Genomic DNA, 44,177 nt, shown 5'->3' with positions numbered 1-44,177 from the left:
GCGCGGGCCACCATGGCCGCCCCCTGGGGGGCGATGCCGGCCGGCGCCGCGGCCAGCGCCAGCGCGACGTCGGCCAGGGTCTGGCCCGCGGCGCCCGGCAGGCGCGCGGCCAGGGCGAACAGCGGCTGGACCAGGCGCGACAGAGGACGCAGCCAGGCGTTGACGACGGCCAGCGGCGTGCGCCGCGCTCTCGCCTTGCCGGCCTTGACGCGGTCCGGCGAAAAGCGGTGGAACAACAGCAGCGCCGGCAAGACCGGCAGCATGGCCGCCAGGGCGGACAGGGCGCGGCTGAGCACAGCCCCCTGGTACCACATCCATTGCGGGAAGCTGCGTACCGGCAGCGCCGGGTCGTAGGGCATGCTGCCGATCGCCATCGCGCTGGTGTTCGCATGCTGCGACATGACGGCCAGGGCGTTCCCCATGCCCATGAAGTCGAAGGCCATGGCCAGCGGCAGCACCTGGGGCGCGGCCTTGCCCTGCTCGAGCATCTGCGGGCCGACGCCGATCGCGGCGACCCAGATGAAGAAATACAGCAGGTCGCCCACTTTTCCCATCAGTGGTCCCCAGCTGTCGAACAGCAGCGCGCAGCTGGCGGCGAACAGCACCATCGGTCCCAGCAGCAGCACATAGGTCTGGAGGTAGACGACGGGCTGGATCGGGCCATCGCCGCGCAGCAGGTGGCAGGCCAGGATGGTGAGCATGAAGGCGAACACCAGGATGCCGAGGTAGGCGACACCGCCCAGCCAACGCCCGGCCAGCAGGGCCGCGTTGCCGGCCGGGGTGGCGCCGATCACGCCGCCTATGCCGCTGCGCAGGTCTTCGGCGGTGCGCCCGCGCAGCAGGTAGAAGCCCGCCATGCCGAACAGCACGCCGGCCAGGGTGGCGCTGCCCATGGCCAGCGCCGAGCTGGTGTACAGCACGCGCGCGCCGTCCAGCGCCAGCAGGACCTTGCCGCCGGCCGGATCCTCGATCATGGCCCAGCTGACGGCCATCACGGCCAGCACCGCCGCCAGGGTCGACAGGCGGCGCAGCCGCAGCCGCACTTCATTGGCGGCCAGGGTGGCGACGAGGTGGATCATGCCGCCTCCGCCTGCACCGCATAGCGCTGGGCCATCAGCGCTTCTTCCAGGCTCGGCTCGGCCGCGCGCGCGCCGCCGCAGGGCAGTTCGGGGTGCGCGATGCGCAGCGCCACGCGGTCGCCCTGGCGCTGGGCCTGCAGCACGTGCACGCGCTCGCGCAGGGCCTCGTAGTCGTGGGCGGCGACGCTGGCCGACCACACCTGGCCGCGGGCGCGCGCCAGGATCGCATCCGGGGTCTCGTGCGCCACCAGGCGGCCGGAACGCATGATCGCCAGTTCGCTCGCGATGCTCTCGACGTCCGAGACGATGTGGGTGGACATGATCACCAGCTTGCCGAAGCCCAGTTCCGCCAGCAGGTTACGGAAGCGCAGGCGCTCTTCCGGATCGAGGCCGGCGGTCGGTTCGTCCACCACCAGGATGTCGGGATCGTTCAGCAGCGCCTGGGCGATCCCGAGCCGGCGCCGCATGCCGCCCGAGAACGAGGCCGCCGGACGCTTGGCATGGTCGTGCAGGTTGACCAGTTCGAGCAGGCGGCGGATGCGGGCCGGGTCGCGCACGCCCTTCAGGGCCGCGAAATACCGCATGAATTCGAGCGCGCTCAGGTTGGGATAGACGCCGAAGTCCTGCGGCAGGTAGCCCAGGGTACGGCGGATGGCGTCGGGCGTGCGCGCGATGTCGGCGCCCTTCCACAGGATCTGGCCGGCGCTCGGACGGGTCAGGGTGGCGATCATCTGCATCAGGGTGGTCTTGCCGGCGCCGTTGTGGCCGATCAGGCCGACCACGCCCCGCTCCAGCCTTAGACTGACGCCATCCACCGCCCGCACCTGCTTGCCGAAGGTCTTTTCTACCGCGCGCAATTCCAGCATCTCCGTCTCCCTGTTCGAGCTGTTTATATGTTGGAAATACTGTAAAGGAAGCAAAACCGGGCGGCCGGGGCTTTGTGACGGACGGCAGAAAGCGCGGTCCAGGCTGCACGAAGCGGGGGCGTCAGCGGCGAGCGGTCGGGCTGTGTCATTTTGGTGACAATTGATGAGAAAGTGGAATTTCTCCACTGCAACAGGCCTATAATTATTCGCACTATTCAGACGAATCGTCGGACCTGACCGGCGCCACGAGACCCGATCCATGTTCGCTGCCCTGCAACGCGCTACCGCGCGTCCCCGAAGCCTCGCGCTGGCCGCGGCGCTCTGTGCCGCGCTGTGCGCGGCGCCGGCCTATTCCGCTGGTGGTGCGCCCCTCACCCAGCGCCTGGCCGAGATCCGCGAGGTCAACCGCTTCGTTCCCGAGCGCGCCCTGCCGATGCTCAAGGAGATCGAGGCCGAAGGCCGCGCCGCTGCCCTGCCCGAGCGAGCCGAATTCCTGAACCAGCTCGCCAGCGCCCAGTACGTCCTGGGCCACAACGAGGAAGCGCTGGCCACTACCGAGGAACTGATCGCGCTGGGCCGTACGCACAAGGACACCGTGGCCCTGGCCAAGGGCCTGCTGCGCAAGGGCTATATCGAATCGGGCGAGCACCGTCTGCCGGAATCGCACCGCCTGATCCGGGAAGCGGAACAGCTGGCCAGGACCACCCAGGACTTCGACCTGCGCCTGCGCAGCCTGATTTCCACCGGCGAAACCTATGCCGAGGAAGGCAACCTGCCGACCGCCCTCGACCGCCTGCAAACGGCGGCCGCGCTGGCGCGCCAGTCCGGCGACCCGGTGCAGATCGTGATGACGCTGAACTCGCTGGCGCGCCTGTACGGCCTGCTGCGCGATCCGGAAGCGGGCCTGAAGGTGCTGGAAGAAGCCACCACGGCGGCGCTGAAGACGAATTCTCCCGGCCGCATGGCGACGCTCAAGGACGCCGAATACGGCCTGGCGATCGCCGCCCGCCAGTACCAGCGCGGCCTCAGGGCGCTGCAGGACGCCCTCGCGCTCGAGCGCAAGATCGGCGCCCATTCGATGGTCGCCTACACGCTGGTGAACCTGTCGGACTGCTACCTGAAGCTGCACGATTACCGCAACGCCGCCAACTATGCCGAGCAGACCATTCAGGCGGCGCGCAAGCTCAACGACCGCGGCCTGGAAATCACGGCGCGCCTGAACCTGGGCCAGGCCTACATGGCGCTCGGCCGCCTGGTGGAGGGCAAGCGCCACATCGAGGCCGGCCTGGCGGGCTACGAAGACCTGGGCGACAAGCCCGAGCTGCAGATGGTGCTGGAGGAATACGGCGCGGCGCTGGAGCGCGCCGGCGACCTGTCCGGCGCCCTGCACGCCTACCACCGCGAGCGCAAGATCTCGAACGAGCTGTTCGAGCAGCGCCGCCAGCAGGCCGTGCTCGACCTGCAGACCAAATACGAGGCCGACAAGAAGCAGCAGCAGATCGAACTGCTGCGCAGCGAGAACCAGATCAAGTCGTCCGAACTCGACAACCGCCGCCTGCAGCAGCGCGTCTGGTGGCTGCTGGCAGTGGTGTTCGCGCTCGCCTCCGCCGTCGTCGGCCTGCTGTACCGCAAGGTGCGGCATGCGAACGCCGCGCTGCACGAGAAGAACCGCGAGCTCAAGCAGCAGAGCGTGCGCGATCCGCTCACCGCCCTGTATAACCGCCGCCACTTCCTGGAATTCATGCGCGGCGTGCCCGGCAAGGGCACGTGCGCCACGGCCGGCGCGCCGGAAGAAACCACCGGCGCCCTGTTCCTGCTCGACGTCGACCATTTCAAGCACATCAACGACACTTACGGCCACGCGGCCGGCGACGCGGTGCTGACCGCGATCGCGGCCGGCCTGCGCGAGATCCTGCGTGAGACCGACATGATCGTGCGCTGGGGCGGCGAGGAATTCCTGGCCTACCTGCCCACGATCCCGGCCGGCGGCCTGGACGAAGTGGCCCAGCGCATCCTGAACGGGATCGCCTCGATCCGCGTGCGGCATGGCGAGGGCGAGCTGTCGGTGAACGTCTCGATCGGCTACGCGCCCTTCCCGATCCGGGTCGGCGGACAGGCGCTGCCGTGGGAGCGGGCGGTCAACCTGGTCGACATGGCGCTCTACCTGGCCAAATCGCATGGGCGCAACCGCGCCTATGGCGTGCGCGGCTTCGCCGATCCGGAGAAGGCCTGCATCGACGAGATCGAGCAGAACCTGGAGCGTGCATGGCGCGCGGGCCAGGTGGACCTGTCCGTCGTGCTGGGAGAGTGGAAGGAATTGCGCATCGCGAGCGCCTGATACCAGCGCCCGGCAGGAACGGCAGGTACGCCTATTTCTTGTCTTGCAGCTTTTCCCCGGCCTCCTCGACCTTCTTGCCGATCTTGTCGGTCGCCCGGTCCAGCCCGCGGCTGGCGTCGCGCGTCGCATCCGCGACCTTGTCGCGCGCCTCTTCCGCGGCGCGGTCGGCCTTGGCCAGCTCGTCCTTCACGCTGTCCGATACCCGGGCGCCGGCGTCGTCCAGCACCTTGCCGGCCTTTTGCGCCGGTCCCATCTCTTCCTCGCCGCGGCCGCAGCCGGCCAGCACGGCCAGCGCCAGCAGCGCGCCCACCACGCTCGTTTTCATGTCGGTCTCCTTGCTGTCCTTCTGAGCGCCAGCATACACCCAGGCCGATTCAGGCGGCTGACGCTACAGTCGCTCATTGCCCGCTGCCAGACGGATCGGCCAGCGGATGCTCGCGCCTGCCCTCGTCGATGCGCTGCCTCAGCGCCCGGGTCTCCGCGTCCTCGCCCCAGCGCCGCGTGAACACCGCCAGGCGCGCCCGCGCCTTGTCGTAGGCGTCGGCCTTGATCAGCTTCTGGATCGCCCCGCGCGTCTCGAACCAGGCCTCGCGGCGCTGCTCGGCGCGGGTGCAGGCCTTCGCCGCGTCGTTCAGGCGCCGCTGGACCTGGGTCAGCTGCTCGGCCGTCGCCCGCGTCTCGCGCAGCGCGATCAGCTCGTCCTGGGCTTCGCGCGCCTTGCACTCCTTGGCCAGCGCCACCGCCTTGTCCATGCGGCGCTCGATCAGGGCCTTGGAAGGATTCGCCACCAGCCACACCAGCCACAGCACGCCGAGTGCGAGCGCCCACCAGCGCAGGCGCACGGGACGGCGTCCGGGCGGCTGCTTGGCCGGCGCCGCACCTGCGGCTGGCTTGGCGCCGAGCGTGCTCTTGGCGACGGATGCGGGAGCGGCCGCAGGCGCGGGCTGTGGCGCAGGCGGAGGCGCCGCCGCGGCGGGCGGCGATGGCGGAGACGGAGGAGGCGGAGGAGGCGGAGGAGGTGCAGGCGGCACCGGGCGCAGCGGCGGAGCAGCTACCGCCGCCGCCGCTGTTCCCACTTTGACCGGCTGCGGCATGGGCGCGCCCGGGCGCTGGGCAGTCCCACACCACGGGCAGAAATTCACCGCGCGCGGAAAGCTCCGCCCGCAAGCGGCGTTGATGCACCGGTAGATCGCTTCGTTCTGAGCCATGCGGTCCTTTTACTCCGGATCGGGAACGCCGTCGTCGGGATCGGGGATCGCCGCGCCCAGCAGCGGCGCCAGCTCGGGCAGCGCGCCGACGGTGCTCCACTTGTCCAGCTTGGGATTCCAGCGCATGTCCCAGACCCGGGTTCCCGCGTCGATCTCGCCGCGCGCCGCCATCTGGCCCAGCTCGTCCTGCGTGTAGGGACCGCGCTGCGCGCCCTGCAGGAACAGCTTGTAGCGGTTGACGCCGGACGGCGCGACAACCGGCGGCACCGCCTTGCGCTGCAGGACCTCGGCCGCCCTGTCGTCGCTGGCCAGGTAGTCGGGCAGGATCACGCGCTTGTCCACCGGCCGCTCGACTTCCCAGCTATAAGCGTCGCTGGCCGAGCCGGGCACGGTCTCGGTCCATTGCGCGATGCCCGAGAGCGCGGTCTCGATCTGGCTTGGCGACAGTCCAGGATCGGCATTCGCCGCGCGCCGGATCCACTGGTCGTACAGGCGCCGCGCGGTGATGTTGGGCAGCGAAGGAGACGGCAGCTGGGCGCCGGTCTCGTCGACTTCCAGGCGCGGTTCGTACACGCGCAGCTGGTAGTGGCGCATCAGGGCCGCCAGCAGAGCCAGCTGGTGCGGCCCCATGCCGGCCAGGCGCGTCTGCACCGCGCCGATCACCTGCTCGCGGTAATAGGATGGCAAGCCGTTGGAACGGATCGCGTATTCGTTGCCGATCTGAAGCCATTCGCCCGATCCCGGCTCGACCTCGAACAGGTATTGCCCGCGCGGCTGGAAGCTGGCTTCGCGGTCGCCCAGGTCGGCCTTGCGCCGGATAACGCCCAGCGCGATCGCCTGCAGAAACCATTCGTAGTCGTCCGCCAGCCGGTTCAGCTCGTCCATCGAGGGCGAGATCGGATGGCGGAAGCGCGTGGCGTCGAAATGCAGGTGGGTCGGGATCTTCGGGTTCTCGATCTGGTAGGAGGCGCGCCAGGTCGGCAGGCCGCGCAGCACCGTCATCGGGTAGCCGGACAGCTCGATGTAGCACACCGCGCGGCCATTGAAGCCGGTGTTGACGATGGAGACCAGGTCGCCGTGGAAGTACCCGGTCGGCACCGCCGCGCGCAGCTCGGCCTCCATCTTGCGCCAGGCGCTCACGTCGCCCACGCCGATGAAGCACTTGAACTGGTCGGCGGCGGGCGTGAACTCGGCCGAGAAGCGCGCGTTCACCCAGGGCATGGCGCTGCGTATCCATTCGCCGAAGATGCGCTGGCGTTCCTGCGGGGTCAAGGCGGACAGCCGCTCGAGCAGCGGGTCGACGGGTTCGGGCTGCTCGAGCTCCTGGCTGGAGAGCTGCAGCTGGGCGCGGCGGAACAGCTTGAGCAGCAGTTCCGAACGCAGGCGCTCGTCGCCCAGTTGCGGGAACAGGCGCGCCGAGCCGCCGAATTCCAGCAGCACTTCCTCGCTCCATGCGCTCACGTCGCCGGTCAGGCGCACCGGCGGCGGCGTGGTGTCGGCGGCCAGCTTGATATAGGTGGCGTGTTCCTGGCGGGCGTCGGCGCGCAGCTGGCTGATGCGCTGGTCGGCGGCGGCCAGCATGGCCTGCACCTGGCGCCGGCCTTCCTGGAATTCGCCGGCGATGCCGCTCCATTGCGCCTGCCCGTGCTCGTCGGTGCTCTGCGGGTCGCCCAGCCAGGCCGACATGCCGCGCATGACTTCGATCGACTGCCCGGCCGACACCGCCAGCAGGTGGAAGCGCAGGTAGTCGGCGATGTCGCGCTTGAGGTGGTTCATCACTTCGCGCGCCTGCGGCTCCTTGCCGAACATGCGGCCGGAGGCCTGCGACAGGTTGTTCAGCGATTCCTCCACCTGGCGGGTGCGCAGCGCGTCGCGGATGTCGCGGTAGCGGCGTCCGTTGCGCTCGGCGTTGGCCAGGTCGCGCTGCTGCAGGCGGGCCTTGACCTGCTCCAGCAGCGACAGCACGAATTCCAGCCCGCCCTGCTTGCGGTCGTCCAGCAGCGCATACAGGCGCTCGCGCACGCGGCCTTTCAAGCGGCCCAGCAGTTCGTTCGTGTGCCGCTTGATGCGGTCTTCGCTGGTCTCGGCGGTGGCGCCGGCCTCGCGGATCGCATCGCGCTCCAGGTTCGGCAGCAGCTCGGCCACCTTCTCGCGCCACAGCTTGATGTCGTAGGACGCCATGATGCGGTCCATCTCGAGCTGCACCTTGCTCTCGACCCGCTCGAGCAGCGACCTGCCGTCGCGGTCCAGCAGCAGGGTATTGGTGAGGGTGTACTCGGGGAAGGCGGTGACGTCGACGGTCCCCTTGCGGAAGTCCGGGAACTCGTCGAAGGGACGCTCGGCCATGTCCATCTGCTCGCGCATGAAGCTGTCGCGTTCCTGGTCCCCTGCCCTCCGGGCGGCGGTCCCGTCGCTGCTTACCAGGCCGAAGAAGGCCTTGACCATCAGCCCGGCCAGCTCGTAGGCGCGGATGTCTTCGACCAGGCTTTGCTGGGTGTCGAGCACCGACTGCCCGAAGGCCGAGTACACCTTCGAATAGGACAGGCGCATGTCGCCGAAGCGCGCCTCCGGCACCTTGGGATTGTAGGGCCCGAGCTTGTGCTGCTGCTGGTTGACCGCCACCGAGCGCTTGCGGTTGGCGAAATCGGCCGAGGCGAAGTCCTCGAACAGGGTGTCGGCCACCATCTGGTAGACGTCCTTGACGTCCAGTGTCGCCTTGTTGGCCAGGTTGGCGGTGTCGACGAAATAGACGTCGTCGAAAGGCGTGCCGGTGCCCGTGATGCTGTCGGGCTCCATCCAGTGCACGCGCGCGTTCATGTCGCGCATCGCCGTCTCCAGCTCCATCAGGGTGGCGTAGGCATTGGCCTCGGTGCGCTCCTTGTTGGCCTTGGCGTAGCCCGAGGGCATGAACAGCACCAGGTCGACCTGGCTGTCCGACACTTCCTGGCGCGCGATGGCCTTGGACAGCCAGCCCAGGTCGATCGCGCTGCCGGCGCCGGTGCCGCCGGCGGCGGAGGCGATCACGACGATGCGGAACTTGGAGGTATCGACCTGCAGGCCCAGGCGCTGGTAGTTCTCCTTGCGCTCGATGCCGGCATTACTGCTCAGGAAGTTGAGCGCGCCCTTGATGCGGCCGCGCAGCTTCGGGTATTTGTCGAACAGGTAGAGCCGCGCCAGCGCGCGGATCTGGCCCGCGCCCTTGGACGGGTCGATGCCCAGCGAGCGCAGCTTCTTGGGCCGCAGCGGCATCCAGTTCTCGATCAGCGGGAAGCGCGCCAGGCTGTCGTCGGACTCGTGGTACTGGGGCAGGTCGAGCGGCTCGACCAGGCGTTCCTCGTCGCTCAGGCGCACCAGCTCGTACCAGGGATCGGTGCGCTGCGACTTGCCTTCGTCGATCACGGCATTGCTGTCGAGGTCGAAGTGCAGGAAGCGCGCGACCGGGAAGTCGCCGATGGATTCCACCCGCGTCGGATGGTGGCGGTTCCACACGGCCGACAGGATGCGGCGGCGGATGCGCATCATCACTTCCATGCCGGTGCCGCCGGCGCCGATGAACAGCGTGGGCCGCAGGTCGACCTTGAGCTCGGTCTTGGCGCCCAGGGTGCCGGGTTTGGGGAAATCTGCCATGTTCGATTCTCTTTCCAATGACTTTTAGCGTCGCCCGGTGAACAGCGCCGCAACCAGGGCCACCACCCCGACGATGACCAGCGGCCCCATGACGCCGAAAGTCATGTAGCGGCTGGCGTTGATGATCGCCAGCACCGCCGCCGCCGACAGGAAGCCGAGCCCGATGAACAGCAGCCAGCCCGCCGTGCCGGCCGACGAGGGCGCCACGCGGCGCACCACCAGGTGGTGCACGTAGGCGTTCCGCACGAAGAAGTAGACCACCAGCAGGATCACGAACACCACGGCGCCGATCGCCAGGTCGCGGGTCGAGGTGTCGGTGGCCGGGGGCATCCCCTCCGTGCCCGGCACCACTTCCACCGGGCGCCCCGCCGTCTCGGGCGCGGTCTTCGGCAGCGTATCCTGGGGCGAAGCCGATTCCTCGGGCAGCTTGAAGCCGGGATCGGCGGGCGACGGCGCGGTGGGTTGCTGGGTTCCTTGCATCATGGTCCTCTCGTCTTAGCGGCCTAACCTGACCTTGACCTGCGCGCCTTCGCGCAGGTCCAGCAGCTGGTGGCCGAACAGGGTGGTCTTGAGCTGGGCGACCTGCTGCCCGGCCTTGTCGTAGATCGGTTGGGTGGTGCCGGGACGCGCGCGCATGGTGCGCAGCTCGTCCTCGACGGTCAGGTGGGCGACGCGCGGCCGGGCATAGGCATAGGCCGCCGCGCCCGCCGCCCCCAGCAGCGCCAGCGCGGCGCCGCCCAGGGCCAGCAGCGGCCCCATGCCGTAGTGGACGCGCACTTCCACCGGCAACACGGCGGTCGAGGCCTGCACGCGCGCTGGCGGGATGAAGATGTCCGGCAGCGGGTCGCCCGGGAACAGCGCCGCCATGCGCTGGCGGAAGGCTTGCGACAGCTCCAGCTTCTGGTCCGCCAGGTGCAGCTGGATGGTCCCCGGCAGCACATAGGCCGAACCGGCCGATTTCAGCGCTTGCGCCGACCACTTGTCGGGGATTTGCGCCACCGGCAGGGTCATGGTCGAGCCCAGGGGAGCGGGTTTGCCCGGCGCCAGCGCGCTGACCTTGCTGCTGGCCAGCGAGATCGGGCGGTTCTCGCCGCCCAGCGTGGAGCGCGCGCTCAGGGTGGCCGAGGAGATCGTGTACGGGTACATCGTGTTCTCGAGATTCCACTCGATGCGCGCCGTGGGCTGGCGCGCATCCGGCGCCACGTCGGCGCGCAGCACGCCGTTCGGCGCGGTGGCGAAGCGCACGCCCGGCGCGTTCTCGACCTTGCGCGGCGCCAGCCGCACCGTGTCGCGGTCGAGCGGCTTCAGGCGCGCGGGCGGCTCGGTGATCACGCGCTCGACCCGCCTGGCGGCCAGCAGCGCGTCGAGCGCCCTGTTGCCCTCCGCGCCGACGGCGAAGGCGTACACCATCAGGCCGTTGGCGCTGTAGTGCTCGCCCTTGACCGGCATGCGCAGCGGGAAGGCCAGCGCCTTGGTGATCGCCGCGCCGCCGTGGATCAGCTGGTAGAACTCGCGGTTGCGCTCCGCCGTGGCCTGGTCGTTGTTGGGGCTGTTGCGGTTGTTGGTGAACAGCCAGACGATGCCGGGCTTGCCGCCCAGCGCCTGCGCGATGGCCGCCTGCACGGCCTCGCCCAGGTCGGTATCGGCCAGCGCGGCGCTGCCCGGCTTGCGGGCCGTGTCCAGGCCGCGCAAGGCCTGGGTGATCTTTTGCGCGGAGTCCTGTCCCGCCTTGAAGGACAACAACGCCCTTGGCGACGGCGCGCCGGGCAGCGACTGGTTGAAGGCGGCCAGCACCACCGCCTCGCCCGGCTGCACCACGCTGCCCGCCAGCGCGCCGACCAGCGGCTTGAACTGCGACTGCGGATCGCTGTAGAAGGGTTCCATCCAGCCCGAGTTCTGCACCAGGAAGACATGCGGAACGGCGAAGGCCCAGGCCGGGACCGCCGCCATAAACATGGCCAAAGCAGCCGCAGCCAGCATGCGCCCGAGGGAGGGGAACAAGGTCCTCATCACGCGAGCTCGTCCAGCCGCCAGCCGCGCATCTGGTTCCAGTCGGGATGCTGCAGCCACAGGCAGTTGTCGTAGACCAGCGGCACGCAGTCGAGCGGCCGCGCCAGGCGCGCGATCTCGTCCAGGATCACATTGCGGCGGCCGATCCATTCGACCGTCACGCGCGGAATCACGCGGTCGTCCAGGGCATCCTCGGCGCGTCCCGTGTACTTGTGCAGGCGCAGCACCAGTCCGCTCGGCTGGCTGCGGTTGTTGTTGAAGCTGCGCAGCAGCGGCACCACCAGGGTGTCGTCCTGGCTCTGGTCTTCGATGTGCTCGGCCGACCAGGGCTCGTCCACCACCGGATGGCCGCGCCGGAACAGGAAGTTGGCGAAGCCCAGGCGCGCGCCGTCGATGCCGACCCTTTCGGGCTGGTCCGAGCCTATTTCGAGGAAGGAATAGCCCTGGCCATCATGCCCGATGTGCCACAGGCGTCCGTCGCGGCTCTGGGTCGGACCGCCGAAGGCCAGGCGCGGCTGCCATTCCGGCGGCCAGGGCAGGAACCGGGGCGCTTCGCCGGGACGCCAGGCGAGCTGGCCCGCTTCGTGCAGCCAGAACAGGCGGCCGTCGTAGCCAAAAGGGCGCGACCAGCCGGAGGCCGGCAAATCGGGGCAGGGAAACTGCTGCGCCTCGTCCAGGTCGGTGCGCGCGCTCCACAGGTGCACATTGCCCGGCGCCCCGGCCAGGCAGGCCAGGTGGCGGCGCATGATGCCCGGCGCGGCCAGCACCGGCGCGTCGTGCACGGGTTCGAGGCGATAGCTTTCGCTGACGGGATTGATCCACAGGCGCTGCAGGCCGCCGGCGGTCGGGACCAGCGCCACTTCTCCGCGCCCGCTCCCCTCGGCGGGCAGCCATGCATATGCCGATGCGGTGAAGGCCAGGCTGGCGGCGCCATCCTCGGGCGCCAGCACGTGCCACAACTGGGCCAGCGGGTCCCAGTATTGCAGCACGCCGCGGGTGTGGGCCAGCGCCAGCAGGCGCTGCTCGGGAAAGCCGTAGCCGGCCGCGGCGAAGACGCACCAGGCGTTGGGCGGCGCGGGCATGCTGCGGTCGGCGCGGCCCACGTGCGGGGCCGCGGGGCGTTCTTCCAGGCTGTCGCCCAGCGCCAGCGAAGTGACCGGCAAGCCATGCGGCACATGGCGCGGCAGCGACTGGTCGGCGCCCGGCCCCCACCAGCCGGGCCGCCGGGAAGGCTGGCCGTTCAGGCGCTGCAGGGGCTGGCCGCAATGCGGGCAGTGGGCGAAACCTTCGGGATAGATGGGCGCGCAGCCGCAGCTGGCCGGCAGCGAGGCGCCGAGCAGGCGCGCGACGTCAGGCAGGCGCGCGCCGGCGTGGGACTGCCAGTCGATGCGTCCCAGTCCCTCGGTGGCCAGCAGTTCGAACTGCCCATTCCTCTCGTCTTCCTGCCAGATGCTGGCAGGCGTTTCCCATCGGTAAGCCACACATACTCCCGTTCACCGGCGCAGCGGCGCCCGCGCCATTTGATTTGTCGAAACAAGGCCTGTCGAGACCGTTGTTGTTGCTCAAATCATAGCGCCGCCCACTGTCGCGCGGCGCGCCGTTCACGGGGTAGCATGCAGCGACACTGCCGGGATCAAATAGCAGGCTGTTCAGCGGAACTTTCAGGCCGAAACCGTATAATGACGGGCTGGATATTCCGTTAGCCTTCCCCATGAACTCCGCCGTCCCTTCCACTATCGCGCCAGCTGGCGACCTGCCCCCGCACGCCGTCGAGGCCGCCAGCGCGCACCTGGCCGACCTGCTTGCCATCGCCGTCGAGCACGGTCCTGGATCCGCGCACGCCGCCCTGGTCGTCTACGACACCCGCACCGCCCTGGCGCGCGCCCTGCTCGCCGCCTACCGCCGCAACCTGCCGGACGCGCGCTTCATCGACTTCGACAGCGTCACGCCGGAAACGGTGCTGGAAGCCTTCCGCAGCATGCAAGCCAGGGATCTGGTAGTGCTGGTGCAGTCGACCAACTTCCGCCTGGACGGCTTCCGCATCCGGGTCGAGCTGTTCAAGCTGGGCCTGAAGGTGATCGAGCACGTGCACCTGTCGCGCATGCCGGGGGCGCAGTCCGAGCACTACATCGAGGCGCTGGCCTACGACCCGGCCTATTTCCGCGGCACCGGGCGGGCGCTGAAGGCGCGCATCGACAGCGCGCCGCATGCGCGCGTGGAAGGCGGCGGCGAGGTGCTGCACTTCGCCTCGCCCTTCGAGCCGGCCAAGCTGAACGTGGGCGACTACAGCGAGATGAACAACGTGGGCGGCCAGTTCCCGATCGGCGAGGTGTTCACCGAGGCGCTCGACCTGGAAGCGGTGCATGGCCGGGTCCAGGTGCATGTATTCGGCGACACCAGTTACCGCTCCAACCGCCCGGACACGCCCGTGACCATCGTGATCGACAAGGGCCGCGTGGTGGCGGCCGAAAACGCCACCCCGGCCTTCCAGGAAGTGCTGGACATCATCCGCGCCGACGAGGGCGAGGTCTGGGTGCGCGAGCTGGGCTTCGGCCTGAACCGCGCCTTCACGCGCGAGCGCCGGGTGGACGACATCGGCACCTACGAGCGCATGTGCGGCATCCACCTCTCGCTCGGGGCCAAGCACGGCGTCTACCCGAAGCCGGGCTTCAAGCGCAAGGACGCCCGCTATCACATCGACGTGTTCGCGGTGACCGACGCAGTCTACCTGGGCGACGAACGGGTATACGCCGACGGCCGCTGGCTGGTGTAACAAAAAAGTGCTTGTATTCCTGCGGCATGGTGATGCTATGATGTAATTATTACAATTTACAAACGGACGGCGATCATGGGAGACGGCGTTCTTGGGGATGTTCCAACTCATGTGAACGATCATGTGAGCGAAATACAGGGCATAGGCGCTGTTCCACGCATTCTCGACACCGTCGCCGCCATGACCGGGCTGCGCTTCGTCGCCATCGCCCATGTCACCGCTTCATCCTGGACCGCCTGCGCGGTGCACGACCGCCTCGACTTCGGCCTGCGCCCCGGCGACACGCTCGACGTCGACACCACCATCTGCAGCGAAGTCCACGCCACCCGCCAGGCGGTGATCATCGACAGCGTGCGCCACAGCGAACGCTATCGCGAACACTACACGCCGCGCATCTACGGCTTCCAGAGCTACTTCTCGATTCCCATCTTCCGCCCGGACGGCTTCTACTTCGGCACCCTGTGCGGCCTCGATCCGGAACCGGCGCGCCTGAGCGACGGGGCCACCGCCGCCACCCTGGCCCTGTTCGCGGAACTGATCTCGAACCAGCTGGAATCCGAGCGCTCGCTGCGCGCGGCCCGCAGCGCCCTGTTCACGGAACGCGAGACGGCCGAACTGCGCGAGCAGTTCATCGCCGTGCTGGGCCACGACCTGCGCACCCCGCTGGGCGCGATCCTCAGCGGCAGCGAGATCCTGGGGCGCCGGGTCGAGGATGCCGGCGCGCGCCAGCTGGTGGAGCGCATCCGCCGCAGCGCCCGGCGCATCGCGGGCCTGGTCGACGACGTGGTCGACTTCACGCGCGGGCGCATGGGATCGGGCATCGCCCTCGACCTGCGCGAGCGCGACGACATCGGCGTGGTGCTGGAACAAGTGGTGGACGAACTGCGCGGCGTCTACCCCGGCCGCCAGATCGACACCGCCATCGATACCCGGCTGGCGCTGCGCTGCGATCCGCAGCGCCTGTCCCAGCTGCTGTCGAACCTGCTCAAGAACGCGCTGGTGCACGGCGCTCCGCAGCGTCCGATCACGGTCACGGCCGCCCTCGACGGCCCCAGCTTCGTCCTGCGCGTAACCAACGAAGGCCCGGACCTGAGCCCGGCCATGATCGGCCAGCTGTTCAAGCCCTACTGGCGCGCTTCCTCGCGCGCCGGCAGCGAGGGGCTGGGCCTGGGGCTGTACATCGTCGGCCAGATCGCCGCCGGCCACGGCGGCGCGATCCGCGTCACCTCGGCCGAAGGACGCACCTCGTTCACCTTCAGCATGCCGGTGGAGTGATCCCGGCGGCGGCGTGGGGGGCGCATCGTCAATACGATGTGCCTTGCAAATGTCGCATATGTATTATGTATCAGCTTTTTTACAAATCCCCCGAACAATTGCCGGATGGCTAAAGATAGAATTGTTTTTCCTACTCCAACACCAATTCCAGGGGAAATATGATTCGTTTGCCCATCAGCCTGGCAGCGCTGTGCCTCACTGCCTCGGCTTTTGCAGCTGCGCCTTTCGACGACAAGTTCCGTCAGCTCGATGAACTGCTCCCGACCCCGGGGGCGATCCGCACCGCATCCGGTGCGCCAGGCCACGCCTACTGGCAGCAGCGCGCGGACTACACGATCCGCGCCACCCTCGACGAAGAGCGCCGCGCCATCAACGGCTCGGGCACGATCACGTACTACAACAATTCCCCGGATACGCTGAAGTACCTGTGGCTGCAGCTGGACCAGAACATCTACAAGCCGGATTCGGATGCGCGCCAGAGCGCCACCGTGGCCTCGCGCCAGGCATGGGAAAAGCCGCGCAGCCCGGCCGAAGGCCTGAAGTTCGACGGCATGCGCTCGATGCTGACCGCCGCCGAGTTCCCGGGCGGCTTCAACATCACGAGCGTGAAGGACAGCGGCGGCCGCACCCTGCCCTACACCATCAACAAGACCATGATGCGCATCGACCTGCCGCAGCCGCTCAAGCCGGGTGCGCGCGTGTCGTTCAACGTCGCCTGGAACTACAACATCAACGAGCAGAAGGTGCTCGGCGGCCGTTCCGGCTACGAGAAGTTCGACGACAAGAACGACCTGTTCGAGATCGCCCAGTGGTTCCCGCGCATGGCGGCCTACTACGACGTCTATGGCTGGCAGCACAAGCAGTTCCTGGGCGCCGGCGAATTCACGCTGGAATTCGGCGACTACGACGTGCAGATCACCGTGCCGGCCGACCACATCGTGGCCTCCACCGGCGAGCTGCAGAACCCGGGCGAGGTGCTCACCGCCGCCCAGCGCGACCGCCTGAAGCAGGCCCGCACGGCCAAGAAGCCGGTCATCATCGCCACCCAGGCGGAAGCCGAAGCGCGCGAAAAGCAGCGCACCGGCGGCACCAAGACCTGGCACTTCAAGGCCAAGAACGTGCGCGACTTCGCCTTCGCCACCAGCCGCAAGTTCATCTGGGACGCCCAGGGCATCAAGAGCGGCAACGTCGACGTGATGGCGATGTCCTACTACCCGAAGGAAGGCAATCCGCTGTGGGAAAAGTACTCGACCCACGCGATCGTCCACACCATCGAACAGTACAACAAGTACTCCCTCGACTATCCGTATCCGGTGTCGATCTCGGTCAACGGCCCGGTCGGCGGCATGGAATACCCGATGATCACGTTTAACGGTCCGCGTCCCGTCAAGGACAAGAAGACCGGCGAGCTGACCTATTCCAAGCGCACCAAGTACGGCCTGATCGGCGTGATCATCCACGAAGTGGGCCACAACTACTTCCCGATGATCGTCAACTCGGACGAGCGCCAGTGGACCTGGATGGACGAGGGCCTGAACTCCTTCGTGCAGTCGCTGGCCCAGGAAGCCTGGGAAGAGGACTGGTCGGAGATGCGCGGCCACCCGCGCCAGATCGTCGACTACATGCGCAGCCGTAACCAGGTGCCGATCATGACCAACTCGGAGTCCCTGCTCCAGTTCGGCAACAACGCCTACGCCAAGCCGGCCGCCGCGCTGAACATCCTGCGCGAGACCGTCCTCGGCCGCGAGCTGTTCGACTTCGCGTTCAAGGAATACGCGCAGCGCTGGAAGTTCAAGCGCCCGACCCCGGCCGACTTCTTCCGCACCATGGAAGACGCTTCCGGCACCGACCTCGACTGGTTCTGGCGCGGCTGGTTCTACACCACCGACGCGGTGGACGTGAGCCTGGACGGCATCACCGAGTACACGGTGGCCAGCAAGGATCCGGAAGTCGAGAAAGCCTGGCAGCGCGCCAGGAAACAAGCAGAGCCAATCTCGATCACCGACCAGCGCAACAAGGGCATGGAACGCCGCGTCGACCGCTTCCCGGAGCTGAAGGACTTCTACAACGAGCACGACGACTTCACCGTCACCAACAAGGACCGCAACAAGTTCAACGAAACGATGGCGGACCTGGAAGACTGGGAGAAGGAACTGCTCAAATCGGGCAAGCACCTGACCCTGGTGGACTTCACCAACAAGGGCGGTTTGGTGACCCCGCTGATCGTCGAGATCGAACTGAAGAGCGGCAAGAAGTACATCGAGCGCATCCCGGCCGAAGTGTGGCGCTATTCGCCGACCAGGATCACCAAGCTGTTCATCACCGACGAGCCGGTGGTGGGCATGGTCCAGGACCCGTATTGGGAAACGGCGGATATCGACGTCAGCAACAACGCCTGGCCGCGCAAGTCCGAGCCTTCGCGCCTGGAGCTGTTCAAGAGCGAGCGTGACCAGAACAACCTGATGCGCGACTACAACACCAAGCTCAAGACCAAGGAGCAGAAAGAAGACGCGAAGTCGGAGTAATCCGGTGTTCGAGCTTTAATTGAACGCGTCGGCGGCATAGCCGCCACCCCTACCGGCGGGACACATACAGGTGTCCTGCCGGTTTCTCATTCAGCCTATACACTTGTATGAACATCAAGCACCTGCAGGCCAGCCTGGCCGCACTGATCCTGGGAATGAGCGCGGCCGCGCATGCCGCGCCGGCGATCGAGGATAAATTCCGCCAGCTCGATGAGCTGCTGCCCACGCCCAACGAATTCCGCACCGCCTCCGGCGCACCGGGCCACGCCTACTGGCAGCAGCGCGCCGACTACCGCATCAAGGTCACGCTCGACGAGGCAAAGCGCGCGGTCACGGGTTCCGGCAGCATCACCTACCACAACAATTCGCCGGACACGCTCTCCTACCTGTGGGTGCAGCTGGACCAGAACATGTTCCGCGCCGATTCGGACAACCGCAACATCGCCACCCTGCCCTCGCGCGAGGCATGGCAGGCGCGCGGCAACGACGGCGTCAAGTTCGAGGCGCTGCGCTTCCAGCTCGAGTCGCGCGCCTTCGAGGGCGGCATCCAGATCCATGGCGTGACGGATGCCGGCGGCCGCAAGCTGGCCCATACCATCAACAAGACCATGATGCGGATCGACCTGCCGCAGCCGATGAAGCCGGGCGCGCGCTTCAGCTTCAACGTCGCCTGGAGCTTCAAGGTGCCCGAGATGAACGTGCTGGGCCGCCGCATGGGCTACGAGCGCTTCGACCGGGAAGACAAGGCCAACGACAGCGACCTGTTCGAGATCGCCCAGTTCTTCCCGCGCATGGCCGCCTACTACGACATCAAGGGCTGGCAGAACAAGCAGTACATGGGCGATGGCGAATTCACCCTGGAATTCGGCGACTACGACGTCGAGATCACCGTCCCGGCCGACCATATCGTCGCCTCCACCGGCGAACTGCAGAACCCTGGCGACGTGCTCACCAGCGCCCAGCGCGACCGCCTCAGGCAGGCGCGCACGGCCAAAAAGCCGGTCGTCATCGCGACCCAGGCCGAAGCCGAAGCGCGTGAAAAGCAGCGTGCCGCCGGAAGCAAGACCTGGCGCTTCTCAGCGAAGAACGTGCGCGACTTCGCCTTCGCCAGCAGCCGCAAGTTCATCTGGGACGCCCAGGGCATCAAGAGCGGCGACCAGGACGTAATGGCGATGTCCTACTACCCGAAGGAAGCCAACCCGCTGTGGGGCACCTATTCGACGGCGGCGGTCGTCCACACCATCGAACAGTACAACAAGTACTCCTTCGACTACCCCTACCCGACCGCGATCTCGGTCAACGGCCCGGTGGGCGGCATGGAATACCCGATGATCTCGTTCAACGGGCCGCGTCCGGTGAAAGACAAGAAGACCGGCGAGATCACCTATTCGAAGCGCACCAAGTATGGTCTGATCAGCGTGATCATCCACGAAGTGGGCCACAACTACTTCCCGATGATCGTCAACTCGGACGAGCGCCAGTGGACCTGGATGGACGAGGGCCTGAACAGCTTCCTGCAGTTCCTGGCCGAGCAGGCCTGGGAAGAGAACTATCCCGACACCCGCGGCGAGGCGCGCAACATCGTCGACTACATGCGCAGCACCAACCAGGTGCCGGTCATGACCAATGCCGAATCGACGCTCCAGCGCGGCAACAACGCCTATGCCAAGCCGGCGACGGCCCTGAACATCCTGCGCGAGACCATCCTCGGCCGCGAGCTGTTCGACTTCGCCTTCCGCGAGTACGCCGAGCGCTGGAAGTTCAAGCGCCCGACCCCGGCCGACTTCTTCCGCACCATGGAAGACGCCTCCGGCACGGACCTCGACTGGTTCTGGCGCGGCTGGTTCTACACCACCGACCCGGTGGACGTGAGCGTGGACGGCATCACCGAGTACACCGTCGGCAGCAAGGACCCGGAAGTCGAGAAAGCCTGGCAGCGCGCCCGCGAAAAATCGGAACCGGTGTCGATCATCGACCAGCGCAACAAGGGTATGGTGCGCCGCGTCGACCGTTTCCCGGAGCTGAAGGACTTCTACAACGAGCACGACGACTTCACGGTCACCAACAAGGACCGCAACAAGTTCGCCGAAACGATGGCGGACCTGGAAGACTGGGAAAAGGAATTGCTCAAGTCGGGCAAGCGCCTCACGCTGGTGGACTTCACCAACAAGGGCGGCCTGGTGACCCCGCTGATCGTCGAGATCGAACTGAAGAGCGGCAAGAAGATCATCGAGCGCATCCCGGCCGAAGTGTGGCGCTATTCGCCGCAGAAAATCACGAAACTGTTCATCACCGACGAACCGATCGTTGGGCTCACGCAAGACCCCTACTGGGAAACGGCCGATATTGATGTCAGCAACAACGCCTGGCCGCGCAAGGCGACGCCTTCGCGCCTGGAGCTCTTCAAGACCGAACAGGACAGGAACAATCTGATGCGCGACTTCCGCACCCCGCTGAAGAAGAAGCCCGCCGCTGAAGCACCGAAGGCCGTCCAATGAAACTCAGGCTGTTCAAAGCCGCGTGCGCCGCCCTGCTCGTCGCGATGAGCGCGGGGGTGCATGCGCACCGCTTCCACACCAGCATCACGGACGTCTCGTACAACGCGCGCACCAAGAGCACCGAAGTGGTGCACACCTACATGGCGCACGACATCGAGGCGCTTTTGATGAACCTCTACCAGCGCCAGTTCGACCTGAGCGATCCGGAAGACCAGGAAGTGCTGCGCAAGTACATCGAGCAGCAGTTCGTGATCAAGGGCGCGGACAACAAGCCGCTCAAGCTGCGCTGGGTCGGGATGACCGCCGACGCGCAGAGCGTCGTGGTGTTCCAGGAAGCCGAGCAGACGCAGGTATCCCAGGCGGCCGTCATCCGCCAGGGCGTGCTGATCGACTTCTTGCCCGACCAGGTCAATACCGTCAACCTGAACGAAGCGGGAACCGTGCGTTCCCTCACTTTCATGCGCCAGGCGCTGGAACAAGCGGCCCGCTGACACCCATGCAATTACGTGTTTTACCCTGCGCGCTGGCCGCGCTGTTTGTCCACACCTCCATCCATGCCGATGCTCATGCAGACGATTTCGTGCTCCAGCGCGTGCTGGTCGAAGGCTCGCGCGCCAGCATGCTCGGCATCGCCGACTCGGCCGGCGCCGGCAGCGCGGGCGCCAAGGACCTCGCCAACCGCATCGCCTACCGTCCCGGCGAACTGCTCGAGGTCACGCCCGGCCTGATCGCCAGCCAGCACAGCGGCGAAGGCAAGGCCAACCAGTTCTACCTGCGCGGCTTCAACCTCGACCACGGCACCGACCTGGCCACCTGGGTCGACGGCATGCCGGTCAACCAGCGCAGCCATGCGCACGGCCAGGGCTGGACCGACCTGAACTTCCTGATTCCCGAACTGGTCGGCCGCCTCGACTACCGCAAGGGTCCCTATTCCTCGCGCGAAGGAGACTTTTCGTCGGCCGGCGTGGCTTCGCTCACCTACGCCAACCGCCTGAGCAAGAACCTGGCGACGGCCACCCTGGGCCAGGACGGCTATGCGCGCACGGTGCTGGCCGGCTCGCTGGATGCGACGGGCGGCAGCGTGCTGTTTGCGCTGGAAGGCATGAAGAACGACGGTCCGTGGACGCGCGCCGACGGCTACCGCAAGACCAATGCCGTGCTGCGCTACAGCCGCGGCTACGCCAACAACGGCTGGAGCGTGACCGCGATGAACTACAGCGGCCACTGGAACGCCACCGACCAGATTCCACTGCGCGCGGTGCAGGCCGGCCAGCTCGGGCGCTACGATAATCTCGACAGCACGGATGGCGGCGAGGCGCGCCGCGCCAGCCTGTCCGGGGTATGGCGCCGCACCGATGCCGATTCGGCCTCGAAGCTGAGCGCCTACGTGATCCGCAACCGGCTCGACCTGTATTCGAATTTCACCTACTTCATGAACGACCCGGTCAACGGCGACCAGTTCAGCCAGCCGGACCGCCGCGTGACCTCGGGCCTGGACGGCAGCCACACCTGGCACGTGCACCGCAGCGACAGCTTCTCGTCCGACGTGACGGTGGGCGCCCAGCTGCAGAACGACAACATCCACAACGGCCTGTACGACACCCGCGCGCGCCGGCGCCTGGCGACCACGCGCGAAGACCACATCGTCGAAACCAGCGGCGCCCTCTTCATCGAGAACGCCACCCGCTGGAACGAGGCGCTGCGCACCGTGGCCGGCGTGCGCGCCAGCCGCTACGCTTTTCGCGTCGACAGCGACCGCCCGGAGAACACGGGCAGCGCGCACGACACCCTGCTGACGCCTTCGCTGAATGTCGCCTACGGACCGTGGGCCTCGACCGAACTGTACGCCAACTACGGCCACGGCTTCCACAGCAACGACGCGCGCGGCACCGTCGCGGCGCTCGACCCGAAGACCCTCGACCCGGTCGAGCGCACGCCGGGGCTGGTGCGCTCGCGCGGCCTTGAATTCGGCGTCCGCAGCGCCGCGCTTCCCGCCATGCAGACTTCGTTCTCGGTGTACCGGCTCGACTTCGATTCCGAGCTGACCTATATCGGCGACGCCGGCAATACCGAGGCGGGCGATCCGAGCCGCCGCTACGGGATCGAGTTCTCGAACTACTGGCGCGCGCTCAAATGGCTGTCGGTCGACTTCGACGCGGCCTATGCGCGCGCCCGCTCGCGCGGCGGCAACCCGGCGGGGGATAGGATTCCGGGCGCGATCGAAGGCGTGGCCCAGCTCAGCCTGACGGTGGACCGCAGCGGCCCGTGGTCGGGCGCCCTGCGCCTGCGCTGGTTCGGCCCGCGTCCGCTGGCCGAGGACGACAGCGTGCGCTCGCAGGCCAGCGTCACGCTGAACGGCCGTCTCGGCTACAAGCTGGCCAAGGACCTGCAGCTCGAGCTAGAAGGCTTCAATCTCACCAACCGGCGCGATTCGGCCATCGACTACTTCTACGCCTCGCAGCTGAAGGGCGAAGCGGCGCCGGTCGAGGACGTGCATTTCCATCCGATCGAACCGCGCTCCTTCCGCCTGACCCTGGTCAAGAATTGGTGAGGCTCAGACCGGCGGCGTGGAAAAGTGCTACGCTAGCCGGCATGACAACACCGCAAGCACCCTATCTTGATCCGTCGCAGCTGACGGACGCCCTGCGCAGCACCGGTTATGCCCTGCTGCGTCCCCTCGACGTCGCCCGCCTGGCCGGCTGCAGCCTGGACGAGCTCCAGACGCTGGCGCCGAGCTGGGAACACCTCGAGCTGGACAACTACCTGAAGGACGGCGGCCGCTATCGCCGCCGCCGCCATTCCTGCTTCATCGACGACGGCAGCGCGCTCACGCAGACGCCGCACCGCGCCCACTGGCAGCCGGTGGAGTACAACGCCCTGCACGGAGGCATGCACCGCCTGTTCGCGCCGGTCGAGCCGGACACGGTGGCCAACCCGGCCTGGAACCGCCTGCTGCGCTCACTGGGCGAAATCTGCTCCGGCGTACGCGGCCCGCGCCGCTGGTACGTGGAAGCCCACCAGTTCCGCATCGATACCGCCGACGGCATCGGCCGCCCGACGCCGGAAGGCGCGCACCGCGACGGCGTGGACTTCGTGGCGGTGATCCTGATTGGCCGCCACGGCATCAAGGGTGGCGAGACCCGCGTGTTCGAAGCCAACGGCCCGGCGGGCCAGCGCTTCACGATGCTGGAGCCCTGGACCATGCTGCTGCTGGACGATGCGGCCGTGATCCACGAATCGACGCCGATCCAGCCGCTGGGCGAACACGGGCACCGCGATACCCTGGTGCTGACCTGGCGCCAGAACGCCTTCCAGGGCGAAGACGTGCAGGCCGGCTAAGCCAGCGACTCTTCTCTCCGGACTCCAGATAAAAAAACGCCCGCGAAGCCTGGAGGCTTGGCGGGCTGTAATCCAATTTTCGGAGAAAACTGGAGGAGACGGTTTCAATATAGTCCAAATTATTGTGCACTGCAATACCGTAGAACTACGATGCGTCATTGTGGAGAGAAACCTTTCCAAATCGACCATTTTTCTTGGGTTTGCGGCAGTGCGCAATGCGCGCGTCGGCGCTGCGTCAATAACGCAAAAAATCTTCGCTCTTGAGTAATTCCGCAGCTTGCGCGCTGAGCGGCGGCGTGGACATCGCCGCGGCCATCGCGGCTGCCGAGGGTGTCGGCGCTTCCGGCCTTACCGTGACAGGCGCAACCAGGGCGCCAGGCCGATCTACGGAGCGCACCGGCGGCGCCACCGAAGCCTGGCGATGGCGGCGCGGCGGCTCGGCGGCCAGCGGCAGGCGCCCCTGCGCCAGCGCAGCAGCCACCCCGGGCCATGCGGCCATCCCCTGCTCTTCCAGTCCTCGCTGCGCCTGGGCCAGGGGCGCCGCGTTGGCGACTTCCAGGCCGCCGGCGCGCACGGCCGAGGCCAGAAGGCGCAAGGGATCCTTGCGCTTCGCCGCATGCGACGCGGACGCCAGGAACTCGGGGCTCATGAACAGCTCCCGCAAGACGGCTTTCTGCGCGCCGCCGCTTTGCCGCCATGCCGCTTCCATGCGCGTCACCAGCGCCTGCGGCGCGCTGCCGACGAACCAGAGCGCCAGGGCCCGGCACCACGCGGCCGGACGCTCGGCCTCGGAGAAGGGAGCGAACACGCGCGGCCGCAGCGCGTCCGCCATGCGTGCCTGTGCGGCCGGTCCCAGCGCGTCGCCGCCCTTCTGCTGGAGCCAGAAGCCGACCAGCACTTCCTCGAGTTGGCGCCTGCTCGCGATCGCACGCAGCAGGCGTTCCTGCCGGGCCAGGTCATCGGCTTCCTCCGGGCCGGCGGCCACACGCGCACTGGCCAGCTCGTGCACCCGGCGCGCCGTCTCGCCCAGCAAATCGGGCCTGGACGCATCCAGCTGCTCCGCCACATAAGCCTGCAAGCCCATGCCCTGCAAGCGCGCAGCCTCGCCCGGCCGGGGGCCGAAGCTCATCCGATTGAGCACGTGCACGGCCTGCCCCGCCGACAGCGGCGCAGTGGCGAATGCGCGTCCGGCAAGCACCGTGCAAAACAAGGCAAGGGCGGCAGCCAGTATTCGGACCATGGGTTCTCCTCTCGATGAGGATTTATACCCCACCCTGTAAATCTTTGTAAGCGCCCTGCATAGTCCACACGAGTGCGCGCTGCCGTGCAGGCCGCTTTTGCTACACTTGATTGCTTACCTAAAAGTCTACAGACCATGCAAATCAAACGGATTCCACGCGCCGCGCTCCTGGCCGCGGCGGCAGCCTCCCTGTGCGCCCTGATCGCCTTCGCCCTGACCCGCGGCGCCGGCGCCAAGGACGAAGCGGCGCCTTCACCCAAGCCGGCCCTGACCGTCTCCACCGGCCTGCCGTCGAGCGCCAGCCTCCCCCTCAGCCTGACCGCCAACGGCAGCATTGCTTCGTGGCAGGAAGCGGTGATCGGCAGCGAATCGGGCGGGCTGCGCCTGACCGAAGTGCGCGTCAACGTCGGCGACGTCGTCAAGAAGGGCGACGTGCTGGCCGTGTTCTCCAGCGAGACCGTGCGCGCCGACGTCGAGCAGGCGCGCGCCGCCCTGCAGGAAGCGCAGGCCAACGCCGCGGAAGCCACGGCCAACGCCGAGCGCGCCCGCGCCCTGAAAAGCTCCGGCGCGCTGAGCGAGCAGCAGGTTACCCAGCTCCTCACCGCCGAGCGCACCGCGGCGGCGCGCGTGAACGCGGCCAAGGCCACGCTCACCCAGCAGCAGCTGCGCCTCAAGTACACGCAGGTGACGGCGCCGGACAGCGGCGTCATCTCGGCGCGCAACGCCACCGTGGGCGCCGTGGTCGGCATCGGCACGGAACTGTTCCGCATGATCCGCCAGGGCCGCCTCGAATGGCGCGCCGAGGTGACGGCGCCCGACCTGGGCCGCATCAAACCCGGCATGCGGGCCTACGTCCGCGCTGCGAGCGGCGGCGAAGTGACCGGCAAGGTGCGCACCGTCGCGCCTTCGGTGGATCCGCAAAGCCGCATCGCTTTGGTCTATGTCGACCTGCCGCCGGCGCTCTCGAGCAATGCGCCGCTCAAGGCCGGCATGTTCGCCAGCGGCCGCTTCGAACTGGGCGCGTCGAACGCGCTCACCGTGCCGCAGCAGGCGATCGCGGTGCGCGACGGCTTCTCCTACGTGTTCCGGCTGAACCGCGACAGCCGCGTGAGCCAGCTGAAGGTCAGCACCGGACGCCGCCTGGGCGACCGGGTCGAGGTCACTGGCGGCCTGGCGGCGGGCACGACTATCGTGGTCAGCGGGGCAGGCTTCCTGAACGACGGCGACCTGGTTCGGAATGTACCCGCGCCGGCGCGTCCGGCGGGTTGAGGGGAAGCGCACGATGAATTTTTCCGCCCTCTCGATCCGCAACCCGATCCCGGCGATCATGCTGTTCGCCCTGCTCACCCTGGCGGGCATCCTCGCCTTCAACGCCAACAAGGTGCAGGACTTCCCGGACATCGAGCTGCCGATCGTGACCGTCAGCGCGGTGCTGGACGGCGCCGCCCCGGCCCAGCTGGAGACCGAGGTCGCGCGCAAGATCGAGGATTCGGTCGCCACCCTGCAAGGGGTCAAGAACATCTATACCCGCGTGCTCGACGGCGTGGCCACCATCACCGTCGAGTTCATCCTGGAGAAGGACTTGTCGGACGCGGTGAACGACGTGCGCGACGCCGTTTCGCGCGTACGCGCCGACCTGCCGGCCGAAATGCGCGACCCGAGCGTGACCAAGGCCGCCACCGCCGGGCGCGTGATCGCCACCTTCACCGTGGCGCGCGCGCAAGGCGCGGGCAGCGGCATGGACGACCAGGAACTGAGCTGGTTCGTCGACAACGACGTCTCCAAGCGCCTGCTGAGCGTGCCGGGCCTGGGTGCGGTCAAGCGGGTCGGCGGCGTCGCGCGCGAGGTACGCGTGGAGCTGGACGACGCCCGCATGGCCGCGCTGCGCGTGTCCGCGCTGGACGTGTCGCGCCAGCTGCGCAACGTGCAGCGCGAAGCGCCGGGCGGACGCGGCGACGTCAGCGGCGCCGAGCAGTCGGTGCGCACCATCGCCACCGTCAAGACGGCCCAGGAGCTGGCCGCCATGGAGATTCCCCTGCCCGACGGCCGCCACGTGCGCCTCGACCAGGTGGCCACCGTCAGCGACACCGTGGCCGAGCCGCGCGCCATTGCCGAGCAGGACGGGCGCAAGGTGGTGGCCTTCGAGGTGTTCCGCACCCGCGGCGCGGGCGAGGTCGACGTGGCGGAAGGCGCGCGCGCGGCCGTGGCCCAGCTGCAGAAAGAGCACCCGAACCTGGTGCTGCGCGAAGTGATCGACAACTCCTTCGCCGTGGAAGAGAACTTCGACGCCTCGATGGAGATGCTGTACGAGGGCGCGCTGCTGGCGGTGCTGGTGGTGTGGTGGTTCCTGCGCGACTGGCGCGCGACCCTGATCGCGGCGGCGGCGCTGCCGCTGTCGGTGATACCGGCCTTCCTTGGCCAGTACCTGTTCGGCTACACCCTCAACATGGTGACCCTGCTCTCGCTGGCGCTGGTGGTCGGGGTGCTGGTGGACGACGCCATCGTCGAGATCGAGAACATCTCGCGCCACCTCCACATGGGCAAGACCCCGATGCAGGCGGCGCTGGAAGCGGCAGACGAAATCGGCATGGCGGTGATCGCGACCACCTTCTCGCTGGTGGCGGTGTTCCTGCCGACCGCCTTCATGGGCGGCATTCCGGGCAAGTTCTTCAAGCAGTTCGGCTGGACCGCGGTGCTGGCGATCCTGGCTTCGCTGCTGGTGGCGCGCCTGCTGACGCCGATGATGTGCGCCTACCTGCTCAAGCCGGCCAAGCCGCACAAGGAAGAGGATGGGCCGATCATGCGCCGCTACATGAGGATCATGAAATGGTGCTTGCGCCACCGCCTCGCGACGGCGATCGGTTCGGCCGTGTTCTTCTTTGGTTCCATCGCGCTGGTGCCGCTGCTGCCGACCGGCTTCGTGCCGCCCGCCGACCGCTCGCAGACCCAGATCAACGTCGAGCTGCCGCCCGGCTCCACCCTGGCCCAGACGCATGCCGTGGCCGAGCAGACGCGCCTGGCGGCGATGCAGGTGCCGGGCGTGAAGAACGTGTTCAGCTCCATCGGCGGCGGCTCCAGCGGCGACGCTTTCGCGCCGGGTGCGGCGGCCGAGGCGCGGCGCGCGGTGCTGACCGTGAACACGGTGTACCGCGACGACCGCAACGAGTCCCTGTCCAGCATCGAGCAAGGCATCCGCGAGCGCGTAGCCGCGATTCCCGGCGCGCGCTTCAACGTCGGCGCGCCGGATACCGGCACCAAGATGCAGCTGGTGCTGCGCAGCGAAGATCCGGAAGCGCTGTCGGTGGCGGCGCGCCAGGCCGAGCGCGAGCTGCGTACCCTGCGCGGCATCGGCAACGTCAGCTCCAGCGCCTCGCTGGTGCGGCCCGAAATCATCGTGCGTCCGGACTTCGCGCGCGCGGCCGACCTGGGCGTGACCGCGGCCGCCATCGGCGAGACGGTGCGCGTGGCCACGGCCGGCGACTACGACCAGGCGCTGGCCAAGATGAACCTGTCCGAGCGCCAGGTGCCGATCCGCGTCAAGCTGCCGGACGCGGTGCGCGCCGACCTGGACGCCATCGGTCGCCTGACGGTGCCCGGGGCACAGGGTCCGGTGCTGCTATCGAATGTCGCCACCATCACGGTGGAAAGCGGCCCGGCCCAGATCGACCGCCTGAACCGCAGCCGCAATGTGACGCTCGAGGTGGAGCTGTCGGGCCGCTCGCTGGGCGAGGTGAACGCCGAGGCGCGCGCCCTGCCCGTGTTCCAGAAGCTGCCGCCTTCGGTGCAGATCGCCGAGCTGGGCGACGCGCAGGAGATGCAGGCGCTGTTCGCCAGCTTCGGCGTGGCGATGCTGATCGGGGTGCTGTGCATCTATGGCGTGCTGGTGCTGCTGTTCAACGACTTCATGCAGCCGGCGACCATCCTGGCCGCCCTGCCGCTGTCCATTGGCGGGGCCTTCGTCGCCCTGCTCATCACCCGCAACGCGCTGTCGATGCCGACCATGATCGGCCTGATCATGCTGATGGGGATCGTGACCAAGAACTCGATCCTGCTGGTGGACTACGCGATCCTGGCGCGCAAGGCGGGCATGAACCGCTTCGACGCGCTGGTGGATGCCTGCCACAAGCGCAGCCGGCCGATCGTGATGACCACCATCGCCATGGGCGCGGGCATGCTGCCGCTGGCGCTGGGGTTCTCGGGCGACCCGAGCTTCCGCTCGCCGATGGCGATCGCGGTGATGGGGGGATTGATTACCTCGACCTTGCTCAGCTTGCTGGTGGTGCCGGCGGTGTTCACCTACGTGGATGATCTCGAGCATCTGCTCAAGCGCTGGAGGAACAAGCTGCGGCGGCATCCGGCGCCGGCTGTGGTGAAGGCGGGGGAGCATACGCCAGGGTGAACTGTTGGCGCTGCAAGTTTGCCTGCGTAACCGCAACCTTAAAACGTAACCCACAAAAAACGAAGCCCGGCCCAGCATACGCTGGCCGGGCTCCTTCAGATACCGCCTGAAGGCGGCCTACCGATCAATAATCGCGATAGTCGCGATACGAACGGGAATCACGCGAACGGTCGCTCGAACCGCCCAGCAGCTTGGCCAGGATGAAGCCGACGCCGATTGCCGCCAGCATGGCGCTGCCCGGGTTGTTGCGGACGTATTCGCGGCCTTGAGCCGACAGGTCCTGGTACTTGTCGTTCAGCTGCTGCGAGCGCTGGCCCATGCTTTCGCGGGTGCTGCCCAGCATGCTGCTGACGCGATCGACACCGGCGTGCGCGGTGCTGACCAGGCGGTCGACCAGAGGCTGAGCTGCCTGGGCTGCCTTGTCGATACCCTGGTGCATCTTGTCCGGAGACATCGACGCCATGGCGCCTTTGATGCCGCCCTGCTGCTGCTGCTGGCTCATGTCCGACTGGCTGCTGCCGGTGCTGCCGCCACCCATGCTGCCGCTGCTGCCGGTGCTGGTGCCCAGGCTGCTGCCGGTGGTGCTGCCCATGTTGGTGCTGCTTGCGCTGCTGCCCATCGAGCCGCTGCTGCCGGTGGAGCTGCTGCTGCCCATCGAGCCGCTGCTGCCGGCTGCGCTGCTGCCCAGCGAGCTGCCGCTCGAACCCGAGCTGGCGTTGCTGGTGCCGCCTACGGCGCCGGTGCTGGAGCTGGTGGCACCGCTGGAGCTGCTCGGCGAGGCGTTGGCGCTGCCGAGGCTGCCGCCCGACGCACCGCTGCCAAGGCTCGAGCCCGATGCACCGCTGCTCTTGCCGAGATTGGAATCCTGGCTTTTACCGATGCTCGAACCTGCGCCCTCGCGGCTTGCGTCGCTGCCTTTTCCCTCGGTTGACTTCTGATTATCCATGATGTATCCCTCGTAAAATTAGACCAACGCGGAGTAGACCGATACTCGACTATCACCACATTCTTCCTCGATTTCGCCCGCAACAAAACGAGGCGACGAGAATGGCCTGCGCTACATCAATCACTCTTGATGGGTAATGCTCTAGGTCAAGCATGTCGGTGTCTGTACCTAAAGCGAACTCAACAATTGTGAAGGCAGGCAGCCACCCCGTCCTCGCTGTCGGGCGCACGCCCCGTGGCGTCCGACACGAGCGCAGTATCGGACCACTGCGTCGCGATACAAAAAATACAACGTACAACATGTCCGGACCGTGCGCTGCCTAACAGAGCTCTACCATCCGCTGCGAACTTGCCGCGATTGGACTCCAAATGCGCCCTGCATGGCCTGCTTTCCTGTCCAGATAACTCTTGCATCCATTTCCGCTTTCGCTAAAATATAAATGAGAATCATTATCAGTTGGACGTGGAGCGAGGAAGAATGTGCGATAAGGAAGCATTGCATGAAAGCGGTTTGTCGAGCGCGCCGCAGGGTTCGCGCCGCCGGCGCGTCTGGGAACTCAGCCACACTTGCCACTGTCCGCTGATCGGCGTGGGCCTGCCGCTGGGCGTGCTGCGCAAGTTGGTAGAGAAAGTGACTGGCGGCCAGCTGATGCATGACGATTACGAAGTCCACGTCGGCGCCGTCGGCGACTGCCTGCTGCGCACGCCGGTCGCCGAAGCCGTGCAGAAAGAGCTCGAGCGCCGCTACGCCGTCTGCGTCCAGCGTTTCCGCGCGGCCAGGACCACGGCCGAGGTCGGGGCCATGTGGAACGCGGCCGTGGCCGGGGGCGACGTGGCGGGGGCCTTCTGGGCCGGCCTGAGCCATCCGCGCTGCAGCGCCGAGCTCGAAGAAAAGATGTGCCGCGACATCCACATGGTGCAGCACCAGGCCGGCGCCTGCGCCCGGGCGGACATCAACCAGTTCAATACGCTGGCGACCGGCCATGCCCGCCTCGAACGCGAGCTGTCCAGGCTGCAGCAGCGTTGCCAGGCCCTGGCGCAGGACAAGGCCGAGCAGGCCGAGCGGCACGAGCAGCTCCTCATGCAGGCCCGTGCGGTCGCCATCGGCAAGGACACCGAGATCCACGCCCTGCGCACTCAGCTCGCCCAACTGGAAGCTGCCGTCCCGGAGCTGGAGAGCCGCAAGCGCCTGGCGAACCGCGTGGCCCAGCTGGAAGCGCGCGAACAGGCGCTGCGCGCCCAGCTGGCCGAGCTGAAGGCCGCGCGCCCTGCTCCTCCACCGGTAAAAGAGGAAGCGGCGCCGGCCACCGTCCCTGCTCCCGTCGAGGCGCCGGTACGGCTGGTCAACCGCAGCGTGCTGTGCGTGGGCGGCCGCAACGGCGCCGTGCCGGGCTACCGCAGCCTGGTCGAGCGCGCCGGCGGCCAGTTCGCCCATCACGACGGCGGGCTGGAAGACAGCAGCAGCCAGCTCGACGCCAGCCTGGCGGCGGCGGACCTGGTGATCTGCCAGACCGGCTGCATCAGCCACGCCGCCTACTGGCGCGTGAAGGACCATTGCAAGCGCACGGGCAAGCGCTGCGTCTTCATCGACAATCCGAGCGTGTCCAGCCTGGCGCGCGGCCTGAACGAGGCGGGAAGCGCACTGGCCGTACAGTCCTGACACGCGGCAGATGGACAATTCTGATGCTATTGAGCAAAATCGGTATCAAAACCGGAGACCACCATGCCTACCCTCGACCCGCGTATCGACGCCTACATCGCCAACTCGGCCGAATTCGCCCAGCCCATCCTGACCCACCTGCGCCAGGTGGTGCACGAGGCTTGTCCCGAGGTCGAAGAGACCATCAAGTGGAGCATGCCCTTCTTCCTCTACCAGGGCATGCTGTGCAACATGGCCTCGTTCAAGGCCCATTGCGCCTTCGGCTTCTGGAAAGGCGAGCTCTTGATCGCCCAGGAAGACGACAAGGGACGCGAGGCCATGGGCCAGTTCGGCCGCATCGCCTCGCTCAAGGATTTGCCGCCGAAGAAGACGCTGGCCGGCTACGTCAAGAAGGCGATGGCGCTGAACGTGGAAGGCGTCAAGGCCCCGGCCCGCGCCAAGCCGAAGGTGGTGCGCGACGTCGTGGCGCCGGAGTATTTCCTCGCGGCGCTCGAAGACAAGCCGGGCGCGAGCGGGCACTTCCAGGCGTTCTCGCCCAGCGCCAAGCGCGAGTATGTGGAGTGGCTGCTCGACGCCAAGACCGAGGCCACCCGCCTGCGCCGCCTCGAGCAGGCAGTCGAATGGATCGCTGAAGGCAAGAAGCGCAACTGGAAATACATGAATTGCTGAACGACATACTGGGCGCAATGAAGAAGGGCCGCCCTGGCTGGCGGCCCTTCTTCATTGCCGGCTTTCGGCGGCGTATCAGCTTGCCTTGCGGCGGCGCATGCTCAACAAGGCCAGTCCGGACATGAATACGAATACCGAAGCAGGTTCAGGCACCACACCCGGAACGGGAATACTCTCCAACATGCTGAAGTCGTTGAACGCGAGGTTCAGTGTGTGCGAAGAGTCTGCGGTCAATCCGCAGCAAACACTGGCATCCAGGAAAGCTCCTACAAAGAATTCGTCGCCGGGATTGACAAGATGCCCGACCGTCAGCGATACCGTGCCGGTGTCAAACAAGCTGTCGCTTCCATGGGCGAATACCTGTGGGGCGCCCGAGCAGAACCTCGACGGGTTGTTCATCAGAGGGCAAAAGGTCGGCGAGTACGCCAGGCTGTTCTGGCCTGGATCGAACACATACGCATTCGCGTCGAAAATACTCAGTCTAAAACCGCTGTGGCCCAGGCTTCCTTGCTGTCCATTGGACGAAAACTGACTGTCGAGCACGCCGGTCACTGTCAACTGGAAGGGGGTCTGGCCCGTATACCGGTAACCCTGGACAGCCCAGACATTCGCGTCGGCGATGCCCGCGCCCGCGCCGGTATAGACGACGCCTGGTTGACCTGGACTGACCGCCTTGCCCGCCAAGGCCGAAAAGTTCGCAACATAGGCGCCGTTGCTGCTCGCGTAGGCATGCAAGCTCGGTAGATAACTATCGAAGTTCGCTTCCCCCCATGCCTTGGCCACGCCGCGCACGTCGGATGCGGAAGAGGCGCCGCTGATTGGGGTAGTGGTATTGCTGCCGACGGTTTCATAACCGGAGGCCGTGGAAGACTTCCATATGCATTTGCCATCGCTTGTCATGGCGCAGTCGAGCGTACCGGTCGCTGCGCCAACCCCGACTGTGCTTGGGATCGGTGCCGCCAAGGCGCTCATCGATGCGAGCGCCAGTATCGTCCCAAGAATCTTTTGCCCTAGTTTTCGCATATGCCCTCACCTGGATTCACAAGGTCGTGGATGTTTGCCTGCATGTTGACCAAGTATAATGCTAAAAAACCACTAGTTACAAAATAATTAAGTCCGGAGCACTTCCGTCATCACCTACAGGCGCTGAAATGCTTCGCCGAATGCAAGCCGCGCAACTGGAAAACCATGAACTGCTGAGCCAGTACAGGATTGCCGCCGCGATGCAGCGTCGGCGTTACGAGGAGCTTTGCCGCAAACGCTATCGCCCCGGAACAGGATCTCGGACAGCGTCCTATAACTTTTCGATTTGCCGGTCGATCGCCTTACGGGCACGCTCGTTTCGCTCGCTATAGCGGTCCGTCAGGTAGCCGGCGCGACCACGCATCAGCAAGGTGATCTTGTAAAGCTCCTCCATCACGTCGACGACGCGGTCATAGTATGCGGAGGGCCGCATGCGGCCGGCTTCGTCGAATTCCTTGTACGCCATCGGTACCGATGACTGGTTCGGGATGGTGAACATGCGCATCCAGCGGCCCAGCAGGCGCAGGGTGTTCACCACATTGAAGGACTGGGAGCCGCCGCAGACCTGCATTACCGCCAGTGTGCGTCCCTGGCTTGGCCGGATAGCGCCCATTTCCAAGGGAATCCAGTCGATCTGGTTCTTCATGACCGCCGTGATTGCGCCATGGCGCTCGGGGCTGCACCATACCTGCCCTTCCGACCACAGGCACAGTTCCCGCAGTTCAAGCACCTTCGGATGCGTTTCGGGCACGCTGCCGACCATCGGCAGCTCCATCGGATCGAATATCTTTACCTCGGCGCCGAAATGCTCCAGGATGCGCGCCGCCTCGTGGGTCAGGAAACGGCTGAAGGAGCGTTCGCGCAGCGAGCCATACAGCATCAGGATACGCGGCGGATGCGACAGGTCGCCCACCGGCATGAGCTTGTCGACGCTGGGGACGTCGAGCAACTCGGGCTTGACGTTAGGGAGGTCGGAAATCGTCATGGGTTAATGGTCCAGGTGTTGAGCGGCGAAGTCACCCGGTGCGACCGTGCCGCCAACGGTGGCATTGGCGGGCGGCGCCGGGTATAGCCAGGTGAAGAGCAAGGTCGCGGCCACGGCGCCGGCAAGCTGCGCCAGGATGAACCCGGGCACATCGGCCGGGCGAATGCCGGCAAAGGTGTCGCTGGCGGCGCGCGCCAGCGTGACGGCCGGATTGGCGAAGGACGTCGACGCCGTGAACCAGTAAGCAGCGGTGATATAGGCGGCCACTGCAAACGGGGTCATTCCCGGCCGGCTTCTGGAGCAGCCGATGATCACACCGATCAGTCCAAACGTCGCGACAAACTCGCTCCACCATTGCGCGCCCCCGGTGCGCACGTGTTCGGACGCCAGGTAAAGCGGTTCGCCGAACATGGCGTGGGCTGCCGCCACGCCCGCAAATGCGCCGCCGATCTGCACCGCCAGGTAAGGAAGGATGTCGGACCTCGCGATGTTCTTCTGCCACGCTTCGGAGAGTGTAACCACCGGATTGAAATGGGCGCCCGAAATCGTACCGAACATCAGGATCAGCGCCACCAGGCCGGCCCCGGTGGCAATCGTGTTGGCCAGCAGCGCAATGGCGATATTGCCGCCCGCGAGGCCTTCGGCCATGATGCCCGAGCCGACCACTACCGCCAGCAGCATGGCCGTGCCCACGCCTTCCGCAACCAGACGTCGTGCGAGGGTCATACGCATCTCTCCTTAGCCCTGCATCGTGCCGATGCGGTCCAGCTCCGTCTTCAGGCGGACCCGGTCGCCCTTCAGTTCGTCCAGCGCCAGGGCGAGGAAGGCCTCGATGCGTGCACGCAAGATCCGGTACGCCTGCTCGAATGCGGCATTGATCTCGTCCTCGCTGCCGGCGACATGGCTCGGGTCTTCCACGCCCCAGTGCGTGCGCAGGACCGGGCCGAGATAAGCCGGGCAGGTTTCGCCGGCCGCGCAGACGCAGACGGTGACGACGATGTCCGGCGTCGCCGGCAAATCGTCCCAGGACTTGCTGTAGTAGCCCTCGGTCGAGATTCCTTTGCTGGCCAGCAGGGCGAGCGCCTTGTCGTTCAGTTTGCCGGTCGGCTGGCTGCCTGCGCTGATGGCATGCCAGCCCGCAGGCGCCAGATGATTGAAGACGGCCTCGCTGATGAGCGAGCGGCAGGAATTGCCAGTGCAGAGAAACAGGACGTTCACAGGTAGACCTTCATTGGAAGAGACAGTGGAAAATCAGGCGGCGACGTCCGACGGCCCGCCGCCGCAGTGCGCCATGCCGGCCGGCGTACAAGGGTTGCCGCCACAACAGTTCTCGGTCAAGAAACCAAGTAAGCCGTTCATCGTGGCGAAGTTCGCCGAATAAATGATGAAACGCCCGTCCTGGCGGGGAATGACCAGCTGGGCGTGGGTGAGTTCCTTGAGGTGAAACGAGAGCGAGGAAGGCGGCAGGCCAAGCGCTTCTGCGATCTTGCTCGCCGGCAGACCGTCAGGCCCCGCCTGGACGAGCAGCCGGAAAGTCGCCAGGCGCGATTCCTGGGCCAGAGCAGCCAGTGCCGCGATTGCCGGTTTGGTATCCATCGTTCAGCCCTTTATTTTATATTTCCAGTATAGTGGAATCAAAAAGCGCAAGCAAGGACGAGGCTGGCGCAGCAAAGGCATCGTGACTCCGCCTGGACTAGATCATTACGACACTTCGAAATATATCGAAACTTCTTGACCACTTCATGACAGGCGATTATTCTTCATTCGTCGAATGACGAAATAGTCCGAAAATCTTCAAGTTGAACGGAGTGATGTCCGGGATAGGGTTTGAGTTCCACAAGCATACTCGTAATTCGACGAATGTAGTTTTACTTCCGGGCCGCGCGGGCTTGCGCCAAACCAGAACACATAAGGAGAGCGAAAATGATGATCGAGACCAAAGAACAGCTTCCAGTCGCCGTGCTGGGTGGAGGACCGGTAGGCCTCGCCGCCGCAGCGCATTTGATCGAGCGTGGGCTGAGGCCCTTGCTCCTCGAGGCCGGCACCACGGTCGGCGCCAACATGGCTTCATACCGTCATGTGCGCCTTTTCTCGCCATGGCAATACAACGTCGACAAGGCGGCGCGGCGCCTGCTGCAGCGCCATGGCTGGGCGGCGCCGGATGACGATGGCCTGCCGACCGCCGGCGAATTGCTGGACCAGTACCTGGCCCCATTGGCAGCGCTACCCGGCATTGCAGCAAACCTCTATCTCGGCCACCGCGTCACTGCAATCACACGCGCTGGTTTCGACAAGGTCAAGACCAAGGGCCGCGACGCTGCGCCCTTCCTCATCCGGGCTGAAACCGCGGACGGCGTACGCCAGTACCTGGCCAGCGCCGTGATCGACGCCACCGGCACGTGGTCGCATCAGAATCCCCTGGGCGCCGACGGCATTGCGGCATTGGGCGAAACGGCGCTGGCAGAACGGATCGACTATGGCATGCCCGACGTACTGGGCGCCGCACGCGAACTTTACGCTGGCCGGCGAGTCATGGTCGTGGGCGCCGGACACTCGGCCGCCGGCGCCTTGCTCGCGCTTGCCCAGCTGGCCCGAGAACACCCAGGCACGAGCATCGTATGGGTCACCCGTGGCACCCAGCTGGCCCGCGTGTTCGGCGGCGGCGAAGCCGATGGCCTGAAGGCGCGCGGCCAGCTGGGAATGCGCCTGCGGGCCTTGCGCGATTCGGGTGGACTGGAAATGCACCAGAACTTCCGGATCGAGCAGCTGGCCGAGCATGGCGGAAAAATCCGCGTGACCGGAGAGTCCGTCGACGGCATCGCGCCGACGGTCGACGGCATCGACCGCATCATCTGCGCGGCCGGTGCGCGGCCCGACCTCGGCATCACCCGCGAACTGCGCGTGCGTCACGACCCATGGCTCGAAAGCACCGACGCGCTCGCCCCGCTGATCGATCCGAACGAGCATAGCTGCGGGACGGTCCGCCCACATGGACACCGCGAACTGGCGCACCCGGAATCCGCTTACTACGCCGTTGGCGCCAAGAGTTACGGCCGTGCTCCCAACTTCCTGATGGCGACCGGCTACGAGCAGGTGCGCTCGGTCGTCGCGGCCCTGGCCGGGGACAGGGCGGCGGCCGACGACGTACAGCTCGACCTGCCGGAGACGGGTGTCTGCAATACGCGGCTGGCCTACGAGAGCACGGCCGAACCGGCAGGCTCCTGCTGCGATGTCCCGGCCGCGGTGGCCGCTTCCTGCTGCGTCCCGGCGCCATCGCCACGAGGCGCCTGCGGCTGCAGCAAGCCTGCCGAAACCAGCTGCTGCGCCTGAGCGCTCGATCCTGCCGCCGGCGTGCGCCGGCGGCGCCGTCCCGGAGTTCCCCATGCATCAGCCATCCAGAACCATCGGCATTCTTGCCCTTACCCAGATCGTTTCCTGGGGATCGCTGTACTACGCCTTCACCATCATGGCGCCCGGTATGCAGCGCGATCTGGGCCTCGCGCCCGAACTCGTCTTCGGCGCGTTTTCCTGGAGCCTGCTGGTCGCCGGGCTGGCGGCCACGCCGGCCGGCGTGCTGCTCGACCGCTACGGTGGCCGCTACATCATGGCCGCCGGCTCCTTGCTCTGCGCGATCGGACTCGTGTGGCTCAGTCGTTCCAGCGACGCCATCTCCTTCTATCTCGCATGGACACTGATCGGCATCGCGATGGCGCTCACCTTGTACGAAGCCGCTTTCGCCACGATCAACCGCAAGCACGGATTCGATACACGGCGGGCGATCTCGACACTGACGCTGTTCGGCGGCTTTGCCAGCACCCTGTTCTGGCCCCTCACCGCCAGGCTCGATGCGATGTTCGGCTGGCGCGACACCTATCTGTGGTATGGCGTCGCGCAGCTCGCCGTGTGCATGCCCTTGCATCTCTGTCTCAGCGCCGATCCCAAGCCGCAAGGGCAGCATGGCTTCGCCAGCAAGCGCCGCAGCCACACGCTGGCCGAGGCGCTGCGCCATCCGGTCTTCTGGACCCTGGCTTTGGCGTTTTCGGCCAACACCTTCATCTTCTCCGCCATGGCGGTCCATCTGATCCCCCTGCTCGAGCGCATGGGACAGACGGCCTCAATGGCAGTCCTCCTGGCCGCGCTGATCGGTCCGATGCAGGTGGCCGGGCGTATCGCCGAGATGGTGTTCGCACGCAACACGCCACCGCAGACGGTTGGCGTGCTCACCTTCTCGATGCTGCCCGCGGCCCTGCTCATCCTCGTACTGGCCGGCTCGCAGGCGTGGATGGTGGCCATGTTCTGCATGCTTTACGGCGCGAGCAACGGCATCCTGACGATCGTGCGCGGTTCGATTCCACAGGCCCTGTTCGGTCGCGAAAACTATGGCGCCATCGCGGGCGCCATGGCAGGTCCTTCGCTGCTATCGAAAGCCGCGGGGCCGCTTGTCGCCGCAACGCTGTTGCGCCATGACAGCGCCCCTGGCGTGCTGTTGTCCATATTGCTGGCGATGTCCCTTGTTTCGCTTGCCCTCTTCCTGCGGGCAGTCGCTGCTGAAAGCCGGCCTCGCTCCGTCAAATCCTTTGACAAAGGTGCCGCCTGAGCTCTATTCTGCGTTCGCCAAACAACGAATGAATCCAATGTCAACGTCCTGCTGCCCCCCGACCGCGCCTCGCTCACGCACCACGGAAATCGATGCCGATGACCTGGCGCGCATGTGCAAGGCGCTTGCGCATCCCGCACGCATCCAGTTGCTCCGCCACCTGATCGATTTCGGCGAGTGCTACTTCGGAAGCCTTGCCGACGTGCTGCCGCTGGCGCCGTCGACGATCTCGAAACACGTCTCGATTCTGAAAGACGCTGGTCTCATCGAAGGCTCGTCCGACGTGCAGCGGGTCTGCTACTGCGTGAACCCGGAGCGGCTCCAGCAGTTCAAACTGGTGATCGCCGACCTGTAGACACACCGATGCAAGTCTAACCTGGCCTTTATCTGCCGAGGTTCAGCTGCCAATATCCCACGTCGAACGTGATCGCCGTGGCCAGCACGTAGTGGTTATAGATGGCGCAGATAGCGGCGGCGTCAGGTGACATTCAAGTCGCAGAGAGATAACGCCATCAGGCGGGCGCTGGCGGGGCATAGACTGGTGAACTCGCTTGTCTGTCGTATCGCCGGCGGGGCGTCGTCGCGCTCGATTGGCTTGAACCCGAAGCGGGCAAAGAATTGTTCGGCGGTTTGGGTCAGTAGAAAAACAGTCTCGATGCCTGCCTGCCGCGCATCGAGCAGAACATGCCGAAGCAGATCGGTTCCGTGGCTGCGTCCCTGCTCCGCCTCCGCGACGACAAAGGAACGCAGCAAGGCATAGGCGCCGTGCGGCTCAAAGCCACCGGCCGCGAAGATGCCCCTCGACGCCGTCCCGACCGTGAAGTGCGCGATGTGCTCAGCCGCGCCTTCCACGGGCAGGTGTCCTGCACGCAGCAAGGCTTCAATTGCCGGCCAGTCGGCGCGGTCGGCGCGCCGGTACGTGGCGTCCCGCGCACCTACTGAACATTTCCCCGCACAGCGGTCTGCGCGCAGGCTTCCCAGCACTTTCGCCAGCAGGGGCGCCAACTGGTCTTCTTCGTCCGCCGTCAGGCCGCCGAGCAAGGCCTTGGCGTGCATGTCGAGCCGGCCGTCGAGCGCCAGCGCGCGCCCCTTCCCTGCCGGGGTCAGCCGTATTTGAACCCGTCGCCTATCGGCCGGGTCCGGCGTCCGCGTGACCAGCCCTTCCTCAGCCAGGCGATCCAATCCCCGGCTGATCCAGCCTTTGTCGAGCATCAGCCGGGCGGCCAGCTCTTGTTGGGTACACGGCTCGGCACGCAGCAATTCAGTAAGGATGTGGCACTGGACGGTCGACGCCGTGTCGCCGCAATTGGCGGTACGGCGCTGTGAACGCACGTACTCGCGGACCAGGTCTCGCAATAATGTCGGGGTATTCATCACGCCAATCCGTTGTCATTTACAACCATATTGGCGAACCGAGGCGTTTTTGTCAATCCGTCAAGCAGTCCATGAGGCGGGGCCGTTCTTGAAGGCGATGGGATGAGTTCATCTGCCCGAACTCGCTATGCCCCGTCCGCCGGCACAGCCTTAAGCACGGCGTTAGCCTCATTGAAACGGCCAAGCAAGCGCAGCAGTTCGCCTTTGCTCGATCATTTCTCGCGCACCGATCTCGCCCTTTTTCAACACAGTGACACAACAGGAGAAGAGTCGGCAAAAAGAAAAAGGGTTACATGCTCTCGCCTGTAACCCTTTGACCTTATTACTGAATTCTTGGTGCCGCTGACCGGAATCGAACTGGTGACCTTCGCATTACGAATGCGCTGCTCTACCGACTGAGCTACAGCGGCGAAAACACCGTATTCTAGCAAATAACGCCACAAACTTGCTAGTGTGTATTGTGATACACCTTGCAAGCGAGCGGCGTTATTGCAAAAATATTATTGCGCGTGGTAGCCCGTCACCACTTCGACCTCTTCCTTGGAACCCAGGAAGACCGGCACGCGCTGGTGCAGCTTGGTCGGCGGGATGTCCAGGATGCGGCCCTTGCCATCGGTGGCGGCGCCGCCGGCCTGCTCGACGATCATCGCCATCGGATTGGCTTCGTACATCAGGCGCAGCTTGCCCGGCGAGCCCGGGTCGCGCAGGTCGGCCGGGTACATGAAGACGCCGCCGCGGTTCAGGATGCGGTGCACGTCGGCCACCATCGAGGCGATCCAGCGCATGTTGAAGTCCTTGCCGCGCGGACCCGTCTTGCCAGCCAGCAGCTCGTCGACATAGCGCTGCACCGGCGGATGCCAGTGGCGCTTGTTCGACATGTTGATCGCGAATTCCTTGGTCGATTCCGGGATCTTCATGTCGCTCTGGGTCAGCACCCAGGAACCCATCTCGCGGTCCAGGGTGAAGCAATGCACGCCGTTGCCGGTGGTCAGGACCAGCATGGTCTGCGGGCCATACACGGCATAGCCGGCCGCCACCTGGGTGGCGCCGGGCTGCAGGAAGTCCTGCTCGGTCGGCTCGGCCATGCCTTCCGGCGCCTTCAGCACCGAGAAGATGGTGCCGATCGACACGTTCACGTCGATGTTCGACGAGCCGTCCAGCGGATCGAACAGCAGCAGGAATTCGCCCTTCGGATAGCGGCTCGGAATCTGGCGGATGGTTTCCATCTCTTCCGAGGCCATCGCGGCCAGGTGGCCGCCCCACTCGTTGGCTTCGAGCAGGATTTCGTTCGAGATCACGTCGAGCTTCTTCTGGACTTCGCCCTGGATGTTCTCGGTCTCGGCACTGCCCAGGACTTCACCCAGCGCGCCTTTGCTGACCGAGTAGCTGATGCGCTTGCACGCACGCGCCACCACTTCGATCAGGAGGCGCAGCTCGGCGTTGATGTTCTGGTGGAGGCGCTGTTCCTCCACCAGGTATTGCGTAAGGCTGACGCGTTTCATGGACTTCCTTTGTTGGATGGTGATTGAATTCTTTTAGTTGGCAAGGGCCTTGCTGACCACTTCGCGCACGTCGTTCGACAGCTCCGGCTGTCCGGCCACCTGCTGCAGGGCCGTTTGCATCTGGGCCTGCAGCTCGGGCGCGTAACGGCGCCAGCGGTCCATGGCGCGCGCCAGGCGGCTGGCGACCTGCGGGTTGAGCGCGTCGAGCGCGATCACCTGCTCGGCCCAGAACTGGTAGCCGCTGCCGTCCGGGGCGTGGAATTGCACCGGATTGCTGGCGCAGAAGGCCGCCACCAGGCTGCGTGCACGGTTCGGGTTGCGCAAGGTGAAGGCCGGATGGCGCATCAGTGCGCGCACCGCCGCCACGTCGGTGGTCGAGGCGGTGGCCTGCATCGTAAACCACTTGTCCACGACCAGGGCCTCGCCCTTGAACTCTTCGTAGAACACGCCCAGCGCATCGGCCGCTTCCGGCACGCGCGACTGGATCAGGGCGCTCAGCGCGGCGGCGCGGTCGGTCATGTTGTCGGCCGTGTCGAACTGGCGCTGGGCCAGCGCGACGCTCTCGGCGTCCGGCGCCGCGTTCAGGTAGGCCAGCGCCAGGTTCTTCAGTGCGCGCTTGCCGGCGGACGCCGCATCCGGGCTGTAGGGGCCCGGCGTCTGGTTGGCTTCGTACTGTTCCAGCAGCTCGGCGCGCAGGCGCGCGCCGAGGTCGGCGCGCATGAACTGGCGCGCGGTGTGCACGGCCAGCGGATGGACGGTATCGAGCTGCTCCGAGATCATGGTTTCCGAAGGCAGCAGCAAGGCCTGCTCGCGGAACGCCGGGTCCAGCGTATCGTCGGTCAACATCTTGCGCATGGCTTCGACAAAGGTATCGTCCAGGTCCAGGCGCGGCGAATGCCTGGCGTCGGCGGCCAGCTTGAGCAGGCGGCCCATGGCCAGGCGCTGGCCGGCTTCCCAGCGGTTGACCGGGTCGCTGTCATGGCTGAACAGGTGCAGCAGCTCGCTGTCGGTGTAGCCGTTCTGCAGGATGACCGGCGCCGAGAAGTCGCGCAGCAGGGACGGCACCGGCTGCACGTTCACGCCGGTGAACACGAAGGTCTGTTCGGCCTGGGTCAGCTCCAGCACCGCCGTCGTGCCGTATTCCACGCCGTCGACGGTCAGCTGCATGTCGCGGCCCTCCGGGTCGAGCAGGCCGACGGCCACCGGGATATGGAAGGGCAGCTTCTCCGGCTGGCCCGGAGTCGGTGGGCAGGACTGGAACAGCTTGAGCGTATAGGTGCCCGCCGTCTCGTCCCAGCGGGTCTCGAAGCGCAGCACCGGCGTACCCGCCTGGCTGTACCAGCGCTCGAACTGGACCAGGTTGCGGCCGTTGGCGTCGCCCATCGCGCGGCGGAAGTCGTCGCACTCGACGGCCTGGCCGTCATGGCGCTGGAAATACAGGTCCATGCCCTTGCGGAAGCCTTCGCGGCCCAGCAGGGTCTGGTACATGCGCACCACTTCGGCGCCCTTCTCGTACACGGTCACCGTGTAGAAGTTGTTGATCTCGACGAAGGAGTCGGGACGCACCGGGTGGGCCATCGGGCCGGCGTCTTCCGGGAACTGGGCCTGGCGCAGGGTGCGCACCTGGTCGATGCGGGTGACGGCGCGGCCGGTCTCGGTGCCGATCATGTCGGCCGTGAATTCCTGGTCGCGGAACACCGTCAGGCCTTCCTTCAGCGACAGCTGGAACCAGTCGCGGCAGGTGACGCGGTTGCCGGTCCAGTTGTGGAAGTACTCGTGCGCCACCACCGCTTCGATGCCCTGGAAGTCGATGTCGGTCGCCACGCGCGGGTTGGCCAGCACGAACTTGGTGTTGAAGATGTTCAGGCCCTTGTTTTCCATCGCGCCCATGTTGAAGTCGCTGGTGGCGACGATCATGAAGCGGTCCAGGTCGAGCTCGAGGCCGTAGCGCTCCTCGTCCCAGCGAATGCTGTGCTTGAGCGACTGCATCGCATAGTCGGTCTTGTCGAGGTTGCCCTCTTCCACCCACACCTGCAGCAAGGCGTCGCGGCCGTCGGCCAGGCGGAAGGTCTCTTCCTGGCACACCAGGCGCGCCGCCACCAGGGCGAACAAATAGGACGGCTTCTTGAACGGGTCTTCCCACAGCGCGTAGTGGCGGCCGTCGTCCAGCTCGCCCTCTTCGATGAGGTTACCGTTGGACAGCAGCACCGGATAGCGCTCCTTGTCGGCGCGCAGCATCACGGTA

At 66.4% G+C, this 44,177-nt stretch carries 32 protein-coding genes, 1 tRNA gene and 1 pseudogene (1 of these 34 running past the window's edge); 15 read left to right on the top strand and 19 right to left on the bottom strand.

All coding sequences use genetic code 11. The features are described from left to right. Together KBW95_RS11815 and KBW95_RS11810 are read right to left on the bottom strand one after the other, a co-directional pair. Nucleotides 1-1,079, bottom strand: a pseudogene (locus KBW95_RS11815) (hypothetical protein); the annotation flags it as partial. After that, a complete protein-coding gene (locus tag KBW95_RS11810; protein WP_211528331.1) occupies nucleotides 1,076-1,945 on the bottom strand; it encodes an ABC transporter ATP-binding protein in 870 nt (289 codons plus the stop codon). The pseudogene KBW95_RS11815 and the gene KBW95_RS11810, both read right to left, overlap by 4 nt. A 259-nt stretch (nucleotides 1,946-2,204) precedes the next feature. On the opposite strand from KBW95_RS11810, the gene KBW95_RS11805 reads away from it, so the two are divergent. Then, nucleotides 2,205-4,283, top strand: a complete 2,079-nt coding sequence (locus tag KBW95_RS11805) for a diguanylate cyclase (RefSeq protein WP_211528330.1) — start codon at nucleotides 2,205-2,207, stop codon at nucleotides 4,281-4,283. Between the two features lie 31 nt (nucleotides 4,284-4,314). On the opposite strand, the gene KBW95_RS11800 is transcribed toward KBW95_RS11805, so the two are convergent. From KBW95_RS11800 to KBW95_RS11775, 6 genes are all read right to left on the bottom strand, one after another. Beyond that, a complete protein-coding gene (locus KBW95_RS11800) occupies nucleotides 4,315-4,608 on the bottom strand; it encodes a hypothetical protein (RefSeq protein WP_229429697.1) in 294 nt (97 codons plus the stop codon). 73 nt (nucleotides 4,609-4,681) lie between these two features. Next, complete coding sequence (locus tag KBW95_RS11795; RefSeq protein ID WP_211528329.1) at nucleotides 4,682-5,491, bottom strand: hypothetical protein; 810 nt, start codon at nucleotides 5,489-5,491, stop codon at nucleotides 4,682-4,684. A gap of 9 nt (nucleotides 5,492-5,500) precedes the next feature. Next, nucleotides 5,501-9,118 carry a tubulin-like doman-containing protein gene (locus KBW95_RS11790; protein ID WP_211528328.1) on the bottom strand — a complete coding sequence of 1,206 codons (3,618 nt, stop codon included), beginning with the start codon at nucleotides 9,116-9,118 and terminating at the stop codon, nucleotides 5,501-5,503. 24 nt (nucleotides 9,119-9,142) lie between these two features. Next, nucleotides 9,143-9,601, bottom strand: a complete 459-nt coding sequence (locus tag KBW95_RS11785; protein ID WP_229429696.1) for a hypothetical protein — start codon at nucleotides 9,599-9,601, stop codon at nucleotides 9,143-9,145. A 12-nt stretch (nucleotides 9,602-9,613) separates the two neighbouring features. Next, nucleotides 9,614-11,128, bottom strand: coding sequence for a hypothetical protein (locus KBW95_RS11780; protein WP_211528327.1), 1,515 nt, complete (start codon nucleotides 11,126-11,128; stop codon nucleotides 9,614-9,616). Then, nucleotides 11,128-12,609: a hypothetical protein gene (locus KBW95_RS11775; RefSeq protein ID WP_211524700.1), complete on the bottom strand. Its 1,482-nt coding sequence runs from the start codon at nucleotides 12,607-12,609 to the stop codon at nucleotides 11,128-11,130. Before KBW95_RS11775 ends, KBW95_RS11780 begins: the two co-directional genes overlap by 1 nt. 230 nt (nucleotides 12,610-12,839) lie before the next feature. Between KBW95_RS11775 and KBW95_RS11770 the strand changes: the two genes are divergently transcribed. From KBW95_RS11770 to KBW95_RS11740, 7 genes are all read left to right on the top strand, one after another. Then, on the top strand, nucleotides 12,840-13,901 hold the full coding sequence (locus KBW95_RS11770) for a hypothetical protein (RefSeq protein WP_211528326.1): 1,062 nt from the start codon (nucleotides 12,840-12,842) through the stop codon (nucleotides 13,899-13,901). Nucleotides 13,902-14,024: 123 nt separating this feature from the next. Continuing rightward, nucleotides 14,025-15,176 (top strand): sensor histidine kinase, encoded by a 1,152-nt coding sequence (locus tag KBW95_RS11765; RefSeq protein ID WP_373888791.1) that lies wholly within the window; start codon nucleotides 14,025-14,027, stop codon nucleotides 15,174-15,176. Between the two features lie 158 nt (nucleotides 15,177-15,334). Further along, nucleotides 15,335-17,701, top strand: coding sequence for a M1 family aminopeptidase (locus tag KBW95_RS11760; RefSeq protein WP_211528325.1), 2,367 nt, complete (start codon nucleotides 15,335-15,337; stop codon nucleotides 17,699-17,701). Nucleotides 17,702-17,808: 107 nt separating this feature from the next. Further along, a complete protein-coding gene (locus KBW95_RS11755; RefSeq protein ID WP_211528324.1) occupies nucleotides 17,809-20,199 on the top strand; it encodes a M1 family metallopeptidase in 2,391 nt (796 codons plus the stop codon). Further along, nucleotides 20,196-20,690, top strand: a complete 495-nt coding sequence (locus KBW95_RS11750) for a DUF6702 family protein (protein WP_211524695.1) — start codon at nucleotides 20,196-20,198, stop codon at nucleotides 20,688-20,690. The genes KBW95_RS11755 and KBW95_RS11750 overlap by 4 nt, the downstream gene beginning before the upstream one ends. A gap of 5 nt (nucleotides 20,691-20,695) precedes the next feature. Further along, nucleotides 20,696-22,750: a TonB-dependent receptor gene (locus tag KBW95_RS11745; RefSeq protein ID WP_211528323.1), complete on the top strand. Its 2,055-nt coding sequence runs from the start codon at nucleotides 20,696-20,698 to the stop codon at nucleotides 22,748-22,750. A gap of 41 nt (nucleotides 22,751-22,791) precedes the next feature. Further along, nucleotides 22,792-23,538: a 2OG-Fe dioxygenase family protein gene (locus tag KBW95_RS11740; protein ID WP_211528322.1), complete on the top strand. Its 747-nt coding sequence runs from the start codon at nucleotides 22,792-22,794 to the stop codon at nucleotides 23,536-23,538. Between the two features lie 235 nt (nucleotides 23,539-23,773). Here KBW95_RS11740 and KBW95_RS11735 read toward each other — a convergent pair whose 3' ends face one another. Next, complete coding sequence (locus KBW95_RS11735) at nucleotides 23,774-24,778, bottom strand: DUF1800 family protein (RefSeq protein WP_211528321.1); 1,005 nt, start codon at nucleotides 24,776-24,778, stop codon at nucleotides 23,774-23,776. A gap of 135 nt (nucleotides 24,779-24,913) precedes the next feature. Here KBW95_RS11735 and KBW95_RS11730 point away from each other — a divergent pair, with 135 nt between their 5' ends. Both KBW95_RS11730 and KBW95_RS11725 read left to right on the top strand, forming a co-directional pair. Beyond that, the gene (locus KBW95_RS11730; RefSeq protein WP_211524691.1) at nucleotides 24,914-26,047 is read left to right on the top strand and encodes an efflux RND transporter periplasmic adaptor subunit; all 1,134 of its coding nucleotides are present in this window, start codon (nucleotides 24,914-24,916) and stop codon (nucleotides 26,045-26,047) included. 13 nt (nucleotides 26,048-26,060) lie between these two features. After that, nucleotides 26,061-29,177 (top strand): efflux RND transporter permease subunit, encoded by a 3,117-nt coding sequence (locus tag KBW95_RS11725; protein ID WP_211528320.1) that lies wholly within the window; start codon nucleotides 26,061-26,063, stop codon nucleotides 29,175-29,177. A gap of 124 nt (nucleotides 29,178-29,301) precedes the next feature. Here the strand turns inward: KBW95_RS11725 and KBW95_RS11720 are convergent, their stop codons facing one another. Beyond that, nucleotides 29,302-30,123, bottom strand: coding sequence for a YqjD family protein (locus tag KBW95_RS11720; RefSeq protein WP_211524689.1), 822 nt, complete (start codon nucleotides 30,121-30,123; stop codon nucleotides 29,302-29,304). A 477-nt stretch (nucleotides 30,124-30,600) separates the two neighbouring features. Here KBW95_RS11720 and KBW95_RS11715 point away from each other — a divergent pair, with 477 nt between their 5' ends. Together KBW95_RS11715 and KBW95_RS11710 are read left to right on the top strand one after the other, a co-directional pair. Continuing rightward, entirely contained in the window at nucleotides 30,601-31,782 is a 1,182-nt protein-coding gene (locus KBW95_RS11715) for a DUF2325 domain-containing protein (protein WP_211528319.1), read from the top strand. Nucleotides 31,783-31,845: 63 nt separating this feature from the next. After that, nucleotides 31,846-32,451 (top strand): YdeI family protein, encoded by a 606-nt coding sequence (locus KBW95_RS11710; protein WP_211524687.1) that lies wholly within the window; start codon nucleotides 31,846-31,848, stop codon nucleotides 32,449-32,451. Nucleotides 32,452-32,526: 75 nt separating this feature from the next. Here KBW95_RS11710 and KBW95_RS11705 read toward each other — a convergent pair whose 3' ends face one another. The 5 genes from KBW95_RS11705 to KBW95_RS11685 form a co-directional block, all read right to left on the bottom strand. Then, nucleotides 32,527-33,474: a PEP-CTERM sorting domain-containing protein gene (locus KBW95_RS11705; protein ID WP_211524686.1), complete on the bottom strand. Its 948-nt coding sequence runs from the start codon at nucleotides 33,472-33,474 to the stop codon at nucleotides 32,527-32,529. Between the two features lie 271 nt (nucleotides 33,475-33,745). Continuing rightward, nucleotides 33,746-34,459 carry an arsenical resistance protein ArsH gene (gene arsH / locus KBW95_RS11700; RefSeq protein WP_211524685.1) on the bottom strand — a complete coding sequence of 238 codons (714 nt, stop codon included), beginning with the start codon at nucleotides 34,457-34,459 and terminating at the stop codon, nucleotides 33,746-33,748. A 3-nt stretch (nucleotides 34,460-34,462) separates the two neighbouring features. Then, a complete protein-coding gene (locus tag KBW95_RS11695) occupies nucleotides 34,463-35,185 on the bottom strand; it encodes an MIP/aquaporin family protein (protein WP_211528318.1) in 723 nt (240 codons plus the stop codon). A 12-nt stretch (nucleotides 35,186-35,197) separates the two neighbouring features. Further along, entirely contained in the window at nucleotides 35,198-35,677 is a 480-nt protein-coding gene (locus KBW95_RS11690; protein WP_211528317.1) for an arsenate reductase ArsC, read from the bottom strand. Between the two features lie 33 nt (nucleotides 35,678-35,710). Next, a complete protein-coding gene (locus KBW95_RS11685; RefSeq protein WP_211528316.1) occupies nucleotides 35,711-36,055 on the bottom strand; it encodes a helix-turn-helix transcriptional regulator in 345 nt (114 codons plus the stop codon). A gap of 327 nt (nucleotides 36,056-36,382) precedes the next feature. Here KBW95_RS11685 and KBW95_RS11680 point away from each other — a divergent pair, with 327 nt between their 5' ends. The 3 genes from KBW95_RS11680 to KBW95_RS11670 are packed head-to-tail and all read left to right on the top strand — an operon-like array spanning nucleotide 36,383 to nucleotide 39,411. Then, entirely contained in the window at nucleotides 36,383-37,789 is a 1,407-nt protein-coding gene (locus KBW95_RS11680; protein ID WP_307727508.1) for an FAD-dependent oxidoreductase, read from the top strand. 52 nt (nucleotides 37,790-37,841) lie between these two features. Further along, complete coding sequence (locus tag KBW95_RS11675) at nucleotides 37,842-39,056, top strand: MFS transporter (protein WP_211528315.1); 1,215 nt, start codon at nucleotides 37,842-37,844, stop codon at nucleotides 39,054-39,056. 37 nt (nucleotides 39,057-39,093) lie between these two features. Further along, nucleotides 39,094-39,411: a helix-turn-helix transcriptional regulator gene (locus KBW95_RS11670; protein WP_211524680.1), complete on the top strand. Its 318-nt coding sequence runs from the start codon at nucleotides 39,094-39,096 to the stop codon at nucleotides 39,409-39,411. 122 nt (nucleotides 39,412-39,533) lie between these two features. On the opposite strand, the gene arsN2 is transcribed toward KBW95_RS11670, so the two are convergent. The 4 genes from arsN2 to pepN all read right to left on the bottom strand — a co-directional run. Continuing rightward, complete coding sequence (arsN2, locus tag KBW95_RS11665; RefSeq protein WP_211528314.1) at nucleotides 39,534-40,430, bottom strand: arsenic resistance N-acetyltransferase ArsN2; 897 nt, start codon at nucleotides 40,428-40,430, stop codon at nucleotides 39,534-39,536. A gap of 334 nt (nucleotides 40,431-40,764) precedes the next feature. Next, a tRNA-Thr gene (locus KBW95_RS11660) sits at nucleotides 40,765-40,840 on the bottom strand. A 90-nt stretch (nucleotides 40,841-40,930) separates the two neighbouring features. Continuing rightward, complete coding sequence (locus tag KBW95_RS11655) at nucleotides 40,931-41,932, bottom strand: class 1 fructose-bisphosphatase (protein ID WP_211524678.1); 1,002 nt, start codon at nucleotides 41,930-41,932, stop codon at nucleotides 40,931-40,933. A 33-nt stretch (nucleotides 41,933-41,965) separates the two neighbouring features. After that, nucleotides 41,966-44,177 carry the 3' portion of an aminopeptidase N gene (pepN, locus tag KBW95_RS11650; RefSeq protein ID WP_211524677.1) on the bottom strand. 434 nt of this gene lie beyond the right edge of the window, so only the last 2,212 of its 2,646 coding nucleotides appear in the window; its start codon lies off the right edge, out of view; it ends in the stop codon at nucleotides 41,966-41,968.

The sequence above is a fragment of the Massilia sp. ZL223 genome (assembly GCF_018119395.1).
In the GTDB taxonomy this organism is placed as follows: Bacteria; Pseudomonadota; Gammaproteobacteria; order Burkholderiales; family Burkholderiaceae_D; genus Telluria.
The sequence above is the reverse complement of the archived record's forward strand: the minus strand, read 5'-3'. Positions and strand labels throughout refer to the sequence as shown.

What these genes read in the sequence shown, in the direction of transcription:
- KBW95_RS11810 (WP_211528331.1), bottom strand. Translation starts at nt 1,945, where the DNA reads ATGCTGGAATTGCGCGCGGTAGAAAAGACCTTCGGCAAGCAGGTGCGG.
- KBW95_RS11805 (WP_211528330.1), top strand. Translation starts at nt 2,205, where the DNA reads ATGTTCGCTGCCCTGCAACGCGCTACCGCGCGTCCCCGAAGCCTCGCG.
- KBW95_RS11800 (WP_229429697.1), bottom strand. Translation starts at nt 4,608, where the DNA reads ATGAAAACGAGCGTGGTGGGCGCGCTGCTGGCGCTGGCCGTGCTGGCC.
- KBW95_RS11795 (WP_211528329.1), bottom strand. Translation starts at nt 5,491, where the DNA reads ATGGCTCAGAACGAAGCGATCTACCGGTGCATCAACGCCGCTTGCGGG.
- KBW95_RS11790 (WP_211528328.1), bottom strand. Translation starts at nt 9,118, where the DNA reads ATGGCAGATTTCCCCAAACCCGGCACCCTGGGCGCCAAGACCGAGCTC.
- KBW95_RS11785 (WP_229429696.1), bottom strand. Translation starts at nt 9,601, where the DNA reads ATGATGCAAGGAACCCAGCAACCCACCGCGCCGTCGCCCGCCGATCCC.
- KBW95_RS11780 (WP_211528327.1), bottom strand. Translation starts at nt 11,128, where the DNA reads ATGAGGACCTTGTTCCCCTCCCTCGGGCGCATGCTGGCTGCGGCTGCT.
- KBW95_RS11770 (WP_211528326.1), top strand. Translation starts at nt 12,840, where the DNA reads ATGAACTCCGCCGTCCCTTCCACTATCGCGCCAGCTGGCGACCTGCCC.
- KBW95_RS11760 (WP_211528325.1), top strand. Translation starts at nt 15,335, where the DNA reads ATGATTCGTTTGCCCATCAGCCTGGCAGCGCTGTGCCTCACTGCCTCG.
- KBW95_RS11755 (WP_211528324.1), top strand. Translation starts at nt 17,809, where the DNA reads ATGAACATCAAGCACCTGCAGGCCAGCCTGGCCGCACTGATCCTGGGA.
- KBW95_RS11750 (WP_211524695.1), top strand. Translation starts at nt 20,196, where the DNA reads ATGAAACTCAGGCTGTTCAAAGCCGCGTGCGCCGCCCTGCTCGTCGCG.
- KBW95_RS11745 (WP_211528323.1), top strand. Translation starts at nt 20,696, where the DNA reads ATGCAATTACGTGTTTTACCCTGCGCGCTGGCCGCGCTGTTTGTCCAC.
- KBW95_RS11740 (WP_211528322.1), top strand. Translation starts at nt 22,792, where the DNA reads ATGACAACACCGCAAGCACCCTATCTTGATCCGTCGCAGCTGACGGAC.
- KBW95_RS11735 (WP_211528321.1), bottom strand. Translation starts at nt 24,778, where the DNA reads ATGGTCCGAATACTGGCTGCCGCCCTTGCCTTGTTTTGCACGGTGCTT.
- KBW95_RS11730 (WP_211524691.1), top strand. Translation starts at nt 24,914, where the DNA reads ATGCAAATCAAACGGATTCCACGCGCCGCGCTCCTGGCCGCGGCGGCA.
- KBW95_RS11725 (WP_211528320.1), top strand. Translation starts at nt 26,061, where the DNA reads ATGAATTTTTCCGCCCTCTCGATCCGCAACCCGATCCCGGCGATCATG.
- KBW95_RS11720 (WP_211524689.1), bottom strand. Translation starts at nt 30,123, where the DNA reads ATGGATAATCAGAAGTCAACCGAGGGAAAAGGCAGCGACGCAAGCCGC.
- KBW95_RS11715 (WP_211528319.1), top strand. Translation starts at nt 30,601, where the DNA reads ATGTGCGATAAGGAAGCATTGCATGAAAGCGGTTTGTCGAGCGCGCCG.
- KBW95_RS11710 (WP_211524687.1), top strand. Translation starts at nt 31,846, where the DNA reads ATGCCTACCCTCGACCCGCGTATCGACGCCTACATCGCCAACTCGGCC.
- KBW95_RS11705 (WP_211524686.1), bottom strand. Translation starts at nt 33,474, where the DNA reads ATGCGAAAACTAGGGCAAAAGATTCTTGGGACGATACTGGCGCTCGCA.
- arsH (WP_211524685.1), bottom strand. Translation starts at nt 34,459, where the DNA reads ATGACGATTTCCGACCTCCCTAACGTCAAGCCCGAGTTGCTCGACGTC.
- KBW95_RS11695 (WP_211528318.1), bottom strand. Translation starts at nt 35,185, where the DNA reads ATGACCCTCGCACGACGTCTGGTTGCGGAAGGCGTGGGCACGGCCATG.
- KBW95_RS11685 (WP_211528316.1), bottom strand. Translation starts at nt 36,055, where the DNA reads ATGGATACCAAACCGGCAATCGCGGCACTGGCTGCTCTGGCCCAGGAA.
- KBW95_RS11680 (WP_307727508.1), top strand. Translation starts at nt 36,383, where the DNA reads ATGATGATCGAGACCAAAGAACAGCTTCCAGTCGCCGTGCTGGGTGGA.
- KBW95_RS11675 (WP_211528315.1), top strand. Translation starts at nt 37,842, where the DNA reads ATGCATCAGCCATCCAGAACCATCGGCATTCTTGCCCTTACCCAGATC.
- KBW95_RS11670 (WP_211524680.1), top strand. Translation starts at nt 39,094, where the DNA reads ATGTCAACGTCCTGCTGCCCCCCGACCGCGCCTCGCTCACGCACCACG.
- arsN2 (WP_211528314.1), bottom strand. Translation starts at nt 40,430, where the DNA reads ATGAATACCCCGACATTATTGCGAGACCTGGTCCGCGAGTACGTGCGT.
- KBW95_RS11655 (WP_211524678.1), bottom strand. Translation starts at nt 41,932, where the DNA reads ATGAAACGCGTCAGCCTTACGCAATACCTGGTGGAGGAACAGCGCCTC.